The organism is Gillisia hiemivivida (assembly GCF_007997295.1).
Lineage (GTDB): Bacteria > Bacteroidota > Bacteroidia > Flavobacteriales > Flavobacteriaceae > Gillisia > Gillisia hiemivivida.
In genome coordinates, this window is the sequence record NZ_VORY01000005.1 from 57,672 (window position 1) to 115,342 (window position 57,671).

Annotated in this window: 52 protein-coding genes and 2 pseudogenes (2 of these 54 cut by a window edge); 29 read left to right on the forward strand and 25 right to left on the reverse strand. The window is 35.1% G+C overall.

The genetic code is table 11. From position 1 onward, the window contains the following. Window positions 1-439, reverse strand: the start of a protein-coding gene (locus ES724_RS06520) for a trans-sulfuration enzyme family protein (RefSeq protein ID WP_146931180.1). Its footprint begins 725 nt before the window's first position; 439 of the gene's 1,164 nt are visible here — the first part of the coding sequence; it begins with the start codon at window positions 437-439; its stop codon lies off the left edge, out of view. Window positions 440-663: 224 nt separating this feature from the next. On the opposite strand from ES724_RS06520, the gene ES724_RS06525 reads away from it, so the two are divergent. From ES724_RS06525 to ES724_RS06550, 6 genes are all read left to right on the forward strand, one after another. Next, entirely contained in the window at window positions 664-1,716 is a 1,053-nt protein-coding gene (locus ES724_RS06525) for an NAD(P)-dependent alcohol dehydrogenase (protein ID WP_146931479.1), read from the forward strand. A 133-nt stretch (window positions 1,717-1,849) separates the two neighbouring features. Next, entirely contained in the window at window positions 1,850-2,227 is a 378-nt protein-coding gene (locus ES724_RS06530; RefSeq protein ID WP_026839111.1) for a PH domain-containing protein, read from the forward strand. 62 nt (window positions 2,228-2,289) lie between these two features. Further along, complete coding sequence (hutI, locus tag ES724_RS06535) at window positions 2,290-3,528, forward strand: imidazolonepropionase (protein WP_146931183.1); 1,239 nt, start codon at window positions 2,290-2,292, stop codon at window positions 3,526-3,528. Next, window positions 3,528-4,523, forward strand: a complete 996-nt coding sequence (locus tag ES724_RS06540) for an arginase family protein (protein WP_146931186.1) — start codon at window positions 3,528-3,530, stop codon at window positions 4,521-4,523. Before hutI ends, ES724_RS06540 begins: the two co-directional genes overlap by 1 nt. Beyond that, window positions 4,523-4,981, forward strand: coding sequence for a GNAT family N-acetyltransferase (locus tag ES724_RS06545; protein ID WP_146931189.1), 459 nt, complete (start codon window positions 4,523-4,525; stop codon window positions 4,979-4,981). The genes ES724_RS06540 and ES724_RS06545 overlap by 1 nt, the downstream gene beginning before the upstream one ends. 125 nt (window positions 4,982-5,106) lie before the next feature. Further along, on the forward strand, window positions 5,107-5,907 hold the full coding sequence (locus ES724_RS06550; protein ID WP_246136834.1) for an MBL fold metallo-hydrolase: 801 nt from the start codon (window positions 5,107-5,109) through the stop codon (window positions 5,905-5,907). 9 nt (window positions 5,908-5,916) lie between these two features. Here ES724_RS06550 and ES724_RS06555 read toward each other — a convergent pair whose 3' ends face one another. The 3 genes from ES724_RS06555 to glyA all read right to left on the reverse strand — a co-directional run bounded on the left by ES724_RS06555 (window position 5,917) and on the right by glyA (window position 9,412). Then, window positions 5,917-6,312 carry a YkvA family protein gene (locus ES724_RS06555; RefSeq protein ID WP_146931192.1) on the reverse strand — a complete coding sequence of 132 codons (396 nt, stop codon included), beginning with the start codon at window positions 6,310-6,312 and terminating at the stop codon, window positions 5,917-5,919. Window positions 6,313-6,315: 3 nt separating this feature from the next. Further along, entirely contained in the window at window positions 6,316-7,980 is a 1,665-nt protein-coding gene (gene treA / locus ES724_RS06560) for an alpha,alpha-trehalase TreA (RefSeq protein WP_246136835.1), read from the reverse strand. A gap of 157 nt (window positions 7,981-8,137) precedes the next feature. Further along, window positions 8,138-9,412 carry a serine hydroxymethyltransferase gene (glyA, locus tag ES724_RS06565; protein WP_146931195.1) on the reverse strand — a complete coding sequence of 425 codons (1,275 nt, stop codon included), beginning with the start codon at window positions 9,410-9,412 and terminating at the stop codon, window positions 8,138-8,140. Between the two features lie 108 nt (window positions 9,413-9,520). Here glyA and fahA point away from each other — a divergent pair, with 108 nt between their 5' ends. Continuing rightward, window positions 9,521-10,816 carry a fumarylacetoacetase gene (gene fahA, locus ES724_RS06570; protein WP_146931198.1) on the forward strand — a complete coding sequence of 432 codons (1,296 nt, stop codon included), beginning with the start codon at window positions 9,521-9,523 and terminating at the stop codon, window positions 10,814-10,816. 326 nt (window positions 10,817-11,142) lie between these two features. Here fahA and ytxJ read toward each other — a convergent pair whose 3' ends face one another. After that, window positions 11,143-11,535, reverse strand: coding sequence for a bacillithiol system redox-active protein YtxJ (gene ytxJ, locus ES724_RS06575; RefSeq protein WP_146931201.1), 393 nt, complete (start codon window positions 11,533-11,535; stop codon window positions 11,143-11,145). 212 nt (window positions 11,536-11,747) lie between these two features. Here ytxJ and clpB point away from each other — a divergent pair, with 212 nt between their 5' ends. Continuing rightward, complete coding sequence (gene clpB, locus ES724_RS06580) at window positions 11,748-14,354, forward strand: ATP-dependent chaperone ClpB (RefSeq protein ID WP_146931204.1); 2,607 nt, start codon at window positions 11,748-11,750, stop codon at window positions 14,352-14,354. Window positions 14,355-14,488: 134 nt separating this feature from the next. On the opposite strand, the gene ES724_RS06585 is transcribed toward clpB, so the two are convergent. From ES724_RS06585 to ES724_RS06595, 3 genes are all read right to left on the reverse strand, one after another. Next, window positions 14,489-15,007 (reverse strand): YlmC/YmxH family sporulation protein, encoded by a 519-nt coding sequence (locus tag ES724_RS06585; protein WP_146931206.1) that lies wholly within the window; start codon window positions 15,005-15,007, stop codon window positions 14,489-14,491. Window positions 15,008-15,015: 8 nt separating this feature from the next. Next, window positions 15,016-15,633 (reverse strand): hypothetical protein, encoded by a 618-nt coding sequence (locus tag ES724_RS06590; RefSeq protein WP_146931209.1) that lies wholly within the window; start codon window positions 15,631-15,633, stop codon window positions 15,016-15,018. 112 nt (window positions 15,634-15,745) lie between these two features. Further along, window positions 15,746-15,931, reverse strand: coding sequence for a CsbD family protein (locus ES724_RS06595; protein WP_026839124.1), 186 nt, complete (start codon window positions 15,929-15,931; stop codon window positions 15,746-15,748). Between the two features lie 115 nt (window positions 15,932-16,046). Here ES724_RS06595 and ES724_RS06600 point away from each other — a divergent pair, with 115 nt between their 5' ends. From ES724_RS06600 to ES724_RS06615, 4 genes are all read left to right on the forward strand, one after another. Further along, entirely contained in the window at window positions 16,047-17,144 is a 1,098-nt protein-coding gene (locus ES724_RS06600) for an esterase-like activity of phytase family protein (protein ID WP_146931211.1), read from the forward strand. A 6-nt stretch (window positions 17,145-17,150) separates the two neighbouring features. Next, window positions 17,151-17,702 (forward strand): SixA phosphatase family protein, encoded by a 552-nt coding sequence (locus ES724_RS06605; RefSeq protein WP_146931214.1) that lies wholly within the window; start codon window positions 17,151-17,153, stop codon window positions 17,700-17,702. Between the two features lie 82 nt (window positions 17,703-17,784). Then, window positions 17,785-19,026 carry a DEAD/DEAH box helicase gene (locus ES724_RS06610; protein WP_146931217.1) on the forward strand — a complete coding sequence of 414 codons (1,242 nt, stop codon included), beginning with the start codon at window positions 17,785-17,787 and terminating at the stop codon, window positions 19,024-19,026. A gap of 177 nt (window positions 19,027-19,203) precedes the next feature. Then, complete coding sequence (locus tag ES724_RS06615; RefSeq protein WP_146931220.1) at window positions 19,204-19,602, forward strand: hypothetical protein; 399 nt, start codon at window positions 19,204-19,206, stop codon at window positions 19,600-19,602. A 360-nt stretch (window positions 19,603-19,962) separates the two neighbouring features. Here the strand turns inward: ES724_RS06615 and ettA are convergent, their stop codons facing one another. Further along, a complete protein-coding gene (ettA, locus tag ES724_RS06620; protein ID WP_026839129.1) occupies window positions 19,963-21,654 on the reverse strand; it encodes an energy-dependent translational throttle protein EttA in 1,692 nt (563 codons plus the stop codon). A gap of 177 nt (window positions 21,655-21,831) precedes the next feature. Continuing rightward, on the reverse strand, window positions 21,832-22,302 hold the full coding sequence (locus tag ES724_RS06625) for a DinB family protein (RefSeq protein ID WP_146931223.1): 471 nt from the start codon (window positions 22,300-22,302) through the stop codon (window positions 21,832-21,834). Between the two features lie 215 nt (window positions 22,303-22,517). Between ES724_RS06625 and ES724_RS06630 the strand changes: the two genes are divergently transcribed. From ES724_RS06630 to ES724_RS17005, 4 genes and pseudogenes are all read left to right on the forward strand, one after another. After that, window positions 22,518-24,146: an acyl-CoA carboxylase subunit beta gene (locus ES724_RS06630; RefSeq protein ID WP_146931226.1), complete on the forward strand. Its 1,629-nt coding sequence runs from the start codon at window positions 22,518-22,520 to the stop codon at window positions 24,144-24,146. A gap of 3 nt (window positions 24,147-24,149) precedes the next feature. Next, window positions 24,150-25,037 (forward strand): hypothetical protein, encoded by an 888-nt coding sequence (locus tag ES724_RS06635; protein ID WP_146931229.1) that lies wholly within the window; start codon window positions 24,150-24,152, stop codon window positions 25,035-25,037. Between the two features lie 8 nt (window positions 25,038-25,045). Further along, window positions 25,046-26,686 (forward strand): M1 family metallopeptidase, encoded by a 1,641-nt coding sequence (locus tag ES724_RS06640; protein WP_146931232.1) that lies wholly within the window; start codon window positions 25,046-25,048, stop codon window positions 26,684-26,686. Between the two features lie 132 nt (window positions 26,687-26,818). Then, window positions 26,819-27,231 (forward strand): annotated as a pseudogene (locus ES724_RS17005) (DoxX family protein). 8 nt (window positions 27,232-27,239) lie between these two features. Here ES724_RS17005 and ES724_RS06650 read toward each other — a convergent pair. From ES724_RS06650 to holA, 7 genes are all read right to left on the reverse strand, one after another. Next, a complete protein-coding gene (locus tag ES724_RS06650; RefSeq protein WP_146931235.1) occupies window positions 27,240-28,550 on the reverse strand; it encodes a M24 family metallopeptidase in 1,311 nt (436 codons plus the stop codon). Between the two features lie 30 nt (window positions 28,551-28,580). Continuing rightward, on the reverse strand, window positions 28,581-29,678 hold the full coding sequence (locus tag ES724_RS06655) for an AMP-binding protein (protein WP_146931238.1): 1,098 nt from the start codon (window positions 29,676-29,678) through the stop codon (window positions 28,581-28,583). Between the two features lie 56 nt (window positions 29,679-29,734). After that, window positions 29,735-30,685, reverse strand: coding sequence for a CPBP family intramembrane glutamic endopeptidase (locus ES724_RS06660; protein WP_146931241.1), 951 nt, complete (start codon window positions 30,683-30,685; stop codon window positions 29,735-29,737). A gap of 7 nt (window positions 30,686-30,692) precedes the next feature. Further along, window positions 30,693-31,727, reverse strand: a complete 1,035-nt coding sequence (locus ES724_RS06665) for an o-succinylbenzoate synthase (RefSeq protein ID WP_146931244.1) — start codon at window positions 31,725-31,727, stop codon at window positions 30,693-30,695. Window positions 31,728-31,752: 25 nt separating this feature from the next. After that, window positions 31,753-32,433: a metal-dependent hydrolase gene (locus tag ES724_RS06670; RefSeq protein ID WP_146931247.1), complete on the reverse strand. Its 681-nt coding sequence runs from the start codon at window positions 32,431-32,433 to the stop codon at window positions 31,753-31,755. 81 nt (window positions 32,434-32,514) lie between these two features. Further along, window positions 32,515-33,417: a 1,4-dihydroxy-2-naphthoate octaprenyltransferase gene (gene menA, locus ES724_RS06675; protein WP_146931250.1), complete on the reverse strand. Its 903-nt coding sequence runs from the start codon at window positions 33,415-33,417 to the stop codon at window positions 32,515-32,517. Between the two features lies 1 nt (window position 33,418). Next, on the reverse strand, window positions 33,419-34,423 hold the full coding sequence (gene holA / locus ES724_RS06680) for a DNA polymerase III subunit delta (protein ID WP_146931253.1): 1,005 nt from the start codon (window positions 34,421-34,423) through the stop codon (window positions 33,419-33,421). A 145-nt stretch (window positions 34,424-34,568) separates the two neighbouring features. Here holA and ES724_RS06685 point away from each other — a divergent pair, with 145 nt between their 5' ends. The 3 genes from ES724_RS06685 (at window position 34,569) to ES724_RS06695 (ending at window position 37,000) form a co-directional block, all read left to right on the forward strand. Then, window positions 34,569-35,015: a type I restriction enzyme HsdR N-terminal domain-containing protein gene (locus ES724_RS06685; protein WP_146931256.1), complete on the forward strand. Its 447-nt coding sequence runs from the start codon at window positions 34,569-34,571 to the stop codon at window positions 35,013-35,015. A gap of 70 nt (window positions 35,016-35,085) precedes the next feature. Continuing rightward, window positions 35,086-36,084, forward strand: coding sequence for a glycosyltransferase family 2 protein (locus ES724_RS06690; RefSeq protein WP_146931259.1), 999 nt, complete (start codon window positions 35,086-35,088; stop codon window positions 36,082-36,084). Between the two features lie 82 nt (window positions 36,085-36,166). Continuing rightward, on the forward strand, window positions 36,167-37,000 hold the full coding sequence (locus ES724_RS06695; RefSeq protein ID WP_146931262.1) for an OmpA/MotB family protein: 834 nt from the start codon (window positions 36,167-36,169) through the stop codon (window positions 36,998-37,000). A 166-nt stretch (window positions 37,001-37,166) separates the two neighbouring features. Here the strand turns inward: ES724_RS06695 and ES724_RS06700 are convergent, their stop codons facing one another. From ES724_RS06700 to ES724_RS06715, 4 genes and pseudogenes are all read right to left on the reverse strand, one after another. Next, window positions 37,167-37,997, reverse strand: coding sequence for an alpha/beta fold hydrolase (locus ES724_RS06700; RefSeq protein WP_146931265.1), 831 nt, complete (start codon window positions 37,995-37,997; stop codon window positions 37,167-37,169). A gap of 106 nt (window positions 37,998-38,103) precedes the next feature. Continuing rightward, window positions 38,104-38,724 carry an L-threonylcarbamoyladenylate synthase gene (locus ES724_RS06705; RefSeq protein WP_146931268.1) on the reverse strand — a complete coding sequence of 207 codons (621 nt, stop codon included), beginning with the start codon at window positions 38,722-38,724 and terminating at the stop codon, window positions 38,104-38,106. A gap of 153 nt (window positions 38,725-38,877) precedes the next feature. After that, window positions 38,878-39,090: pseudogene (locus tag ES724_RS06710) on the reverse strand (DUF2945 domain-containing protein). Window positions 39,091-39,131: 41 nt separating this feature from the next. Next, a complete protein-coding gene (locus ES724_RS06715) occupies window positions 39,132-41,453 on the reverse strand; it encodes an ATP-dependent helicase (RefSeq protein WP_146931271.1) in 2,322 nt (773 codons plus the stop codon). Between the two features lie 165 nt (window positions 41,454-41,618). Here ES724_RS06715 and ES724_RS06720 point away from each other — a divergent pair, with 165 nt between their 5' ends. The 4 genes from ES724_RS06720 to ES724_RS06735 are packed head-to-tail and all read left to right on the forward strand — an operon-like array spanning window position 41,619 to window position 45,601. Then, entirely contained in the window at window positions 41,619-42,161 is a 543-nt protein-coding gene (locus ES724_RS06720) for a DsrE family protein (RefSeq protein ID WP_146931274.1), read from the forward strand. Window positions 42,162-42,175: 14 nt separating this feature from the next. Further along, the gene (locus ES724_RS06725) at window positions 42,176-43,453 is read left to right on the forward strand and encodes an amidohydrolase (protein WP_146931277.1); all 1,278 of its coding nucleotides are present in this window, start codon (window positions 42,176-42,178) and stop codon (window positions 43,451-43,453) included. Between the two features lies 1 nt (window position 43,454). Next, window positions 43,455-45,077 (forward strand): FMN-binding glutamate synthase family protein, encoded by a 1,623-nt coding sequence (locus ES724_RS06730; protein ID WP_146931280.1) that lies wholly within the window; start codon window positions 43,455-43,457, stop codon window positions 45,075-45,077. A 2-nt stretch (window positions 45,078-45,079) separates the two neighbouring features. Then, window positions 45,080-45,601, forward strand: coding sequence for a DUF7935 family protein (locus ES724_RS06735; protein WP_146931283.1), 522 nt, complete (start codon window positions 45,080-45,082; stop codon window positions 45,599-45,601). 83 nt (window positions 45,602-45,684) lie between these two features. Here the strand turns inward: ES724_RS06735 and ES724_RS06740 are convergent, their stop codons facing one another. Genes ES724_RS06740 through ES724_RS06750 form a run of 3 tightly spaced genes read right to left on the reverse strand, consistent with a single transcriptional unit; the run spans window position 45,685 to window position 49,627 of the window. After that, window positions 45,685-46,608, reverse strand: coding sequence for a patatin-like phospholipase family protein (locus tag ES724_RS06740; protein ID WP_146931286.1), 924 nt, complete (start codon window positions 46,606-46,608; stop codon window positions 45,685-45,687). Further along, complete coding sequence (locus tag ES724_RS06745) at window positions 46,608-47,510, reverse strand: patatin-like phospholipase family protein (protein ID WP_146931289.1); 903 nt, start codon at window positions 47,508-47,510, stop codon at window positions 46,608-46,610. The genes ES724_RS06740 and ES724_RS06745 overlap by 1 nt, the downstream gene beginning before the upstream one ends. Then, a complete protein-coding gene (locus ES724_RS06750) occupies window positions 47,510-49,627 on the reverse strand; it encodes a M1 family metallopeptidase (protein WP_146931292.1) in 2,118 nt (705 codons plus the stop codon). Before ES724_RS06750 ends, ES724_RS06745 begins: the two co-directional genes overlap by 1 nt. Window positions 49,628-49,857: 230 nt before the next feature. Between ES724_RS06750 and recG the strand changes: the two genes are divergently transcribed. The 6 genes from recG to ES724_RS06780 all read left to right on the forward strand — a co-directional run bounded on the left by recG (window position 49,858) and on the right by ES724_RS06780 (window position 57,038). Beyond that, window positions 49,858-51,963 carry an ATP-dependent DNA helicase RecG gene (gene recG / locus ES724_RS06755; protein ID WP_146931295.1) on the forward strand — a complete coding sequence of 702 codons (2,106 nt, stop codon included), beginning with the start codon at window positions 49,858-49,860 and terminating at the stop codon, window positions 51,961-51,963. Between the two features lie 191 nt (window positions 51,964-52,154). Next, window positions 52,155-53,072: a tetratricopeptide repeat protein gene (locus tag ES724_RS06760; RefSeq protein ID WP_146931298.1), complete on the forward strand. Its 918-nt coding sequence runs from the start codon at window positions 52,155-52,157 to the stop codon at window positions 53,070-53,072. A 141-nt stretch (window positions 53,073-53,213) separates the two neighbouring features. Beyond that, the gene (gene pheT / locus ES724_RS06765) at window positions 53,214-55,640 is read left to right on the forward strand and encodes a phenylalanine--tRNA ligase subunit beta (protein ID WP_146931301.1); all 2,427 of its coding nucleotides are present in this window, start codon (window positions 53,214-53,216) and stop codon (window positions 55,638-55,640) included. Between the two features lie 170 nt (window positions 55,641-55,810). After that, window positions 55,811-56,530, forward strand: coding sequence for a hypothetical protein (locus ES724_RS06770; RefSeq protein WP_170249855.1), 720 nt, complete (start codon window positions 55,811-55,813; stop codon window positions 56,528-56,530). A 72-nt stretch (window positions 56,531-56,602) separates the two neighbouring features. Continuing rightward, window positions 56,603-56,851, forward strand: coding sequence for a DUF2007 domain-containing protein (locus tag ES724_RS06775; protein ID WP_026839161.1), 249 nt, complete (start codon window positions 56,603-56,605; stop codon window positions 56,849-56,851). Next, window positions 56,841-57,038 carry a hypothetical protein gene (locus ES724_RS06780; RefSeq protein WP_146931307.1) on the forward strand — a complete coding sequence of 66 codons (198 nt, stop codon included), beginning with the start codon at window positions 56,841-56,843 and terminating at the stop codon, window positions 57,036-57,038. The genes ES724_RS06775 and ES724_RS06780 overlap by 11 nt, the downstream gene beginning before the upstream one ends. A 56-nt stretch (window positions 57,039-57,094) precedes the next feature. Here ES724_RS06780 and ES724_RS06785 read toward each other — a convergent pair whose 3' ends face one another. Further along, window positions 57,095-57,671, reverse strand: the 3' portion of a protein-coding gene (locus ES724_RS06785; RefSeq protein WP_146931309.1) for an ABC-F family ATP-binding cassette domain-containing protein. The gene runs 1,055 nt beyond the window's last position; the window shows 577 of its 1,632 coding nt (coding positions 1,056-1,632); the start codon falls outside the window, past its right edge; its stop codon occupies window positions 57,095-57,097.

A 57,671-nucleotide genomic window follows, 5' to 3' on the forward strand; every position in this document is an offset into this window, starting at 1 on the left:
GCGTCTCTATATAAATAACCTTAGTACTCTTTTTGATCTCAGCTTCAAAACTTTTGGGCTTCAGATCTTTCGTGAATGAATAGGATATCCCGAATTTTTCAAACTCTTCCACTATCAGATTTCTGGTTCCGCCATAAAGGGTGTTTTGTAACACCACATGATCTCCACTACGCAAAAATGCCAACATAGACGTGCTTACTGCAGCCATTCCGCTCCCAAAGATCAAGGCAGCTTCCCCGTTTTCTAAAGCAGCCATTTTCTCAGCTAATGCAACCTGATTAGGGGTATTAAAATATCTTGGATATCGCTTTACCTCAACATCTTCAAAAGCATAGGAAGTAGACATATATAATGGGGAAATAGCCCCTTTAAACTGAGTATCATTTAATTCTCCTGCATGAGTGCAACGAGTGTTAATTCCAAGTTTTTTATCAATCATAAGCTTTGCTATTTAAGTATTCTAAATTTTGCTCTAATGTAAAAAGAATTTATCTAAACTCTTTTCAACAAAAGCTAATATCATAAATTCTGAAACTATTTTTCAGAAATAATAACCTGTGTTAATATATAGAGTTAAACTTAGTTTAAAGTCCATGCATTCCACACTTCCACAATCGATAATCCGTATCTTGGTATCGTCAAATTAATATGAAAAAGAAAATTATGAGCGAAGTTAAAGCATATGCTGCATCATCTAAAACTGCAGAACTGGAACCATTCAAGTTAGAAAGAAGAGATATCACTAAGGAAGATGTAGAAATAGATATTCTTTTCTGTGGAGTTTGTCACAGTGATATTCATACAGTGAAAAACGATTGGAAAAACTCTCAGTATCCCGTAGTGCCAGGTCATGAAATTGTTGGCCGTGTAACCAAAGTTGGTGATAACGTTCAGAATTTCAAAGAAGGAGATCTAGTTGGAGTTGGATGTATGGTGGATTCTTGCCAAACTTGCGATTCTTGTATGGAAGATCTGGAACAGTATTGTGAAAATGGTGCGACTTTCACTTATAACAGTAAAGACAAACATTTAGGAGGACATACCTTTGGAGGATATTCAGAGAAAGTAGTAGTAGATAAAAAATTCGTACTTAACGTTCCTGAAAATCTAGATCTCGAAGCGGTAGCTCCCCTACTATGCGCAGGTATTACAACCTTTTCTCCTCTTAATCATTGGAATGTAAAAAAAGGAGACAAAGTCGGTGTAATTGGTCTTGGCGGATTAGGACATATGGGAATTAAATTTGCTCATGCAATGGGTGCTCATGTTGTAATGATCACTACTTCCCCAGAAAAAAGTAAGGACGCTACAAAATTAGGAGCAGATGAAGTTTTGATCTCCAAAGATGAGGACGAAATGAAGAAACATGCTAATTCTTTTGATTTTTTACTGAATACTGTACCTGTTGGGCATGATACCAATCCTTATATCGCATTACTTAAGAGAGATGCAACAATGGTGCTGGTTGGAGCAGTAGAACCTTTAGATCCAATTCATGGAGGTGGTTTAATTGCCAGTAGAAAAAGTATTGCTGGTTCTCTTATTGGTGGAATCAAGGAAACTCAGGAAATGTTAGATTTTTGTGGGAAACACAATATAGTTTCGGATGTGGAGATGATAGATATCCAAAACATCAATGAAGCTTATGAAAGAGTTCAGAAATCTGATGTGAAATATCGATTTGTGATAGATATGAAGTCGCTTAAGGAGAGCTAAACCCTTTTCCAAAATAATTTATTGAGGTTGCTTTTAAAGTTCATACTTTAGGTCATCTGATTAACTTTCAGATTGTGCTGAATTGAGTTTTAAAAGCAGCCTCTTTTTAATTTAACAATTAACCAAATACAACATGGGAATATTTTCATCTTTATTAGGAAATGCAGGCAGCATAGAAACAGCTGTTCTGGAAAAGGATTATGGAAAATTATTAATTCCTTCGGAAACTATTGAAGCTGGATTCAAATTGATAAGAGACACTTTTATATTTACAGATAAAAGATTGATCTTAATAGATGTACAAGGCTTGACAGGTAGAAAAATGGAGTATTTCTCGGTAAGCTATCGAAGCATTTCTAGATTTAGTGTTGAAACCGCTGGAAGTTTCGATCTGGATGCCGAATTAAAGATCTGGATCTCCGGAGAACAAAACCCTTCCATTTCAAAAAGATTCAATAAGAGTGTGGATATTTATGAAGTCCAGAAGATCTTGGCGGAACATATCTTGTAAAATACGCTTTCAATTTCTTAAATGTAGAGCGAAAAACCTACAGGCTTTTTTATCTTTACACTATGAAATTACTTTTTACGAATATTAAAGAACTGCTTCAGGTTAGAGAAGCTTCTGTTTTAAAACTTTCAGGAAAAGAGATGAATATACTTCCAACAATCAAGAATGCTTGGTTATTAGTGGAAGATGATAAGATCTCCGACTATGGAAAAATGGATGATCTTTCTGAGATTTCAGCAGATAAAACTATAGATCTTACCGGAAAAATGGTTCTTCCCAGCTGGTGTGATTCTCATACCCATATTGTTTACGCAGGGAACAGAGAACAAGAATTCGGACAGCGAATTAGTGGCCTATCTTATGAAGAGATCGCCAATAATGGCGGAGGAATATTAAATTCTGCTACAACTTTACAAAATACTTCTGAAGAGGATCTTTACGATCAATCTGCAAAAAGACTAGAGGAGGTCATTCAGCAAGGTACCGGCGCAGTAGAGATAAAATCTGGGTACGGATTAACAAAAGATGCTGAGCTCAAAATACTTAGAGTGATAAAAAAATTACAGCAGAATTACAGCCTACCTATAAAAGCCACCTTTTTAGGAGCTCATGCCCTACCCTTAGAATATAAAAATAAGAAAGAGAAATACATAGATCATGTGATCAATGAAATTCTTCCTGCAGTTGCAGAGGAAAATCTTGCGGATTATATCGATATTTTTTGCGAACACGGATATTTTACGGTAGAAGACACCAATAAATTATTAAAAGCTGCAGCCAAATTCAATTTACGTCCTAAAATTCATGTGAATCAGTTCAACGCAATTGGTGGTGTGCAGGCAGGAGTCGAAAACAATGCTCTAAGTGTGGATCACTTAGAAGAAATGAAACCAGAAGACATCCAGGCATTGAAGAATTCTGAAACCATGCCAGTAGCATTACCTGGATGCTCACTCTTTTTGAGCATTCCTTATACCCCGGCCAGAATGATCATAGATGCAGATCTGCCGCTAGCCTTGGCCACAGATTTTAATCCCGGGAGTGCTCCAAGCGGAAATATGAATCTTGTAGTATCATTAGCTTGTATTAAAATGAAAATGACCCCAGAAGAAGCAATTAATGCAGCAACTATAAATGGCGCCTACGCTATGGATTTAAGTGAAAAAGTAGGGAGTATTACCAGAGGTAAGCTTGCCAATTTAATAATAACAAAGGCTATTCCATCTTACACATACATTCCGTATGCTTTTGGGAGTAATCCTATTGAAGCAATTTATATTAAAGGAAAATTGATCAAGTAATGGAGGGAATTAAAATATATAATTTAAAAGACGTCGAGAAGATTATAAAAACCCGGGATGGAGAAACCAAGTTTGGGGAGCGGGTACATTTTATAGAAGACCTAGAGGAGCTTGTAACTATTGATGCCAAATATGTGCTTTTCGGGGTTCCAGAGGATATTGGAGTGCGTGGAAATCTAGGTAAAGCTGGAACTTCAGGCGCGTGGAAATGCTGTTTAAATTCGCTCTTGAATATTCAGGCAAATCAGTACACCAAACCAGAAAAAATGATTTTACTAGGTGAAGTGGATTGTGGAGAGGCAATGAAAAAGGCTTCGAACATAGATCCTGCAGATCCTAATTATCATTTAAAACTGGGAGATCTTATTAGCAAAATAGATGAAGTAGTAAGTGGAATTGTCGCTAAGATCATTTCCGCAGGGAAGATTCCAATAATAATTGGCGGCGGGCACAACAATGCCTTCGGAAATATTAAAGGGGCTTCTGAAGCTCTAAAAAAGCCGCTGAATGTTTTAAATATAGATGCCCATACCGATCTTAGAAGAACCGATTACAGACATAGTGGTAATGGCTTTAGCTGTGCAAGAAAAGAAAACTTTCTAGGGAAATATCGAATTTTCGGACTGCATCAAAATTATACTCCAGAATATATTTTCAATGAAATGAATCAATCTGCAAACGATGGCTATCGTCTATTTGAACATTTAATTTTAATGCCTTCAGAAAAGATCGTTAAATCGTTTAGAGAAGAGATGGAATTTGTATCTCACGATAATTTTGGATTAGAACTAGATTGCGACGCAATAAAGGGCTTTCCCAGCAGCGCTCAAACTCCAAGCGGATTTGCCATAAATATGATAAGGAATTTTATCAGAATTGCTTCCGAAGAAGAACACATTAAATATTTACACATTTGTGAAGCTGCACCTACAGAGGAGACAGAGAACAAAATAGGAAAAGCTTTAAGTTACTTTATAACAGATTTTATTAGATAATGGAAATACTATCATACTCCCCAAAATATGCCGAAGACTTTAAAAATCTTAATATCGCGTGGCTAGAAAAATACTTTTGGGTAGAACCGCATGATGAAGATGTTCTTGGGAATCCAGAGAAATACATCATAACACCGGGTGGAAATATTTTCTTTGTGAAAGATAATGAAGAAATAATAGGGTGTGTAGCCTTAATGAAAATGGAAGACGATATTTTCGAACTTACAAAAATGGCCGTAATTCCTGCTGCCCAGGGAAAGAACATCGGGCAAAAACTAATGGAACATACCATTAATTTCGCCAAGGATAAAAATTGGAAAAAACTGATAATTTATTCTAACAGGAAACTTGAAAACGCTATTTATATTTATAAAAAATATGGGTTTATTGAAATCCCTATCGAAGAAAACAATCCGTATTCCAGAGGAGATATTAAGATGGAGTTGAACCTTTCATAAATATTTATTAATTGCGAGAGATTGCCTTGTAGCTTTCTTAACTTTATAAGATTGTTACTCTTGAAGCCCCATCTGGGGTTTTTTTTGGTTGACAAAATTTATACTAATTAACTAAAACATTCAAAATGAAAAGATCAATAATTGCCATATTTTGCATGGGTGTATTGTTTAGCTCTTGTAAAAATGAAGAAAAAAATGAAGCGATTTCTGAAACTGAGCTTACAGCTGAAGTAGATCAGGAAATGGAAACTTCAAATGCTACTTTGGAAATTGAACCTATCTCTCACGCTACAGCTTTGTTAAAATGGGGAGATGCAGTGATCTATACAGACCCTGTTGGCGGAGCTGATGTTTTTGAAGGTAAAGCTGCACCTAGTTTTGTTTTGATCACAGATATTCACGGAGATCATATGGATGCTAAAACTTTGGAAGCACTTAATTTGGGGGATACAAAGATCATTGTTCCACAAGCGGTTAAAGATCAATTACCAAAAGAGATGGAAGCTAATTTAATTGTGATGAACAATGGCGAAACCAATGAAATTATGGGATTTTCAATTAAAGCAATCCCAATGTATAATTTACCTGAAGCCAAAGATGCAATGCATACTAAAGGAAGAGGTAATGGTTATGTAATTGAAAAAGACGGTCAACGATTATATATTTCAGGAGATACTGAAGACATCCCAGAGATGAGAGACTTGGAGAATATAGACGTAGCATTAATTTGCATGAACTTGCCATACACTATGACCGTGGAAGATGCAGCAGATGGAGTTTTAGCTTTTGCACCGAAAAAAGTATATCCATACCATTACAGAGGAAAAGATGGACTTGCAGACGTTTCTAAATTCAAGGAATTAGTAAACAAAGGGAATAAGGAGATTGAAGTGGTTCAATTGAACTGGTATCCAGAAATGAAGTAAAATGACAAGCTAAAAATAACCGGTCTTTGCTTGAAAATAGGTGAACAGGTTATAGATCACAAATAACCATAATAAAAGGATGATAAAAGCAACAATATAATTGTTCTTTTTCATCCTTTTTGGGTTTTTAAGCGCCGTTGCCCTAGCATCAGTAATTACAATTTCCGGTATCAGTTTTATGGATACCGTTATTAATAGTGGCACTAGAATTAGGTCATCTAGAATACCTAAAACGGGAATAAAGTCGGGTATTAAATCAATAGGACTTAATAAATATCCCACTGTTATACCTATTAGTAATTTTGCAGTCCATGGAGTTCGAGGATCGCTATAAGCGATAGATAAAACCTGGATCTCGTTCTTAAGCTTCTTAACCTTTGATTTAAGTTTATTAAAAAAATCCAATTTTTATTCTTTGGATAATTTCTGAAAAACACCATTGGTCCAGCCAAATCCGTCCTGTGTTGGATACTCTCCTCCCCCGCTTTCCTTGGACAAATCCTCCACATTATATTTTTCAAGCATCTTAAACGTTTTTTGATATACTCCTTTATTTATTTCAATCCATCTATCCTTTATCTCACTTGCCAGCACAGTATAGCCGTAATTTCTTAAACCTTTAATGGCCATCCATTGCAATGGTGCCCAGCCATTGGGCGCATCCCATTGCTGTCCGGTATGGTTGGGCGTTGTAACTAGCCCACCGGGTTTTAAGAAAATTTCCTGTATTTTTTCCTGCACCAGCTCCGCCTGATTTTCTTCAGCAAAATTGAAGAATAAGGGATAAATCCCTGCAAGGGAAAAAACTTCAGTCTGGGAATTGTTTTTAAAATTATAATCCATGAAAAATCCCTTTTCAGCATTCCAGCAATATTTTAATATCGCTTCTTTACGGCTTTGGGCTTTATCACTGAAAATTTCAGATTTCACTGGATCACCTTCTAATAGATAAGCTTTGGATAAAGTCATCTCTAAATTATACAACAGCGAATTTAAATCTACTGGAATAATATCTGTTGTATGGATAGTTGAAAGTTCGTAATCTCCATCTACTTTATCCAGCCATCTGCTCGAGAAATCCCAACCCGACTCTGCTCCTGCCCTTAAATTCCTATAAATATCGTCCCGCTTAAGCTTAGGGAAATCTGAAAGTGCTTTATCTGCAGTGGCAACATCTTCACGGTAACTTTCTGGGCGGGGTGTGTTTTTATTATCCCAATATCTATTAAGTATCGAACCATCGGGCATCATTACCACGCGTAAATAATCTTCTTTACTGGAATTAATTTCTTCATTTCCTTTCATCCAAAAATTGTATTCTTTTTCCAGGGGTTTTAAATATTCTAAATAAACAGAATTGGATTTGTTATCTGCAAGAATTTCTACCATGAGGGAGTAAAAAGGGGGCTGGGACCTGCCTAAATAATAGGTGCGATTGCCATTTGGAATGAAACCTTTTTCATCAATAAGGTATGAAAAATTATCTATCATGTTTTCAATGGTCTCCAGCTCATTATCTTCAGCTAAACCCAGCATGGTAAAATAACTATCCCAGTAATAAACCTCTCTAAACCTTCCTCCAGGAACTATATAAGGTTTTGGCAATGGGATAAGGGTTCCCGATACTTTTTTATCTGCCGGGCGTTTTAAAACACTCCATAGTTTTGATATGTGAATGTTGATAGAGGAAGAATCTGTTACATACATGGATGAAACGGAAGGAAGCTCAAAATTATTTGCCACAAACTCCCTAAGGGATGTAGATGATTTGTCTTTTAAATCGGCATATTTATTTTTAATTACATCCACATCGTATAATGGGACGGCATCTACAAAAGTTTTACTATCCTCAAAAATATTTTTGTCGGACTGGACATCATAGAAAAGTGGCCCGTAAAGTTCTTCTGGAGGTAATATTTTATTGTTTTGCTCCTCAATAATTTTGCTCGAGGTACAGCCGGAAAGTATAATAAGAATTAAATAGTTGAATAAAATATGGGAAAAAGATCTCTGCATTTTCATAGTTATTGTATTGATTACAACATTATAAATAAAAGCCTTAGCTTTTGTCATTACTGAAGTGTAGCTAATATAGCAGGTTATTTTTCAATTTCTAATTCCCGCCCCTAAAAACTATTTTTTTTATTACTGGCTCCTTCATGTTTCTGGAATATAAAAAGGGCAAATCTAAATGAATTGCCCTTTTTTGAATTATATATTAATTGAAAGATTATCCATTAAAAAGTGGAAGATCCTGCATCATGTCTAGCACTTCTGCTTCCACTTTTATCAATTCTGCATCATCTTCAAAATTTGTGATCACACGATCTATAAGATCTACGATCTTAGCCATATCATCTTCTTTAAGTCCTCGGGTTGTAACTGCTGGTGTTCCAATACGGATACCAGAAGTAACAAAAGGAGATTTGTCGTCAAAAGGCACCATATTCTTATTCACAGTGATCTCTGCCATTCCCAATGCTTCTTCAGCTTGCTTCCCTGTGATGTTTTTATTCCTAAGGTCTATTAACATCATGTGGTTATCTGTTCCTCCAGAGATCACATTATAATCTTTAGCTACAAATGCTGCCGCCAATGCTTTTGCATTTTTCTGAACCTGTACCATATAATGAAGAAAATCATCTGTAAGAGCCTCTCCAAAGGCTACTGCCTTGGCTGCGATAATATGCATTAAAGGCCCTCCTTGATTTCCTGGAAACACTCCACTATCCAATAAAGCTGACATTTTTTTAAGATTTCCATTCTTCAATTTCAAGCCAAAAGGATTATCGAAATCTTTACCCATCATGATAATTCCACCTCTAGGTCCACGCAAAGTTTTATGAGTTGTAGAAGTTACCACATGACAGTGAGGTAAAGGATCTCCCAAAAGCCCTTTAGCTATAAGGCCTGCAGGATGTGCAATATCTGCAAGTAAAATGGCACCAACACTATCTGCTATTTCTCTAAATCTTTTGTAATCTATTTCTCTTGAATATGCAGAAGCTCCTGCAATGATCATTTTAGGTTTTTCTCTTTCAGCGATTTCTGCAACCGCATCATAATCTATTAATCCAGTTTCCTTAACTACACCGTAAAATACAGGATTGTATAATCTTCCAGAAAAGTTCACAGGAGATCCATGTGTTAAATGACCTCCATGGGAAAGATCAAAACCAAGAAATTTATCTCCCGGTTGCATACAGGCATGAAAAACAGCAGTATTTGCTTGAGAGCCTGAATGTGGCTGCACATTGGCATACTCGGCATTAAAAAGCTCTTTTAAGCGTTCTATAGCTAGGATTTCTACCTCATCTACGATCTCACACCCACCATAATATCTTTTTCCAGGATATCCTTCAGCATATTTATTTGTTAGTACAGATCCTGCCGCTTGAAGCACCTGATCACTCACAAAATTCTCACTAGCAATTAGTTCTAAACCATTCAATTGACGGTTTCTTTCAGCTTCTATCAGATCAAAAATTTGTGTATCTTGTTGCATGGTAATTTTTTACGTTAAATATTCCTCAAAAGTAATAATTCCAATCGGTTAATTGCTGGAAAATAATAACTTTGAAATCAATACATTTAAGAATAAAACAAATAATATATGCCTATTACAGCAAATGATCCTAAAAGAAAAACCTGGCTGGACATTCCAAGTAACACTGATTTTCCAATTCAAAATATTCCATTTGGAGTATTTTTAACAAGGGATGACATAGTTACCATTGGAACCAGAATTGGTGATTACGCCATTGATCTAGGCGCCCTACATCAACTAGGATATTTTGACGAAATTCCACTTACAGACGATATTTTTCTTCAAGATACTTTAAATGATTTTATTGCGGATGGAAAAAAAACCTGGCGTTTGGTGAGAAACCGAATCGCTGATATTTTTGACGAGAAAAATTCACAATTAAAAGATAATCAAGATCACCGAAATACGGTACTTTTCACACTAGATGAAATCGAAATGCAACTGCCTGTACAGGTGGGAGATTATACCGATTTCTATTCTAGTAAAGAACATGCTACCAATGTTGGAACCATGTTCCGTGATCCAGACAACGCGCTTTTACCAAACTGGTTGCACATTCCTGTTGGATACCACGGAAGAAGTTCTTCTATAATTCCAAGCGGAATTCCTGTACACAGACCTCAAGGTCAAACTTTACCTGCAGGAGCTTCAGAACCTGTTTTTGGACCTTCCAAATTAGTAGATTTTGAATTGGAAATGGCTTTTATTACTACCGTTGGAAATCCTTTAGGGGAACCAATTCCTATAGAAGAAGCTGAAGATTATATCTTTGGAATGGTGTTGTTTAATGACTGGAGTGCCAGAGACATTCAGAAATGGGAGTACGTGCCACTAGGACCATTCTTAGCTAAGAATTTTGCTTCATCTATTTCACCATGGATCGTAACACTAGATGCATTGGAACCTTTTAGAACTACAAGCCCGGAACCGGAAAAAGAATTACTTCCTTATCTTCAGTCTCAAGGAAAGAAAAGTTTCAACATCAATTTAGAAGTTGCAATCCAGCCGGAAAACAAAGAGGAAACAACAATCTCGAAATCTAATTTCAAATATATGTATTGGAATATGAGTCAGCAATTGGCTCATCATACCGTAAATGGTTGTCCTATTAATTCTGGCGACATGATGGGATCTGGAACTATTTCTGGACCAACTCCAGATTCGTATGGATCTATGCTAGAACTCTCATGGAGAGGAGAAAAACCTGTGAAATTAAATGATGGTAGCGAACGTAAATTCATTCAAGATAACGATACAGTTATCATGCGAGGATACTGTGAAGGAAAAGATAGAAGGATAGGTTTTGGAGAGGTAAGCACTAAACTATTACCAGTTTACGAACCTCAAACCAAGAAAAAATAATTTCTAACATTATAAAAAAATGGCTATCTAATTAGTATTAGATAGCCATTTTTCAATTCAATCAATTAACATTACCTCTTAGTGGAGTGATCTTTTTTATGATCTTCTTGCTTTTTAGGCTGACTTTTGGCGCCAGATTCTTGACCTTCTTTGTGATCTTTCTTTTGAGGATCTTTTTGATTTTCCATGGTACTATATATTTAAATGGTTAATAAATAATAGTATGAATATACGTGTAAATTACTAGTTAATAGGCGTTTAAAATAACTTTAACCTTTCTTATTAAAGGATTACAAAAGAAAATTTTAAGAAGTATACGTGTTAAATTATATAGTCTTCAATTTATTAACATCAATCTCACTATGTGAAGCATCATAAACAGCTTTTCCATCCTTGATCACTATCAATTGCGGACTTTCATGGGGAACATTAAATCTTGATGCGATCTTATTGGAAATATCTCTATAACTTAATAGATCTAAGAAATATAACTTAACTGAATCTGGATCTAGATTATAATTTTGCTCGAATTGTCTTAGTACCATTCTACTTATTCCACAAGATGTAGAATGCTTTAAAATTGCAATTGGTTGGTTAGATGAGTCTTCAGCTATTTCCTCTAGTGTTTCAACTTGAGTTAACTGGATCCAAGGAACAGAAACCTTTTCTGGCTTATTATCATCATTATCAGAATTGAACATTTTATCAAAAAATCCCATATATTATAATTTTAGTGTGCAAAAATAGGATTTCAAGTAATAAAATTCTCCATCCCGGTATTAAAGTTTACATAATGAAATCTAAATCGTAACTTAATGATAATTGAAGCGGACAAAATGTCTGCGCAAAACCAGTGTTATCAGCCATTTTGACAGTGTGATTTTACTGGTATATGCTTTGATATTCAGTTTTATGTTTAAAACTACAACTTATGAATTTAAATAACTTCACTATAAAATCGCAAGAGGCCATTCAGCAAGCGCAACAACTTGCACAGGAGTTAGGTCATCAACAAATAGAAAACGAACATATTTTCAAAGCCATTACCTTGGTCGATGAAAATGTGACACCCTTTCTTCTTAAGAAATTGAACATCAATGTTGGTCTTTTCACTCAAATCTTGGATAAAACTTTAGAGAATTTCCCAAAAGTTACCGGTGGAGAAATAATGCTCTCTAGAACTGCTTCCAGCACTTTAAATGACGCGAGTAGCATTGCCAACAAAATGAAAGATGAATATGTTTCTATAGAGCATCTCATTTTGGCTATCTATAAATCTTCAAGTAAAGTTGCACAAATCCTGAAAGATCAAGGCGCTTCAGAAAAAAATCTTAGAGCAGCTATAGAGGAATTGCGTAAAGGAGACAGAGTAACTTCACAAAGCGCAGAAGAAACCTATAATTCTTTAAATAAATACGCCAAAAACCTCAATAAGTTAGCTGAAGAAGGGAAACTAGATCCTGTTATTGGTAGGGATGAGGAAATTAGAAGAGTGCTTCAAATTTTATCTAGACGAACTAAAAACAATCCGATGTTGGTTGGAGAACCTGGAGTTGGGAAAACTGCAATTGCTGAAGGATTAGCGCATAGAATTATAGACGGAGATATTCCGGAGAATTTAAAGAACAAACAGATATTTTCTTTAGATATGGGAGCTTTAATTGCAGGAGCAAAATATAAAGGGGAATTCGAAGAACGTTTAAAAGCGGTAATTAAAGAAGTTACCGAAAGCGAAGGAGATATTGTGCTATTTATAGACGAGATCCATACACTGGTTGGCGCTGGTGGTGGACAAGGTGCAATGGATGCAGCTAACATATTAAAACCAGCTTTGGCGCGTGGGGAGTTAAGAGCCATTGGCGCTACAACCCTAGATGAATATCAAAAATATTTTGAAAAGGATAAAGCTTTGGAAAGACGTTTCCAGAAAGTGATCTTAGATGAACCAGATACAGAGAGTGCCATCTCTATTCTTCGCGGAATCAAAGAAAAATATGAAACTCACCACAAAGTGAGAATTAAAGATGAAGCCATAATCGCAGCAGTAGAATTATCCCAACGCTATATCACCAATCGTTTTCTTCCAGATAAGGCGATAGATCTTATGGATGAAGCAGCTTCGAAGATTAGAATGGAAATCAATTCCAAACCTGAAGAATTGGATGTTCTAGATAGAAAAGTGACGCAATTGGAAATTGAAATTGAAGCTATAAAACGCGAAAATGATGAATCCAAATTAAAAATACTTACTGCAGATCTTGCTAACCTCAAGGAAGAACGTAACGAACTTAATGCCCGCTGGAAAAATGAAAAAGAGGTTGTAGATAATATTCAATCGGCTAAATCTGATATTGAGCAATTTAAGTTGGAAGCTGAAAGAGCCGAACGTGATGGAGATTATGGTAAGGTTGCGGAAATTAGGTATGGAAAAATAAAGGAAGCTCAGGAAAAACTCGAACAGCTTCAACAACAAGTTGAAGATAATCAGGACAGCAAAACTCTTATTAAAGAAGAAGTCACTTACGAGGATATTGCTGAAGTTGTTGCGAAATGGACTGGAGTTCCAGTTACTAAAATGTTGCAAAGCGATCGTGAGAAATTGCTGAAATTAGAAGATGAATTGCATAAACGTGTTGTGGGGCAGGAAGAGGCGATACAAGCCGTAAGTGATGCGGTAAGAAGAAGCAGAGCCGGATTGCAAGATGAGAAAAAACCTATTGGAACTTTCTTATTCTTAGGAACGACAGGAGTTGGAAAAACCGAGTTAGCGAAAGCCTTAGCAGAATATCTTTTTGATGATGAATCTGCAATGACCAGAATAGATATGAGTGAATATCAAGAGCGTCATGCGGTAAGCAGATTGGTAGGAGCGCCTCCGGGATATATTGGTTATGAGGAAGGTGGACAACTTACGGAAGCAGTTAGAAGAAAACCATATTCTGTAATTCTTTTAGATGAAATTGAAAAAGCACATCCAGATACTTTTAATATTTTGCTTCAGGTATTAGATGAAGGCCGACTTACAGATAATAAAGGCCGTTTAGCAGATTTTAAGAATACAATCATAATAATGACCTCTAATATGGGTTCTAATATTATTCAGGATAAATTTGAAACTGTCAAGGATCTTGATACTGCTATGGAAAGTGCAAAAGTGGAAGTACTTGGATTATTAAAACAAACGGTAAGACCAGAATTTATCAATAGAATAGATGATATTATTCTGTTTACTCCATTGAGCAAAAAGGATATTCTAAAGATCGTAGACCTTCAGTTAAAAGGACTTAAAAAGATGCTTTTAAAGCAAGGTATTGTGCTTGATGCTACAAAAGAAGCATTAGCATATCTTTCCAGACAAGGATATGATCCCCAATTTGGAGCACGACCTGTAAAGAGAGTATTACAAAGAGAAGTTTTAAATAAACTATCTAAGGAATTACTTTCAGGAAGAATCAAAACCGATAGTATCATTCTGTTAGATGAGTTTGATGACACCTTAGTTTTCAGGAATCAGGAAGAACTCGCTGGAACTAAATAAGATTATTTTTTGGGATTTCATTCTAAGATCTACAACACTGAGATCGGAGTTCGAATAGAAATAAATATGAAATAAAAAAAGCTGCACTTAAGCAGCTTTTTTTAATCATAAGTATCGTATTTAAATGATCTAAATCACTTTCCTTTTCTGTAATTTTTAGTATCATATTCCTTGCGGCCATATAGTGTATCATCTTCAGGATATTTGGTGTCATCCCGATTATAGGTATCGAGTACAACAATTTCATATTCCCGGTCTATAGTACTGCCTTTGTTTATACGTTTAGTTTCGGCAAAAGTTTTATGGGTTATCTCGTTTGTGCTAACCACTTTATTGTCGTGGTTTAAATTAACCAGTCCAATTGGGATTATAAGGTGATTCTCACCATCTTTATTCATTACCTCATGAACCCCACTTTTTGCTTTTCCTGAATAAGGTTTATGATTTGCTTCAATAATAGAAGTATCTACTTCTACATCCAGATATACTACTTTTTCAGTATTCTTGTTTACGAGCAAATTTTCCACTTTACCTACGACCCTTTTGTCTTTATCATGGACTTTCCATCCCCTTACATCAGGATCATCACTTTTTACTTTATAGTCTGATAATTCGTTTAAATAAAATAAACTTCTGTTTTTATCGTCTTTCATGGCTTTTCTTATTTCATTGAATTTAATAATGATGAAACTTTGGTGAAAAAGGATTTTACTTCTTCTTTTTGATTTAAAGTTTCCTGTCCTCCCTCAATTTTAGCAAAAGCTGCATCTACTTCAGAATATGCACTACTTAAATTCGAGAATTTTTCTTCCTGCATAGTTTGTAGTGCCTTCAAAATATGTTGACCTGCATCTTTTATACTATTCGCATGAGTTACCTTCATTGGATCTTCAGTAATCTCCTGCGCTTCATTTCTCGCATTTTCAAGATCTGCATCTATATCAACACCTAAATTATTCGCTGTTGCATCAACGGCGGAGATAAGTTTCATCAATGCTCCATTGGTATATTCATGGTCCACGCCCATTTCAGGATTATTTATATAAGTGTCATATTCATTAATTGCTGTGACATATTGCATATTTTCAGCATCCTCATATTCCATGGTTTCATTATCCATCTCGTCATCATCCATGACCTGTTCTGTATTCATATCGTCCGCATCATCCACATCGTCGTCTGCCAATACAAAAAAGTATAATAAAGCGGCGATGATTAGAATAGCTAATAGAATCCATGGCCATATTGGACTTTTCTTTTCAATTTCAATTTCTGCCATAATGATTAGTTTAAATTTTTAAATGATTGATTTTTGAAAATTTCGTTTCATTCATAAATAAGTAAAATAAAAAAAAGACGATGATTAACTATCGTCTTTTTTCAATTCTCTATTACCACTTATCTATTTCGTCACGTAATTCCTCTTTGGTTTTACCGGTCTTTTCTTGTAAACGTCCCATCATTTCATCAAACTTACCTTCACTGTAAGTTACATCATCATCTGTAAGTTTCCCGTATTTTTGCTTGAATTCACCCTTAACTTGTTTCCATTTTCCTTCAATTTGGTCATTATTCATAATTTTGGTTTTTAGTTAATAATAATTAAACTTAAGACTTACATTCTACGAAATGTCTCAACAAACTCTTATAATAATCTTAAGGATTTGTTATTTTTACTTTTTAGCCAAATAAATGAGAAAACTATTACTTCTTTGCCTTATAATCTTTACCCTTACGGCCTGTGGAACTTCAAAAAAGATTTTTAAAGAAAATATTGAGCTTCGTTTTTTAGACGATTATGTTTTACCAAGCAATCTGGAAATTGACGGAACTACTGTTGGTGGGTTGTCTGGCATAGATTATAATGATGGTACTTATTATTTAGTTTGTGACCATCCAGGTAATCCAAGATTTTATAAATCTAAAATTGAATTCTCCCGTAATAAAATTGATACTATTATAATTTCTGAAGTTGTTAAACTAGATAGAAACTCAGGCTTTTTAAAAGAAAACACTTTAGATCTGGAAGGCATTAGAATAGACGATGGTTCTGAAAATATTGTTCTTACCAGCGAAGGTGCTATTTCTAAAAATCAGAAGCCATCGATTTTCTATGTGAATTCAGATGGAGAATTTATAAAAAACTTTGAGCTCCCATATTATTTCACTTCAACAGGAATTCAGCAACCAAGAAATAATGGTGTTTTTGAAGGTTTAACTAAAGACTATAAAAATGAAGGTATTTGGGTAGGCTTGGAGCTTCCACTTACCAAAGATGGCTCAAAACCAAAGCTATTCCCCACTAGATCTCCAATAAGAATCACACATTTTAATAAGAAATCTGGAAAAGCCGATGATCAATTTGTAATTTCTTTAGAGAATATTTCTAAGATCCCATGGCTGTACTTTGCCGTTAATGGGCTTACCGAATTAATCCAATATGCACCGCATCAATTTTTAGTTTTGGAAAGGGCATTTTCTGCCGGGCACGGTAGCTACGGAAATACCGTTCGAATTTTCGATATAAATACTAAAAATGCCACTAATACCTTAGACTTCAAAAATCTAAGAAAACAAGAGTTTACAAAAGCCACTAAAGAACTGGTGTTCGATTTCAAATCTGTAAAAAAGAAATTAACTGAAGGAATCATAGATAATATCGAAGGAATGACTTTTGGACCAGACCTTCCAAATGGGAACAAAAGCTTAATTCTAATTTCAGATAATAATTTTAATTCATTGGGAAAACAACTGAATCAAGTAATTTTAATGGAAGTCATATTTAAATAATATCTCATGAAAAATCTTTTTCTTATTCTGTTTATACTTTTAACCAGTTGCAATTTTCAGAAGTCAGAATCCTCAGACAAACACCTCTTAAAACAAGTAGAAGAATCTAAAGTACATTTAAATAATACCACTTATTATCTTATAAGACATGCAGAGAAAGATCGAAATGATCCTTCAGAAAAAGATCCAAAGCTTGAAGAGACAGGTCTTAAAAGAGCTGAAAAATGGGCAGTGGTATTAAAAGATGTATCTTTTGATATGGTTTATAGCACTAATTATAATAGAACCAGGGAAACTGCACAGCCTATTGCAAAGGCAAATTCATTGGAAATAGAAATTTATGATTCTAACGATCCATTCAATCAAGAGTTTCAGAAAAAGACTAAAGGAAAAACAGTGTTAATTGTTGGGCATAGCAATACTACCCCGGCTTTTGTAAATGCAATAATGAAGAATAAAAAATATGAAGATCTACCCGATGATGAAAATGCTGCGCTGTTCATAGTGACTGTTTCTCCAAACAAAACGATTTCCACACAATTACTTTATATTAATTAATATCACTTTAACTCAACAGGATCTTTAAGTAGCTGAGTACTCATAATACAATTATAGTATCTTTGTAGCCTAAATTGAATTTATGCTTTTTGAAGACCTACCCTTATCCCAAACCATTCAGCAGGGAATATCTGAAATTGGACACACTACTCCTACTCCAATCCAGGAAAAAGTTATTCCGGAAATCTTAAGAAGGAATGATGTAATTGCTTGTGCCCAAACCGGAACAGGAAAGACGGGTGCGTTTGCAATCCCATTATTACAACTCTTAAACAAGCGTGTAGAGGATGATAAAACAAAAGGCACACTCTCTGTATTAATTGTTAGTCCTACCCGGGAATTAGCGGTTCAAATTGCAGAGAATATTAAAGACTATTCAAAATTCACAAATATAAAATCTGGAGTTGTTTTTGGTGGTGCTTCCATGCAGCCACAGATCAACTTACTAAAGGATGGATTACATATTTTAGTAGCAACACCTGGAAGACTTTTAGATCTTAGAAAACAAGGTTATATCAATCTTGAACATGTGGAGGTTTTGGTTTTAGATGAAGCCGACCTTATGTTAGATATGGGCTTTATAGATGAAGTTCAGAAAATAATTAGACTTGCTCCCAATTTGGTGCAAAGACTCATGTTTTCGGCAACTATTCCACCAAAAGTTCAGGATCTTGCAAAATCCTTATTGCAAAATCCTGAAAAAATTGAACTGACCACCAATTCTTCCGCAGCACCTTCTATAGAACAGAAATTATATATGGTGCCTAAGCAAGATAAAGTAGAATTATTGCTTTATGTAATGCGAAATGTGGTTAAAAATAAATCTATACTTATTTTTAGAAGGACCAAGTTTGGGGTAGAAAAAGCATTACAATCCTTGGTTAAAAACGGATTCAAAGTCGATGAACTCCATGGAGATAAAAGTCAGACAGACCGTACTTCTGCTTTGGAGAGATTTAAAAGTAAAGAAGTAAATATTTTAGTTGCGACAGATCTTGCTGCTCGCGGATTGGATATCGATTCTTTAGATTTTGTGCTGAATTTTGATATCCCAAGTATGCCGGAAACTTATGTACATAGAATTGGGCGTACAGGTAGAGCAGGCAGTGTGGGAGCTTCTATTTCCTTCTGTAGTGCAGATGAAAAGAAATATATCCAATTTATTGAAACCCTGATAGACAATAAAATCCCTGTTGAAACAGAACATCCTTATCCTTTAGAGAAAAATGCTGAGCCGGTGGTTCATAAAAAGAAGGGCAGTAAGCATAAAAAGGGACGAAAAGGAAGTGGCTCTAAAGCCAATAAGAAAAGGTGGTATAAATAGACCAGTTACTTGATGTCATTTCGATAGCAAGGTGAAATCTCAATTCCTGATTTATACTCATATTTGGATGAAAAGAGATTTCTCAGTCGTTAAAAAACTCCTTCGAAATGACAACAAAAAAATAGGTTTGACCATTTTCTAATTAAGTCGTATTTTAAATCTCCCAAAGCTTTAGCTATGAAAAGAATTTTGATCCTTGTATTGAGTTCTGTTTTTCTATCTGCATGTTCAAATAGCGATGATAATCCAAAAATTGACAGCGAGTTAAGCGGAACCTGGATGCTTACCAACATTAGTTGCTTTTGCGGATTTGATCCTGAAACCAATTTCAATGATTTCAGCCTCAATTTTAAAAATTCAGAAAACAGTGTTATAGTACAGAATCCAAGAGAAGATTATTTTTATATCGCCAACTCGGGAACCTACACCTATAATCTCACGGATGATACATTAAAAATAAACGGTTCAGATGACTTTAAATATACTGTAGATGGGGATATTCTTACTCTAACAAGAGTAGACGAACCGCAAATTGCAGATGACGAATTGGATCTTACTTATAAGAGGATACAGTGATACTAGATAGAAAAACAAAAAACTCCGAAGAAAGCTCTTCGGAGTTTTTAAATTTTAATATTTAAAAATGAACAGTTTAAGTAATGATGAAATCATCCTATTGTTCCGATAGCTATCGGAATTATTTCAGGATCTCAAAAATCTAATAATTATAATTAACTAGAAGCTGAAACTAGTTACCATTGACATATTTTTCGTTGCCCCAAATAAGAGACCCTGAAACTAGTTCAGGGTGACGATACTGTTTCAACTGCCGTCATGCTGAACTCGTTTCAGCATCTTTCATACGTCAATTTACTCCGCTAGATAATTTTTTTATCACGGGTCTCAGCTTGACGAAAATATCAGAATTTCGAATATTTATCGAGTCAACTTTTTATATTTAATACGCTTCGGCATTAGATCTCCACCTAATCGTTTCTTCTTATTCTCTTCATAATCTGAGAATCCACCTTCAAAGAAATAAACTTGTGAATCTCCTTCAAAAGCAAGGATATGAGTACAAATTCTATCCAAGAACCATCTATCGTGAGAGATCACTACCGCACAGCCTGCAAAGTTATCTAAACCTTCCTCAAGGGCACGCAGGGTATTCACATCCAGATCATTCGTTGGCTCATCCAATAACAAGACGTTACCTTCTTCCTTAAGCGTCATTGCAAGGTGCAAACGGTTACGTTCTCCACCAGAAAGCATGCTTACTTTTTTATTCTGTTCTCCTCCCCCAAAATTGAATCGGCTTAAATAGGCTCTGGAATTCACTTGTTTTCCTCCCATATTAATAAGCTCTTGTCCATCACTAAAATTTTGCCAGATAGTTTTCTCCGGATCCATATTAGAATGGCTCTGATCTACATACGCGATCTTTGCCGTATCTCCAACTTCAAAACTTCCTTGATCTGGAGTTATCTCCCCCATGATCATTTTAAAAATAGTGGTTTTACCAGCCCCGTTAGGCCCAATAACTCCAACAATTCCTGCCTGAGGTAAGGTGAAATTGAGATCTTCATAAAGCAACTTATCACCAAAGGCTTTACTTACTCCTTTTGCATCAATAACATTGGTTCCCAAACGAGGACCATTAGGAATATAGATTTCCAATTGCTCGTCCATTTTCTTCTGATCCTGACTCAGCAATTTATCGTAATTATTCAATCTCGCCTTTTGCTTGGACTGTCTTCCTTTCGGGGACATACGAGACCATTCTAATTCTCGCTCTAGTGTTTTTTGACGCTTGCTTGCTGTTTTTTGCTCTTGTGCTAAACGTTTAGATTTTTGGTCTAACCAAGAAGAGTAGTTCCCTTTCCAAGGAATTCCTTCCCCACGGTCTAGTTCTAATATCCATCCTGCAACATTGTCAAGGAAATATCTATCGTGAGTTACAGCGATCACCGTTCCTTTATATTGCCCTAAATGATGTTCTAACCAATGTACAGATTCGGCATCCAAGTGGTTAGTTGGCTCATCCAGTAACAAGACATCCGGTTCTTGTAATAATAATCTACATAAAGCAACTCTTCTTCTTTCTCCACCAGATAATACTCCGATTTTCTTATCTGAGTCTGGAGTACGCAACGCATCCATTGCGATTTCCAATTTGGTATCTAATTCCCAAGCATTGGATGCATCTATCTGATCTTGTAATAAGGCTTGCTTATCCATGAGTTTTTGCATCTTATCTGCATCCTCATAAACCTCAGGAAGGCCAAACATATCGTTGATCTTGTTATACTCATCTAAAATTGCGACAGTTTCAGCAACCCCTTCTTTTACAACTTCCAATACAGTTTTTTCATCATCCAATTGCGGTTCCTGTTCAAGCATTCCCACAGTATACCCCGGGGAGAAAACCACATCTCCCTGATAATTCTTCTCCACTCCTGCAATGATCTTCAGTAATGTAGATTTCCCGGAACCATTCAGTCCTAAGATCCCAATCTTTGCTCCGTAAAAAAAACTTAAATAAATATTTTTAAGTACTGGTGTATTCGCTCCCGGAAAGGTTTTTGTTAACCCAGACATGGAAAAAATCACCTTATTATCATCTGCCATTTTATATGTTTTTATAGTTACAATCGAAAAAATTTAGTTTTAAAAAACTGTCTCAATCTCATAAGGATTACTTTCATATCCAAAATAAATTCAGAATAATATCTTTTGAAAACCTCTAAATTTTTGAAAGTACAAATATCCTAAATTTTAATCTCTTCCCCGCATAGCAAACCTAAATTATGCGGGATACAAACCTAAACTTCTTAAAACGATCAATAATTGACCTGAGTGATACGCATTGTGCTCTATTACCAACAAAACCTCTCGTAGTAAAGTATGCTCAGTCCCCTTACTAACAGGCTTCAAAAGATCGTTCTCTGTATCTTGTAAAAAACCTATTAGCTCCTGCTGTTCTTCAAAAAAGTGTGACTTCAATAATTCCCATTCTTCCAAAGAATCAATCATGTTTTTCTTTGGCCAATAATCCTGTGGCCACTCATGAGTTGTATAATCTTTATCTTTTATATACTCTAAGATATCCTTTTGTGCAAAACGCATATGATAGAAGATCTCATAGAAAGAATACGGCAAAGCCTTAGGTCTCCTGCAATGTTCTTCAGAAGAAATAAATTTTAACAATTCTTCCACTGGCATAAAAGCTGAACCTCCTTGTAAATGTGTAATTAATTGATTTTTAAAATCTTGCATTTGCAAATTTTTGGAATTAAACCTTTTAAATTATCGATATCATTGAAGATATAGCTTTTCATCAGGATATTTTAAAATCTTTTCAGCCTTAAAAATTATCTCGATTTTGTATTTTAGCCAAGATACTGAGACAGGAATGAAAACCAGAATTTACTCTTGTTCTATCAGTACCTATTTAAGCAATAATATACGGACAATATAATACTACTATTACTATGGATCTTAACTTCAATAAAAATGAAGATCATAATAAACTTTTACTTTCCACTTTAAGACAAAAGCTCGCCACAGTTAAGCTTGGAGGAGGAGAAAAACGTATTGAAAAACACCATGCGAAAGGTAAAATGACTGCCAGAGAGCGGATCAATTATCTTTTAGATGATTCTGATGCTGCCATAGAACTTGGGGCTTTTGTAGGAGAAGAAATGTATGAAGAACATGGCGGGTGTCCTAGTGGTGGTGTAGTGATTAAAATAGGGCATGTTTCAGGAAAGCAATGTATTGTAGTTGCAAATGATGCGACAGTAAAAGCTGGAGCTTGGTTCCCTATTACCGCGAAAAAGAACCTGAGAGCTCAGGAAATAGCTATAGAAAACAGACTTCCAATTATTTATTTGGTGGACAGCGCTGGAGTATATTTGCCAATGCAGGATGAAATTTTTCCAGATAAAGAACACTTCGGAAGGATCTTTAGAAATAATGCAGTAATGAGTAGTATGGGAATTACTCAGATCTCGGCTGTGATGGGAAGTTGTGTTGCGGGTGGAGCTTATTTACCAATTATGAGTGATGAGGCTATTATTGTAGAGAAAACGGGAAGTATTTTCTTGGCCGGAAGCTATTTGGTAAAAGCTGCTATTGGAGAATCTATAGATAATGAAACCTTAGGTGGAGCTACTACCCATTCTGAAATTAGTGGTGTTACAGATTATAAAGCAAAAGACGACAAAGATGCCCTAAATAAGATCAAGTCTATAATGGATAAGATCGGGGATTATGACAAAGCTGGATTTAGTAGAAAAGATCCTATTAAACCTAAATTAGATCCTAATGAAATTTTTGGAATTTTACCAAGAAAACGTAACGATCAGTATGACATGCGGGAGATCATCTCTAGATTAATAGATGATTCTGAGTTTGAAGAATACAAGAAAGAATATGGACAAACAATTATCACCGGATATGCGAGAATTGATGGTTGGGCAGTTGGTATAGTTGCCAATCAGCGTAAAATTGTAAAGACCAAAACCGGTGAAATGCAATTTGGCGGGGTGATATATTCCGATTCTGCCGATAAAGCAACTCGTTTTATCGCAAACTGTAATCAGAAAAAAATTCCTTTGGTATTTCTTCAGGATGTTACCGGATTTATGGTAGGTAGTAAAAGTGAACACGGCGGAATTATTAAAGACGGTGCAAAAATGGTTAGCGCCGTGAGTAACTCTGTAGTTCCAAAATTTACTATTATTATTGGTAACTCTTATGGTGCAGGAAATTATGCGATGTGTGGGAAAGCTTATGACCCAAGATTAATTGTAGTTTGGCCAAGTGCCGAACTTGCTGTGATGGGTGGAACTCAAGCTGCTAAAGTATTGGCTCAAATAGAAACTGCCTCCCTGGCCAAAAAGGGTGAAAAAGTAGACGAGAATAAAGAAAAAGAAGTATTCGATAAAATAAAAGCCCGATACGATAAACAAACTTCGCCATATTATGCAGCTGCCAGATTATGGACAGATGCAATTATAAATCCTTTAGACACTAGGAAGTGGATCTCTACAGGTATTGAGGCAGCGAACCACTCGCCTATCACTAAAGATTTTAACTTAGGAGTAATCCAAACATAATCTATGCGATACCTTTTATATATTTTTTTTACGCTTTTCTGTTCTGAAGGATTTTCTCAAGACTCCTCAGCTGTGAGGAAAGTTGTTAGATCCTATATTGATCTCAAAACTTATAAGGAAAAAGGGGATCCTTTAACTAAACAGGACACCATAGATTTTATGATTAGAGGAAAGGACACTTTGGTGCTTGTCCCAAATGAGTTTATAAATGACCTTCGGCATGGAAAAGGAGTTCGTGTTAGATATGAACCAAAAGACTCTCTCTTTCTTGAAACCTATAAAAATATTGTTTTTGGTAACAAAGAAAATTCGAAAGCGACTCTAAAAATATGGAAAGAAGACATAAAGATCTATTTTGATACTTCTGTACCAAAATTACATCGCACGGCTCTAATGGATTTTGCTGGAGGTCTTTCTGCGGATATAGATTCTCTAAATATTGAGAAGGTTAATGTTAAAGCAGAATCCAATTATTTGGTTTATTATATAAACGATGAAAATGATCAGGATTTTGAACCTAGAATCACTCAAAAAACCTCTGGCTATTATGTTACTTGGAATGGCAGACAGCAATTAATCCAAGCATCTCTAAAGGTAAATACTACAAATATAAAAGCCCAAAATTATCAAATTGCAAATTTGAAATCTAACTTCATAAAAACCTTGGGCTATTTTGGAGTTGACCCCTCTATAAATTGTAACAGTTATTTTTCAAATTGTCCCATGATCAGAAACTTCACCAGTAGCGACATGGAAATCTTAAAATATCATTATTCGTACGGTATTTGCAAAGGTACAACTAGAGAAGATTTTGAAGATCTTCATAGTAAAATGAAAAAGACTTTAAAAAATCGGCCCGACGCAGAATTATTTATAATGCATACTCCATAAAATTATATATGAAAAATATATCGCTACTAATAATAATTATATTTCTTGGTGTAACTTCAAGCTTCTCCCAAGTATTAAGTAATAAAAACAAGCAATACACCGAAGCAGATTCCTTAAGAGGTTCCTTAAGACCGGAACGCTCATACGATGTTTTAAAATATCACCTGCAAGTACAAATTGATCCAGAAGAAAGATTTATCTCTGGCTTTAATACCATCACTTTTAAAACTGAAGAAGATTTGCCTGTTATGCAGATCGATCTTTTTGAAAACATGAGAATAGATTCCATCATTCATGGAACTGAAAAATTGGACTATAAGAGAAAATTCAATGCCGTCTTTGTGGAATTTGAAGAAGCCTTAAGTGCTAAAGCAACAGACTCTATTCAAGTATTTTATTCTGGAAATCCTATTATAGCGAAGAATGCTCCTTGGGATGGTGGCTTCGTATTTAAGAAAGATGAAGAAGGAAATCCGTGGATCGCTGTTGCGGTTCAAGGAACCGGCGCTAGTCTTTGGTATCCCAATAAAGATCATCAAAGTGACGAGCCGGAAGAAGCATTGATAGAAATTGCTGTTCCAACTGGTCTTACAAATGTTTCTAATGGGAGATTACTAGGAACAAAATATTTGGAAAATGGCTACACTCGATGGAGTTACAAAGTGAGTAATCCAATAAACAATTATGACATCGTTTTTAACATCGCAAACTATGTTCATTTTCAGGATAAATACAAGGATCTGGATCTAGATTATTACGTGCTGCCCTACAATCTTGAAAAAGCTAAAAAACAATTTGCAGAGGTTAAGCCAATGATGAAATGCTTCTATGAAAAATTTGGAGAATATCCTTTCAAGGAAGATGGCTATAAACTAGTAGAGACTCCATATTTGGGAATGGAGCACCAGAGTGCTGTAGCTTATGGAAACCATTACAAAATGGGCTATTTAGGCCGCGATCTTTCTGGAACTGGGATCGGATTAAAATGGGATTTTATAATTATCCACGAATCTGGACACGAGTGGTTTGGAAATAGTATCACTGCCAATGATATTGCAGATATGTGGATACATGAGGGTTTCACCACCTACTCTGAGGCTGTTTATGTAGAATGTAGATGGGGAAAAGATGATGCCTTAAAATATTTGGAAGGACTTAGAAAAAACATCGGTAATAAAGCTCCAATAATTGGGGATTATGGCGTAAATAGTGAAGGCTCTGGAGATATGTATCCTAAAGGCGCTAATTTATTAAACACCTTAAGAAGCATTTATAATAACGATGAACTTTGGTGGAAAACTTTAAAAGATTACACGCTTACTTTTAAGCATAAAACGATAGACACAAAAACAGTTGAGAATTTCTTTAATACTCCGGTAGAAACAGATCTTCAGCCTATTTTCGATCAATATCTTAGATATTCTGCAATTCCAGTATTAGAATTCAAGAAAACAGGAAAACGAATAAGTTATCGCTGGAAAACAGACGTTCCAAATTTCAATATGCCAGTAGATGTTTTTATAAATAAAAAAGAAATTCGACTCACTCCTTCAAATACATGGAAAGAATTTTCTAAAGAAGTTGAAGATCTGGATGATATTAAAGTCAATGAAAAAGAGTTTTACATAGAAACTAAATTTATAAAATGAATTGAATCAATATTTATTGAAAGCTTCCAAGGTAAAATATAAACTTGGAAGCCTTTTTTATGCAACATTCTGATTCCTAATATTTCATAAAGTAGCTAGTTATCAGTAATTTACTTATTATTTTTTTGAGTTATGATAACTATAAAATCTCTTAATAAGTGGGCCAATGCAAATACTTATTATTCACTGGACATTCTAAGGATTGCATTGGGAGTTCTTTTTTACAAAAGGACTTCAATTTATTTCTCAAAGCCAGATCTTTATGGAGCTTTTTAAGCCACTTCGCGATTTTGGAGGTAATGATAGTGATTCATTAGGTAGCGCCAGCACATTTGGCTGGAGGCCTAATGATAGCCTTTGGCTTGCTTACACGTTAGGCATTAATCGCAAAACTTCCAATACTTCTTGGCGCGATCTTAATCAACTTTATTGGAGTAATGAATCCCGGTAACTTAATAATCGCCATTACTATTTTACTGCTTACTTGTTTCTTTATAATCTATGGCTCCGGAAAGCATTCTGCAGACTATTATTTAAAAATGTGATATTAATTTTAAGGAATAAGCAGTAATTCAGTTTGCCTTTCATTTACATATTTAAAAGAGTTTTCTCCCCAAGACCCTGCTTCTTCAAGCATGATTCGTATATCTTTATCCCACTCCGGGATTGCAACTGTGGTGTTTAATTCTATAGCATAGGTAGTGTTTGGAAACAACTTATAATCTCCAGTTCCGGGAACTCCATCCTGAGAATCCCACATTCCAATAGTTGGACCGGCAGAATGGCCATAAAGTCCTAAAGGATGTGTATATATTGAAGGTTGCAAACCCACAGCCTTAGCTTCCGAAAGAGATTTTTTAAGAATTTCGTTACCAGATCTCCCAGATTCGAAATTAGAAGTTAGTATATCCTGAAGCTGATTTCCCTTTTTAAGTGCTTCTCTTAGAAATTCAGGAGCCTCAGTTTCTCCATCTTTTAGCACATAAGCATGTTGTTGGCAATCTGTATTCAGTCTTAAATAACTTATCCCAAAATCACAATGTAAAAGATCTCCTGGTAAGATCGTTGTTTCTCCAAATCCATTTGAAAAAGCATCTATATGGTCTTTTAATTTTTCTTCTTTTCTCTGGATGTCAACCGTTGGATGAAACCATGTTTCCAATCCAAGAGCTGTTACTTTTTGTCTCAACCACCAAACAACTTCTTCAGAAGTTGTTTGCCCCGGAACAATCACTTTCTCGCTAAAAGCTTCAGCAATAATATCATGAGTCATTTTAACCAAGATCTTATAAAATTCCATTTCTTTCGCTGTCCTAGTCTCTATCCAACCAACAGCAAGATCTTCCGCAGAAACAAGCTTATTTCTATATTCCTCTGGTAAATGAGTAATAAATTCTTCGTGATCGGTTTTCACCAGTCCATCTGCAATTGCGAAATTTTCAGAATAATTCAAACCTATATTATCTGGATTTCTTTCAGAAATAATATCTATCAGGGCTTTCCACTGGTTAGGCTGCTTTTCCTTGTCCCAGGCAGAAGAAATACTTTCTCCAATATTATATCTCGCAACAGCAAGTCGTTCTACCTTTTTAGAATTTTTCGGTTTATAAAAAACTAGGATCGTTCTTCTCCTTGCGTTTAGCCAGGTAGCGGGAAGCATTGTTTTTAAAACAGGGTCCTCATTATATTCTCTGGAGATGATTACCCACATATCAATCCCTGCACGTTCCATTAGTTGGGGCAAAGTATTTTCAAACTTATCCTCTAACAATTCGTCAATTACTTTTGCTCTATTTTTTTCTGAAAGGATTTGTGCATTCAATGAAAAACTGAAGCACAGAAATAGGAATAAAATTTTATACATAAAAAAGCATTTTTAAATCAAGAGAGAAAGTTACTTTATTTTGCTTCGAAGAGTATTTTTTCTATGGATCTTTCCGTTAGGAGTTTCTTCGAATTTCCCAATTAGATAAATTTTCTTCGGAATTTCGTACTTATCCAAGTGTTTTACTGAATGCACCCTCTCTTTTAGCTCCGATAATAATTCTTCAGAAAAATCTGCTTCAATAAATAAGACTAATTTTTCTCCAAGTGCATCATCCGGCATTCCAATAAGGAAAAAGCGACCATCTATTACTGCACTTAGCTTTCTTTCAATATTTTCAGGATACAATTTGATCCCTCCAGAATTTACCACATTATCAATTCTACCTTTCCAGAGAAACTTCTTATAAGTAAGAATCTCCACTACATCATTGGTCACTAGTACCTCATCTGCGATGGTAGGGGCATTAATAATTAAGCAATCTCTTTTGTCTTTGGAAATATGCACATTGGGCATTACTTTAAAAGGAGCTGGCTTTTTCTTATTCTTTTTAGTGTTCAATTTTTTAGCAGCCATGTGAGAAACTGTCTCTGTCATTCCAAAAGTTTCATAAACTTTGGTATTAAGACCCTGAACCATTTCTTGTAATTTTGGAGAAACAGCCCCACCACCAACTATTAATTTCTTGATTAAATGTAGCCTACTAATAGAATTATCTAACTGAAATGGGGTCATCGCACAAAAATCGTATGTTTTATACAAATTATCCAACGGATTAGAAGAAGGTGGCACAAGATCTAATTCCCATCCTAAAACCATTGCACGCACTAACATCATTTTACCTGCGATATATTTTGCTGGCAAACACATCAATGCAGTACATCCCGCTTCCATTTCAAAAAAATCTCCTGTTGCTATGGCAGAATTGATCATATGCTCTTTCCTGACCTTAACTTTTTTTGCTTTACCAGTAGAGCCAGAGGTATTTACTACAATAAACTCTGAAGGCTTTAGCCAATTTAAGATAAAATCTCCAATCTCTCCTTCATGCGGTTCTCCTTCCTTAATGAAGTTATAAGCCACTTTAGCCAAATCTTCATTAGAAAAATGCAACTTATTAATTTTAAAACCTTTATGAGTATCTGGAAGACAAAATTTATCAATCATTACAGTTGGTTTTTAACGAAAATATTGTTACTTAAACCTAAAATTAACAAAAATATTTATGAATTTCCTATGTTCTGAATATTCTTATCAACAATCGGAGCCTCTACTTTTCCGAATAGTTTTTCTTTCCAATCACTCCATCCATATTTCTTAGCCATTATGAACAAAAATGAAGGATATACTACGAATATTGGAATAAGCACATCTACACCCGCTGTTGGGTTTGATATATCTATTAATAAAGAATTTGTTTGAAACGCCGTCCAATCTGCCGTAACCAATACAGCTGTTAGTAAATTATTCCCGGCATGAAAGCCTAAAGCCAATTCCAAACCTTCGTCCATAAGTGTCATAATACCTAATAGAAAACCTGTTCCTATATAATAGATCATTATGATATTTCCCATTTTTGTCACTTCCGGATTAAAGAAATGTAACCCGCCAAATACAACCGAAGTCAATATTAATGGAACCCATTTATTCTTGACCAACACTCCTATTCCCTGCATTAAATAGCCTCGGAAAAGATATTCTTCAAAACTGGTTTGCAATGGGATCATGATCAAAGCGATGATCAGCATTATAAAAAATGGCTCGGGTTGGAAATTAACCAAGTAATCCTGGGGGTTGGAATAATAATCGAAGGCTGTAACTGAAATAGAAAAAATTGCTACCAATCCAAATCCGAAGAAAAATCTACCCCAATCTACTTTTTTTCGAGAAGTAGTAACTGTTCGAATAGGTTGATAATGGATATATTTCACCACAAATAATAACGCAAACAGACCTACCGCAAATGTGAGCAATAATAGAAACAGGTTTAGATTGGAATCTAAGATTTTCAGCATCTCTGCTTCTTCCATTCCAACGATATCCATACCGCCCTCCAAAAACATAGCTACCGCCAATGGAATTTGCCCGAGTATTACTGCGAAAATAATAATGGATACCCCTAATAAATATCTCCAAAAACTATGTTGGTAATTAAATGCTTGCTTAATGAACATGTATAAATTATAGATTAAAACCCCAAGAGGTTTCAGGATTGTACATAATAGTTCCGCTTTTTACCTCTAACGGAGACTCAAAATTATTTGTATAAAGACCTCCGGTACCAAGACCTTGAGGTAACTGAGACTTTTTGGTGTAAGTCCACTGACTTATGGCATTTAAACCTACATTGCTTTCCAAAGCACTTGTTACCCACCAACCAATCTCCATTGCATCTGCCAACTGCAGCCACTCTTCTGTCCCTTTGTATCCTCCAATTAGACTTGGCTTAAAAATGACATACTGAGGCTTGATTGTTTGTAGTAATTTCTTCTTGTTTGTTACACCGGTAACTCCAATTAGCTCTTCATCTAATGCAATAGGAATGGGTGTGATCTCGCATAGTTTCGCCATATCACTAAACTGTCCTTGTTTAATAGGCTGTTCTATACTATGAATATTAAACTGGTTAAGTCGCTGCAGTTTTGCTAAAGCATCCTCTGGGGAAAAAGCTCCATTGGCATCTAATCTTATTTCTATTTCTTCGGAAGAAAACTCAGATCTTATAAATTTCAGAAGATCTAATTCCGCATCAAAATCAATTGCACCAATTTTCAGCTTAATGCATTTGAAACCATTTTTTATCTTTTCGAGAATTTGCTCCTTCATAAAGGATTTTTCACCCATCCATACCAATCCATTTATTGGGATTGAATCTTTTCCATTGGTGAATTCTGAAGGATGTAATAAAAAAGGAGTTGAGGCTTCCAAAGATCTAAAGGCCATCTCTACACCAAATTGTAACGAGGGAAAATCTAAAAGTTGTTCCCAAAGTGCATCAACACCAAGAGAGATGTTTTCACAAACCCAAGATAGTTTATTTTCATAATCTGGTCTATCATCTATACTCAGAGATCGTAAGAGTCCACATTCTCCGACACCAACTTTTTCTTCAGAGGTTATAATTATAAACCAAGTTTCTTTAGTGGTAAGAATACCCCGCGAGGTTCCGCTTGGGCGTTTAAATTCTAAAAGATGTCTGCGGTAAGTTGCCTGCATTGAGAATTAGTTATTTTTTTTGAAATTATAATTCAATGCTTTCTCCAATTTCAAGTAACATAAGATCTTTGCCTTTTTCATAAAACTTACGTTTCGCCTCATCGTGGTCTATTTCTATGTATCCAAAAGTATCGTAGTGGCAACCTATTATTTTGTCACATTCTATAAAATCGCTCGCAATTATGGCATCCTCCACACCCATTGTAAAGTTATCTCCAATTGGTAAAATTGCCAGATCCAATTTAGTACTTAGTGGAATGAGCTTCATATCCATGGTAAGCGCAGTATCACCTGCGATATAAATATTTTTATGCTCGCCTTCTATAACAAATCCTCCAGGCTGACCGCCATACGATCCGTCTGGAAAAGAACTGGTATGTATTGCATTTACATACTTGACTTTTCCAAACTCAAAATCCCAGGAACCACCATGGTTCATAGGATGCACTTCAAAACCCTTATTCTCATAGTGAGTTGCGATCTCAAAATTGCTCACAATGACAGCTCCTGTATTATTTGCAATAGCTTCAGCATCTAAAATATGATCCTGATGCGCGTGAGTAAGCAAAATATAATCGGCGTTTAACTTATTGATATCCACTTTGTCTTTAGAAAGTTTATTTCCTGTTATAAATGGATCTATAATAATATTGATATCTCCTATTTTAATACTGAAGGAATTTTGTCCGTAGAAAGTTATAATCATTGCAAAAAGGTTGGAATTTCAATAAAAATAAACAATGAAACAAGATTACACCCTAAGCAAATGTTAAATTTATTAGTGGGATTAAATTAGCAAACCAATTCCAAATAAGGCTGCGACTGCAAAAGTGGATAATGCTAATATTTTAAGTTCCGGATCCAATTTACGAGGATCTTTATTTTGGACCACTCTTTTCAAGTGAAGCACCAAAGGAATAAAAGCCAATATATAGATAAAATTATTTAACTCTTTATAAGTTAGAACACTAAATATGAGAAACAAAAATATAGCTCCAAGAATTAAAGTGTAATGATAATTTTTAGCTCTTCTCTCTCCCATCTTAACTACAAGTGTAACTTTCCCCGAAATTTCATCGGAAATCCTATCTCTCATATTATTAAGGTTCAATACTCCTACACTCAACATTCCTAAGGCCGATGCAGGTAGTAAGGCTATCCAATATATTTCTCTTGCATAAAGAAAATAGGTTCCTAAAACTGCTACCAGCCCAAAGAATATAAATACAAAAATATCTCCCAAACCTCTGTAGCCATAAGCATTTGTACCAACCGTATATTTTATTGCCGCCGTAATAGCACTTACTCCCAAGAGAAAAAAGATGATGGCATACCAAAAATGATCCTGTCCAAATGCTGAATAAATTAAAAGTATCGCCATCAAAAAAGTTAAAATTGCCGTAAGCACCATCCCTTTTTTCATTTCTTTTTCTGAGATCAATCCGCTTTGCAAAGCTCTTGGTGGGCCAACTCTATCCTCATTGTCGATTCCTTTTATTCCATCTCCATAATCATTTGCAAAATTAGATAATATCTGCAGTCCTAATGTGGTACCTAAAGCGAGGCTAAAAATCACAATGCTAAAATATCCTTCATGAACCGCGATAGTAGTTCCTACAATAATTCCGCTAATGGATAATGGTAAGGTTCTTAACCTTGCTGCACTTACCCATGTTTTAAATCCTGTCATTTTAATTCATAATTTTTACAACCAATTCTTTCAGCAAGTCACCAGAAGGGACATTTGTAGCTCCCACCCCTTTACTTTTAACGTCTGTTTCCCGTAAATAAGCAATGATCTGGCTCACCTTTTTCATGGGATAATTTCTAGCTGCCAATACATAATCTGCCACAAAATAAGGGTTTACCTTTAGCACCTTCGCTACATTGGCTTTGGACTTATCGGCTATCCCATGATATTGTAAAATTTGAGAAAAATAACCAAACAATAAAGACACTGTTACAACCATAGGGTTGTCTTTGGTATTTTGTGCGAAGTAATTAATAATCCTATGCGCTTTTAACGTATCACGCGTTCCAATTGCCTTTCTAAGTTCAAAATTATTAAAATCTTTACTTATCCCTATATTCTCTTCAATTAGTTCTGGAGAAATATTAGTCCCCTTTGGGGCTATTATTTGTAGTTTTTGTAATTCGTTATCGATCTTACTAAGATCTGTTCCCAAAAATTCCACCAGCATTTGCGATGCTTTCGGAGAAATTGCATATCCGCTAGACTTTAAATTTTTCTGAATCCAATCTGCCACCTGATTTTCATAAAGCCGCTTGCTTTCAAAAATCACCCCGGTTTTAGCCACCGACTTGTAAAGCTTCTTACGTTTATCAATTTTTTTATACTTATAACATACTACCAAAGTTGTGGTAGGCTGAGGCTTATCTGAATATGCCTCTAACTTTTCAATAGTTCTGGAAAGATCCTGCGCTTCTTTTACAATGATCACCTGTCTTTCGGCCATCATAGGGTATCGTTTGGAATTGCTTATTATTTCATCAACTGTAGTGTCTCGACCATACATCACCATCTGGTTAAAACCTTTTTCTTCCTCCGGCATTAGATGATCTTCTATATAATTAGCGATCTTATCTATATAATAAGGCTCTTCACCCATTAAAAAATAAATGGGTTTTACCTGTCCGTTTTTAATTGAGTTAACTATTTGAATTGCGTCTTCCATAAGGTTGTAAGGCAGTTAGGCGTACTTGATTTGAGGCTTTTTCAGCTCAAAAGGGATTAATTCTACAAGATCTTTTAAGTTACAACTCAGTATTAAATAGAAAAATTTCTTAGCTATAACTTTATAATTTTGTTTATTTGAACTGATGCAAAAATTGAATTTCCCGCAATATACATTTCGCTTCAAAAATAGCGAAAATAAAATAGCCGCTTTCGATGAGATTAGGAAAAAGTTTATAATCCTTACTCCAGAAGAATGGGTAAGACTGCATACCGTTCAATACCTGATTTCAGAAAAAAAATATCCCAAAAGCCTTATAAATGTTGAAAAACAACTCAAAATAGGAAAGAGAATAAAAAGGTACGATGTAGTCGTTTATAACTCTAAAGGAGATATTCATATAATTGTAGAATGCAAAGCGCCTGCTATAAAGATCACCCAAGATACTTTTGATCAAATTGCAAGATATAATATGAGCCTAGACGCAAATTATCTTATGGTAACCAATGGTTTAGACCATCATTTTTGTCAATTAGATTACGAACTGGAAAAGTACCATTTTCTACCAAGCCTTCCAGAATATCAATTATAGAGCACTCGCTTTAACCTAAAAATTATTCTGTTTACTTTTGAAGCCACAGAATAAAAAATAAGAATTCAGAATGAATCAGACCGTTGCCGTAGTAATATTAAATTGGAATGGGCTGGATCTTTTAAAAGAATTCCTCCCAGAGGTAGTAAAATATTCTAAAGAAGCCACCGTCTATGTTGCAGACAATGCTTCTACAGATACTTCAATTTCTTTTGTGGAAGCTCATTTCCCTGAAGTAAAAATTATTCAAAACAAAGTAAACGGTGGTTATGCAAAAGGCTATAATGATGCCTTAGCAGGACTATCTGAAGATATCTTTATTTTGTTAAATAGTGATGTTAAAGTCACTCCCAATTGGATACTCCCCATAGAAGGTGTTTTTGAGAAAGATAAAAGCGTTGCAGCAGTTCAACCAAAGATCTTAGATTACAAAAAACCAACTCACTTTGAATATGCTGGTGCAGCTGGTGGTTTTATAGATAAATTTGGCTACCCTTTTTGTAGGGGAAGAATCTTTGATTATCTTGAAAAAGACAACGGCCAATATGATGATGAAATAGAGATCTTTTGGGCAAGCGGAGCTTGTTTAGCTATAAAGCGAGATAAATATTACGAAGTTGGTAAACTAGATGAAGATTATTTCGCGCATCAAGAAGAAATAGATATCTGCTGGAGGCTTCATAATTATGGGTATAAGGTTATTTATACACCAAACTCTGTGGTTTATCATGTGGGTGGGGCAACTTTGAACAGTATGAACCCAAAAAAGACATTTTTTAATTTCAGAAATAGCTTATTTAATCTGATAAAAAATGTGCCTTCCAATAAAATTTCATCGGTACTTTTTTTACGAATGGTTTTGGATGGGATAGCTGCATTTAAATTTTTATTCGAATTAAAATTAAATCACTTTATCGCTGTTTTTCAAGCACATATAAGTTTTTACACACAATTAAATAAATTAATAAAAAAGCGCAAAAAACTTCCCAAGAAAGATAATTATTACTTAAAAATTTCCGTTGTTTGCCGAAGTTATGGATTGGGGCAAAAAAAATTCTCCGATTTTTAATGTTTCAAGGCAAAAAATAGTATATGGGCACTAATTTTGATAGCTTTGAGAAAATCTAACAATAAAAAATTTACATCAAATTATGAAGAAAATCATGTTACTTACGGCTACAGCCGCCTTATTACTTTCTTCTTGTGTGTCACAGAAGAAATACGCTGAGCTTGAAACCCTACAACAAGAAACTAGGGATCAATTAAACACTGCGACCGTTAAATTAAATTCTTGTTTAGACGAAAAAGAAAGATTAAGTGAACAAATAAAAACCCTAAATAATCAGAATTCTGCATTATTGAACAATGTCGGAGACTTAGCTACACTGTCTACTAAGGAAGCTTCTAACCTTGAAAAATCTTTAGAGAGCATCAAGGAAAAAGATATGAAGATCCAACGTATGCAAGATGCAATTACCAAAAAAGATTCTGTTACTCTTGCTTTAGTTACTAGCTTAAAAGGAGTTCTTGGAAACATGAATGATGAAGACATTAGCATTAATGTTGAAAAAGGTGTTGTATATGTATCTATCTCAGATAAGTTATTATTTGAAAGTGGTAAATACAATGTAACTTCTCGTGCAAAAGAAGTATTAGGAAAAGTTGCAATGGTAGTGAAGAACAAACCAGAGATCGAATTTATGGTTGAAGGTCACACAGATGATCAAGCAATGAAAGGTGGAGTAATTGAAGACAACTGGGATCTAAGTGTTAAACGCGCTACCTCTGTTGTAAGAATTCTTCAAAATGAATTTGGTGTGCCACCAGAAAGAATGACTGCAGCAGGAAGAAGTTACTACATTCCTGTAGCATCTAACGATACTGCTGAAGGACGTTCTAAGAACAGACGTACAAGAATTGTGATCTTACCTAAATTAGATCAATTTTACAACCTTATAGAGCAAGGAATGAAAGAAGCTAAATAAGCTGAACATTCTTAGAAAATAGTAAAGCCTCGCAATTGCGAGGCTTTTTTTATGTCTGCTAATTTCAAAATCAAGATCCCTTGGGGTAAGTTTAATGGATATGAATCGGAGAATTCTATTAAAGATTTCTAGGCATGCCTCGGGGAATTAAACCCGAAATGAGGGATTAACTCTTCAAAAAGTCAATTAGAATTTTGTTGAATACTTTCTTATGGGTAAATACCAAACCATGTGGCGCATCTTTGATTACCTCATACTTCGCATTGGAAATTAAATCTTTACTTTTTTTACCTGCTACGTCTATGGGAACTATCTGATCTGCATCTCCGTGAACCACTAAAGCTGGAACATCAAATTTCCTTAGATCTTCTCTGAAATCTGTAAGACCAAAAGAATCTACACAATCTATAGTAGCTTTTGGAGAGGCCTTACATGCAATACTCCAGTTTAAATGAACCTGATCCTTGCTTATTTTCTCTTTGTTATCTGAGTAGTTTACAAACTTGTCACCAAAACCGGCTAAAAATCCGGCTCTATCTTCCCTGACGTTTTTCTTGAATCCTTCAAAAACTTCTTTATCTAAACCTTCGGGATTATCACTTGTTTTAAGCATAAAAGGAGGAACTGCAGATATAAGGGCTGCTTTTGAGATCTTATTAGTTCCATAATTCCCGATAAATCGGGCTACTTCTCCTCCACCCATAGAAAATCCAACTAAAATGGAATCGGAAAGATTTAGGTGATCAATTAAATTATTGAGATCTGAAGCTAAAGTGTCATAATCATATTTTCCCCAAGGCTTACCACTTTCTCCAAAGCCTCTTCTATCATATGTAATGCATCTAAATCCTGCATTTATAATTTCTTCTATTTGATATTCCCACATTCTATGACTTAAGGGCCAACCGTGTATCAAAATAACTGGTTGTCCTTTACCAAAGTCTTCGTAAAATATATTTACTTCTTCTGTTGCTGTCTTAGATTTAAAATAACTCATTCCTTTTCTTTTTTAATTAAACTTTATAGCTAAAGCTAATTTTTAAAAAGGAGCATTAAAAAGAATCGGGCCTATTTAATATGCAATTAACTAGTTATGCCAAAATTTACATAAGCTCTAAACTTCCCTTACCCTCTCTTATTAATTCTGGCTCATCTCCGGTAAGGTCTATCACTGTAGAACCCACGTTATCTCCATAACCACCATCAATTACTATATCTACAAGCTTATCCCATTTTTCAAGAATTAATTCAGGATCTGTTGTGTATTCAATAACCTCATCCTCATCTTTAATAGAGGTTGAAACTATAGGATTTCCTAATTCTCTTACAATCGCCCGGCAAATATTGTTATCTGGCACCCTGATTCCAACTGTTTTCTTTTTCTTAAACACATTTGGAAGATTGTTATTTCCTGGAAGTATAAAAGTAAATGGCCCAGGCAAGTTCCGCTTTAGCAATTTAAAAGTTGGGGAATCTATTTGCTTCACATAATCTGAAAGATTACTAAGGTCTTCACAAATAAAAGAAAAATTAGCTTTGTCTAATTTCACTTGTTTTATCTGCGCAATTCGCTCTAAAGCACTTGTATTTGTAATATCGCAACCAAGGCCGTAAACAGTATCTGTTGGATAAATAATCAAACCTCCTTTTCTAAGTACATCAACTACTTTTTTGATGTCTTTTGGATTAGGATTCTCTTCGTAAATTCTAATTAAATTAGCCATAGTACTATTCTTTCTAAGTTGGAAAAATCACAAATTAATAAAAAGATATCTGCTGTTTAAAATATATCCTATGATGCAATATTATGAGCACCCCTATAAAACTTATAATATCAAGTCCGTTAAAAACTTTGTTGGGAAATGCTGTATCTAAATTTATTCTATATGAGTTACTTCGCTTTCAAGTTTTAAAACTTTGTCTCCATCTTCCTGTTCAATCAATAATGCTTTATTTCCTTTTTCGCCATTTCAGGTAATTTCACTTCCTTTAATTGTCTTAGTAACCTTCTCTGAAAAGGTGTCAATTACTTTTCCTTCAGCTTCAACAGAACCCCATTTCCACTTTACATTACTACCTTTTCGAATCATATATTATAGAATTAGAGGAAAACAGTTTATAAAGAATTAAATTATGAAAGCACCTTCAGTTTAGCAAATCTCAATAGAAGTTTTTTAACTCCACCATTTTCAAAATCGATCTCTGCTTTTTTATCTTGTCCAATCCCATCGATATTCAGCACTTTTCCTTTTCCAAAACGAATATGTTCCACTTCATTTCCTGCTTCCAATTTCACAGTGTCTTTTATCGAGGCTGTAGGATAATCTGTAGCAGTTGGTTTAAGTTTTCTAAGCTTCCTAAGTTGCTCTTCGTTAGGTTTATGTGCAGGTGGCGGTGTCCCAGATTTTGGTTTAGATTGCCTGAATTTACTTTTATCTACATCCCCAAAAATATCGAGATCCATAAGAGGTTTATACTTATAGTCATCCTGAGGGATCATATAATCCATGTAAACTTCATCTATCTCCTCAATAAACCTACTAGGTTCTGCATCTACCAGTTTCCCCCATCTATAACGGGATTGCGTGTAGGTTAAATATGCTTGTTTCTCTGCTCTGGTAAGTGCTACGTAAAACAATCTACGTTCTTCTTCTAATTCAGACCGCGTACTCATACTCATTGCAGAAGGAAACAAATCTTCTTCCATCCCCACAATATAAACGAATGGAAATTCCAGACCCTTTGCTAAATGTATGGTCATAAGCGCCACATGATCCTCATTGGTCTCCTTATCCATATCTGTTGCCAAAGCAACATCTTCCAGAAATTCAGCTAAAGAGCCCGAAGCATCTGCCAGTTCCTGCTGTCCTTCCACAAAATCTCTAATTCCATTGAGAAGTTCTTCTATATTTTCAATTTTCGCTACTCCTTCTGGCGTCCCATCTTTTTTAAGTTCTTGAACAAGTCCGGTTTTCTTGGCTACCGTATCTGCAACCACAAAAGCATCAGCGTTTTCAGTAAGAATTTTGAAACTTTTGATCATGTTCGCAAAATTCGCCAACTTGTTTCTGGTTCCAGAATTTATCTTAAGGTCTAAATGATCCAGATTTTCAATGATCTCAAAAATAGATTTGTTATATTGATTGGCTGCAATTGTCAACTTATCTATAGTCGTAGATCCTATTCCCCTTGCAGGAAAATTGATGATCCTTTTTAAAGCTTCTTCATCATTAGGATTTATCAACAATCTCAAATAAGATAGGACATCCTTGATCTCTTTTCGCTGATAAAATGAAAGCCCACCGTAAATTCTATAAGGGATCTCTCTTTTACGCAAAGCATCCTCCATAGCCCTACTCTGGGCATTTGTTCTGTATAAGATCGCAAAATCTCCATTATTCATTTGCTTTTGCATCTTGTTCTCGAAAATAGAACTCGCTACAAATCGCCCTTCATCCCCATCTGTAAGCAATCTATTTACAACGATTTTTGGTCCGTCGTCATTTGCCGTCCAAACCACTTTATCTAGTTTGGTCTTATTTTTTTCTATAATGGAATTAGCTGCATTTACGATGTTCTTTGTGGAACGGTAATTTTGCTCCAAACGGTACATCTGCACATTATCATAATCTTTCTGAAAATTCAAAATATTATTGATATTCGCTCCACGGAAGGCATAAATACTTTGCGCATCATCCCCTACCACGCATATATTCTGAAATTTATCTGAAAGTGCTTTTACAATTAAATATTGTGAATGGTTTGTATCCTGATACTCATCTACTAAAATATATCGGAACCTGTTCTGATATTTCTGAAGCACCTCTGGAAATCTATTCAAGAGTTCGTTAGTTTTTAGTAATAAGTCATCAAAATCCATCGCGCCAGCTTTGAAACAACGATCTACATAATTCTTGTAGATATCCCCAAGTCTTGGCTTTTTAGCCATAGCATCGGCTTCCCGCAATTCAGGATTTTGAAAATAGGCCTTAACGGTGATTAAACTATTCTTATAGGAAGATATTCTTGAGTAAACCTGCTTATATTTATAGATATCCTTATCTAGCCCCATCTCTTTGATGATTGCTGAAATAAGGCGTTGAGAATCTTGAGTATCGTAAATGGTGAAATTTGAAGGATAGCCCAGTTTACTGGCCTCGACACGCAACATTTTGGCAAAAATGGAGTGAAATGTTCCCATCCATAAATTCTTTGCTTCACTACTTCCAACAATTTGAGAGATCCGTTTTTTCATTTCCCTCGCTGCCTTGTTGGTAAAGGTTAACGATAAAATATTAAATGGGTCTACCCCTTTGCTCATTAAATAAGCAATTCTATAGGTAAGTACCCGCGTTTTCCCAGACCCTGCTCCTGCTATCACTATCATTGCCCCGTCTTTTTGAAGAACGGGAGCCCGTTGGGCTTCGTTTAATTCTGCTAAATAAGATTCCAAATTTATCCTTTATTTTAAGTTGTGAATTTAACCAATTAAGATGTACTTTAAAACTCCTTTTGGTCTTACTTTTAAACAAAGAGTCTGCAAATTATGACATGCCTGTTTTTTTAAATATATTTATCTCTAGAAAAAATCTTCCAAATTATTAACAACAAATTCTAAATGGTCAAACAATTTTTATTATTAATTGCACTAATCACCACCTCCTTCAATTTTGCTCAAGAAGCTCATTCTGGACAAGTACTAAAGGATTATGGGAAAGTTTATACGGTAAGCAATCCCGATTTTAAAACTGATACGACCGCGCAATACAAAGTGGTTTTTGATATAGGAAGAAGTTTTGATAATCCTTCTCAGCCAAATGCACTCATAGAAACTGCTGCTAGATTCATCAATATGCATCGAGAGGCTGGAGTTCCTGCAGAGAATATAAAAGTTGCATTGGTAATTCATGCCTCAGCTTCAACTGAGATCTTAAAAAACGAATTTTATCATGAGAAATTTCCTGAAGTCGCTGTCAACCCGAATGCCGAACTAATCTCTCAATTGTCAGATCAAGGAGTAGAATTAATACTATGTGGTCAAACAGCTGCTCATAGAAAGATCACGAAAGCTCAAACACTACCACAGGTTAAAATAGCGCTTTCTGCCATGACGGCCTTGGTACAACTTCAAAATCAAGGCTACCGACCTATTAATTTTTAATAAAAATCAAACCCATGAAATACAATCTTCTAAGCTTATTGTTACTAATCTCCGTTGGAAGCCAAGCCCAAATGCAACCGGATCTGGAAGCTGAGATCAATGATATAGAATCTCAAGTAATAGAATGGAGAAGAGATTTCCATGAACACCCAGAACTTTCTAATCGTGAATTCAAAACTGCTGAGAAAATAGCGAAACATCTTGAGAGTCTTGGTTTAGATGTTCAGACAGGAGTTGCAAAGACCGGAGTGGTCGGAATTTTAAAAGGAGATAATCCTGGGAAAGTGGTTGCCCTTAGAGCAGATATAGATGCTTTGCCGGTAACTGAAAGAAATGAGCTTTCTTTCAAATCTGAAGTTACTACAGAATTTCTAGGAACCAAAACCGGTGTAATGCATGCGTGTGGACACGATACGCATACTGCAATTTTAATGGGTGTTGCTGAAGTTCTTTCTAAAAATAAAGACAAGATTAATGGTACTGTAAAATTCATTTTTCAACCCGCTGAGGAAGGTCCACCCCCTGGAGAAAAAGGAGGAGCCTCTTTAATGATTGCGGAAGGTGTTTTAAAAAACCCAGATGTGGATGCCATTTTCGGGCTACACATAAATTCCGGAACACCTGTCGGGACAATTCGTTACAAACCAGAAGGTACCATGGCTGCTGTAGAGCGTTTTGTGATTAATGTAAAAGGAAAGCAAACTCACGGTTCTGCCCCTTGGAGTGGTACAGATCCTATTTTAATTTCAGCAAAGATCATTGATGGGTTACAAACTATAATTAGTCGTGATTCTAAATTAGTAGATGGTGCAGCTGTGATCACCGTTGGAAAAATTACCAGTGGGGTGCGTTTTAATATTATTCCGGAAACTGCTGAACTGATTGGTACCATAAGAACTTTGGATGCCGATATGAAAGCTACTATCCTTAAAAGAATGGGTGAGATGGTTCCTAAAATAGCTGAAGCCTATGGAGGAACTGCAACTGTAGAAATTCAGAATAATACTGCTATTACCTACAACGATCCGGAGCTAACCAATAAAATGCTTCCTACACTACAAAATATTGCAGGTAAGGATAAAGTTGAATTAGTGAAAGCCACAACTGGTGGAGAAGATTTCTCTTTCTTTCAGGAAGTAGTTCCTGGGTTTTACTTTTTTCTAGGTGGACAAGCTTTAGGAACGACCGAGGCTGCTCCACATCATACTCCAGATTTTCATATAGATGAAAGCGGAATGTTATTGGGTGTAAAAGTGATGTCCCAGTTAGCTTTAGACTATTTAAACAATTAGAATGAACGAGGTATTAAATATTTTAGGAAGTATTCCCTGGTGGGGATGGATTATAATTTTCCTAATCCTCGTTGCAATAAAGGATATATTTTTTAGTAAAGAACACATAATTAAACACAATTTTCCTGTAGTTGGACATTTGCGTTACTTTCTGGAACGCATAGGGCCCGAGCTAAGGCAATATATTGTTGCAAGCGATAGAGAAGAACTACCCTTTAATAGAAATGAACGAGGATGGATCTATGCATCGGCTAAAAATGAGAATAACTATGAAGGTTTTGGAACCAATGAAGACATTTATAGAACCAACTATATCTTCATAAATAACTCCATGCTTGCATACAAGCTCGAAAAGGACCATCCAAATTCAGAACACCCTTATTTTATTGCATGTGCAAAGGTGATGGGTTCCTTCAATAAAAGACAAAGACCTTATAGACCTGCCTCTATAATCAATGTTTCAGCCATGAGTTTCGGCTCGCTATCGGCGAAAGCTGTAGAATCCTTAAATGAGGGATGTTTATTAGCAAATGCCTATCATAATACAGGAGAAGGCGGGCTTTCACCTTACCACCGGAAGGGGGCAGATGTTGCATTTCATTTTGGGACCGGTTATTTTGGAGTTCGTGGGAATGATGGTAATTTCTCCTTAGAAAAACTCATAAAGCTAGTGCAGGAGAATCCCCAAATTAGGATGATAGAAGTAAAATTGTCGCAAGGGGCTAAACCCGGGAAAGGCGGAGTATTACCGGCATCAAAAATCACAAAAGAAATTGCTGCGATAAGGCATGTACCTATGGGAAAAGATGTTTTATCTCCCCCAACACATTCTGCCTTTAATAATATTCCCGAAATGGTTGATTTTATTGAGGAAATAGCAGAGGCTACCGGTTTACCAGTTGGTATAAAATCTGCAGTAGGACAATTGAAGCAATGGGAAGAATTGGCAAGCATAATGAAGAAAACCAATCGAGGACCGGATTTCATTACTGTAGACGGCGGTGAAGGTGGTACTGGAGCTGCTCCTCCAAGTTTTGCAGATCATGTTTCCCTACCATTTATAAATGCTTTTACAGATGTTTATAAAGTTTTTCAGAAAGAAGAAATCACCGAAAGAATTGTTTTTATAGCCAGTGGAAAACTTGGTTTTCCAGCAAAAGCAGCGATGGCATTCGCAATGGGTGCAGATTCTATTAATGTTGCTCGTGAGGCCATGATGAGTATTGGCTGTATTCAGGCTCAATCCTGCCATAACAATACTTGTCCAACTGGAATAACCACTCATAATAAATGGCTACAGGCCGGAATAAACGTTAAAGATAAAGCTGAAAGAGTGAATTTTTATTTTGCTAAATTCAAGAAAGAGTTACTGGAAATGACCCATGCATGTGGTTATGAACATCCCTCTCAATTCACCATGGACGATGTGGACATTAATTTAAGCGATAAAAATATAACAATGACCCTTGCTTCTACGTTTGCGTACCATAAAACCTCAGTGCCCTTTACCTCGGTACAAGAACATATGGATTGTCCACATTTGGGCGGAACATTTTCCAAGGGAAAAGAAGTAAAAACTAAAGAAGCAGAAACCGAAGACACCTCTGTTTACGACACTAATTAACTATGAACGACATCAACATTATTGACCTAATATTTTATCTACTACCAGCTGTTATTGTTGGTTTGATCTCTTTTTATTTCTTCAAAATGCATATTTCCAATGAGGAAAAAAGAAGACTTTATCTATTAAGGCTAGAAAACCAAAAAATCGCACTCCCTATTAAATTACAAGCATTTGAACGTATGGCCTTGTTCTTAGAAAGGATTTCTATGGGAAAATTATTGCTTAGGATAAAACCAAAATCTAATGACTTACAGGCGTATGAAGATATGCTTGTTCAAACTATAGATCAGGAATTCGATCATAATTTAGCTCAGCAAATCTATCTTTCTCCAGAATGCTGGAATGTTATAAAAACTTCTAAAAATGCTACAATTGGTATTATTCGGAAAACAGCTAAAAAGGAAGATGTTACTAATGCTGATGAATTAAGGCAGGATATTTTGAACGCCTTGATGAATCAAACACCACCAACAGAAGCTGCTTTAGACTACATCAAGAAAGAATTACGAAATACAATTTAGCACTTCCTTTAGCCTTCAATTATTGGCTATCTATGGTTAAATTTAGATTTAAACCATATTTTTAATTGTTGAGAAAAATTAATTTAAAGGATTTTCTTGAAAGATATTGCTTGATTATTCTTTTTTTGAATGCCACGTTCCATTGCATAATCAAAACCTTGTTGCCACCAAGAGGTCATGGCCTTTTTATTAAAAACCAAGGAGTTTTCTGTTAATTGAACCGGTGTGTAATAGGTATTCAATTTTACTTGTTTGTTCATAGCGGCAAGTTTTCCTTCCACCACATCGTGATATTCAACCTGATCCAATAGAAATCCGAAGAGATTTATCATTAAAGAAAAAGGGTTTTTCCCTAGTACTTTATTATACTCCATATTCTCGGCTTCAAGAATAATTGCATCCACCTCAGTAGCACCTCGTTTAATAGCTTCTCGAATAGGCACAACACAGCCCAAACCCCCATCGGCATACTCATAGCCATTCTTGGTTGCAAGACTCATAAACGGAATATAATTACAACTAATCCAGATCCAATCGCAAAAATCATCGTAAGAAAAGTCATGGATAGATTTATATTCTACTCTGTTTTTAGATAAATTAGAAACGGTAACAACTACATCTTTTGCTTTATTTTTTACAGATTCAAAATCAGCTTTTGAAAAATCTTTTTTTATGTTTTTACGTAAATTTTTACTTTCTCCAAAAGTTCTTTTTTTCTTAGCAAACTGAAGGAACATATTAAAATAGTTGATGGTAACATATTCCCTACCATCTTTCTTTTTTACCACAAATGGGTTAATGTTAAAGATTTTTCGTTGGGTAACATTTGTGTAGATATCATACACCTTTTTAATGTTACCATCTGCTAAGTGAGGTATGAGCAAACTTCCAGTAGAAGTTCCTAGAAATAGATCATATTTCTTCCCTTCTTCTTCCATTAAATATTGGGCCACTCCCCCGGCGAAAGCTCCTTTACTTCCTCCTCCTGAAATTACCAATGCTCGCATTAAGGTTCAATTTGGTTTAATTCTTCATTTTTATATTTGGCAAAACTAAAGCCACTCTCCCACCAACGTTCCATCTTTACCTTATCAAAAATAAGCGAATTAGTTGTTAACACGGACGGAGTATAATAAAAATTTATAATTACATCTTTATTAACCGCCACAAATTTTCCTATTCTAATATTCTGATTTTCAATTCTATCCAGCATAAAACCGAATAAATTAGTGATCAATGAAAACACATTTTTTGATGGCAATCTATTAAAATAGGTCACTTCTGTTTTAAGAATAATCGCATCAATTTCTGTAGCGCCCCGTTTTATGGCTTCTTCTATTGGCACCATAGATCCAAAGCCACCATCGGCATATTCGCAGCCATTCTTTTGTACCAAGCTCATAAAAGGCACATAATTACAAGAGATCCAGATCCATTCACAAAAATCTTCGTAGGAATAATCACGTATAGATTTATATTCCACTTCATTCAAAGAAATATTAGAAACTGTAACCAATATTTCTCTTTTAGCCACTTTTAACTCTTCAAACTCCTCCTTGGTAATTGTATTAAGGATTAGCTTTTTAAGATTTTGGCTCTCTCCAAAAGTTTTCTTACCCTTCATAAAATTACGAATCACGTTAAAATGATCTATAGAAATTTGATCGTGCCCATGTTTACGTTTAATTAAAAATGGCCTATTGCTAAAAATGCTTTTTTGATTGACAGATGTGTAAACTTCTTTGATCTTCTGAGTCTTATTCAACGCTAGATGAGAGATTAATAAACTGCCAGTAGAAGTTCCTAAAAAAAGATCGTAGTCATTACCCATCACTTCAATTAAATACTGCGCGACTCCACCTGCAAAAGCCCCTTTACTACCACCTCCAGAAATTACTAATGCTCGCATTAATCCTGTAATCGTTTGGTTAAAAATTCTAAGTCTGGATTTTCCATAGTAGTACTTAAAGCTACATATTTTGTGCGATATTCTTTATCTTTCAACAATTTATCCAATAAGCTTCTACAATAATTTCTAAACCTATAGTTAGAATGTTGACCTCCTTCTAAAAGATCCAATAAATTCTGTTCAGAAAAAGCATTTATCTGATACAGATAGCCAAAGGCATTTTGTCTTAATCCAAAAGGGAGAGTTTCACTCGTGTATCCAGATAATTCTTTATAATACGCTGGTTTCTTTTCTGAATCTATTTCTGTGCTTACTAGATTGATGACTAGCCACAACAGCCTTACGTTCTTATTTTGAAAGCCTTCAAAATCTTGCGTCTTATTTAAAATTTTTTCTGTTACCTCTGGAAATTGCATCCATGATTTTAAAAGCGTATTTTCCTTTGTGATATATGATTCATCATCTAAAAGTTCAATAAATTTCGATTTTAATATTGCAGGAATTGAATCTATACTCACTGCTACGGCTTGCCTAATTCTCAAATTATTAGTATCCAGAGCCTTTTTATAAAGGAACATTGTCTTATTAGTATTCTCACCAGATAACTGAAAAACAACTTCTTGCCCTATATATTCGTTTACCGGAAAATCTAAAGCTTTATCTAAATATTCTTTTTTAATTGAAATGGAAGTTTCTCTTAAAGAGGCTAGTTCCATGTACTTTGAGATAAATTCAGATCTTTTTAAAGAAGCCAATGCTTCGGTTCCTTGAAAAGCACTTTGTTGTAACCAATCCTGTTTCCAAGCAGAAACATCCATTTCAGTGGCTTCTTCTACGGCTCGCACAAAATCATCTGTGGTTACATTGGAATATGCATTCTTCAAAAGATAGTTTTTAACTGCCTCCTTAAAATTATCTTCTCCAATCTGCTCTTTTAAAATATGCAATGCCCAAGCTCCTTTCTGATAGAATGTAAGGGAACTTGCATCAAGTTTCAGTAAAGACTCTCCTTTCCCCGAGTCGCTTAGTTCTTTTAACTGTTCTGCAGATTCATATAATTTCCAGTAAAAATAATCTTCACCAAAAATCTCTTTTTCTGCCAACCAAGCATAATACGTGGCGAAACCTTCATGCAACCAATGATGTTTCCCATTAGTTTCTGTAACCATATCTCCAAACCACTGGTGAGCAAATTCATGCGCATTCACAAAAACATAATTTTGGTCTATAAAAGCCGTTGAGTCTATCATGAAAGAATCTGAAAAAATTGTGAGACCGGTATTTTCCATTCCTGAATAAAGAAAATCCTGAACGGGAACCTGCTTGAAATTCTTCCAGGGATAGGCAACACCAATTTCATCTTCGAGAAAATTGAAAATTTCTTTGGTATATCTGTACGCTGGTTCTACCTTAATTGAATCTTTTGGCTCAAAATATAGCTCAATGGGAACTGCAGTTTTAGATTGTAAAGTGAGTCTAGAATAATTACCGGCTGCAATTGCCACCAAATAACTACTCATAGGTTTATCCATCTTAAATTCCCATTGAGTTATAGAATCATTAAGTGTTCTCTTATTTACTAATTCTCCGTTGGAAATAACTTGGTACCCCTTATCAAAATTGAACGTTAAATTGAAAATCAACTTTTCGGTCATGTCGTCAAAACTTGGCAACCAATTGGAATTATCTCTACCCTGCCCTTGAGTCCAAACTTGTTTACTCACATTTTTTTCCTGTGGAGCATCCCAATTAATAAAATACATAGCCTGTTTTGGCTCGGCATAGTATTTTAAAGTAAGCTGGTATTCTTTCTTAGGAGAAAAAGCTGTTTTTATCCATATCCTGGAGCTATCGCTAGAATACGAAACCTTGTTGCCATTAAGAAGAACAGATGAAAACTCCATGTTTTTGGCATCAATAAAAATAGAATCTTGTGGGCTAAGGATTTTAAATTGATAATTCGCTTCTCCTTCTACACTTTTTTTCTTCGGAAAAATATTTATTTCAGCATCTACCTGTAGAAAATCTACTTTTTTGGTTTGATCTAAGGAACTATCATATTGTGCATAGCCCGCAATACTGAATATGCAAAAAAGAAATAAAAAATGGTATCTCATTCTATGGGACTTCAATAAGTATGCAAATTACAAAATCTGTCTATTAATTTAGGAATCTTAGAAAGCGATTGTTTTTTGATGATCACTTATGTAAGAATCTGCTTCAAATCAAAAGCCTCGGGGCAAACCAACGAGCTATTGGTTTGGGAAATAATTTTGAATTTGAGGCAAAGCTCGGGAAATCAAACCTTCAATGAGGGATTAAAAAAGGAATTTAATATCTTCGTTTCATGAATGCCAATTTGCTACAAACCCCCATAGATTATTTAAAAGGAGTTGGCCCCAGCCGGGCTGAGTTATTTAGAAAGGAACTAGGCATTCATACCTATCAGGATCTTATAAATTTCTTTCCCAATAGGTATCTGGATAAAACCAAGTACTATAAAATAAATCAACTTCAGCAAAATTCCGCAGATATACAGGTACTCGGGAAAATAGTTGCTTTTAGAACCATTGAACAAAAAAGGGGAAAACGCCTTGTTGCAGATTTTGTAGATGAAACCGGAAAAATGGAACTGGTATGGTTTAGAGGTCAAAAATGGATTAGGGAGAATTTAAAGCTTAATATTCCTTATGTGATCTTCGGAAAGACCAATTGGTTTAATGGATTGTTTAGTATGCCACATCCAGAAATGGAATTGCTGGAAGAACATGAAAAAAGTTTACGAACTGCGATGCAACCCGTGTATCCATCTTCAGAAAAACTAACCAATAAAGGAATTACAAATAGAGTGATCAATAAATTAATGCAACAATTATTTATTGAAACCAAAGGAAAATTCTACGACACCTTACCACAAAATATTCATGAAGATCTCAAATTAATTTCTCGTGCAGAAGCACTTTTTAATGTTCATTTTCCAAAGAGCCAAGAGCTATTATCAAGAGCACAATTCAGGCTAAAATTTGAAGAATTATTTTATATTCAGCTCCAACTTTTAGTTAAAAACATGCTCCATAAAAAGAGAATTAAGGGTTATGTTTTTGACACGATTGGAGATAATTTTGAAACGTTTTATAAAGAACATTTACCCTTCAAATTAACCGGCGCACAAAAAAAGGTGATCAAAGAAATTAGGAGTGATCTTGGGAGCGGCGCACAGATGAATCGACTTTTACAAGGAGATGTAGGTTCCGGGAAGACCATAGTAGCCTTAATGTCAATGTTAATAGCACTTGACAACGGATTTCAAGCTTGCTTAATGGCCCCTACTGAAATTTTGTCAGTACAGCACTATACGGGTTTAATTGAATTATGTAAAGAACTGAACACCAGTATAGAACTATTAACTGGTTCAACCAAAGCTTCAAAAAGAAGAGAAATTCACGAAAAACTGGAAAATGGAGAATTAGACATCCTAATTGGTACCCACGCTCTGTTAGAAGACAAGGTAAAATTCAAAAATTTAGGCCTTGCGATCATAGATGAACAACATAGATTTGGAGTAGAACAACGCTCCAAATTATGGAAAAAAAATGAGCTCCCTTCACACATTTTAGTCATGACCGCAACACCAATTCCAAGAACTCTTGCAATGAGTTTATATGGCGACTTAGATGTCTCTGTTATAGACGAACTTCCACCGGGAAGAAGACCTATAAAAACGGTTCATAGATTTGACAGCAACCGTCTAAAAGTTTTTCGATTTATAAGAGATGAAATTGAAAAAGGGAGGCAAATTTATATAGTATATCCTTTGATTCAGGAGTCCGAAAAAATGGATTATAAAGATTTGATGGATGGCTATGAAAGTGTCTCAAGGGAATTTCCAATGCCCAAATATCAGATCTCCATTGTGCACGGACAGATGAAATCTGCAGACAAGAATTACGAAATGGACCGTTTTATTAATGGTGATACTCAAATTATGGTGGCGACTACTGTAATAGAAGTTGGTGTAAATGTTCCAAATGCTAGTGTGATGATTATTGAAAGTTCCGAAAGGTTTGGCTTATCGCAGTTGCACCAGCTTCGTGGTCGTGTTGGACGGGGAGCAGAACAGAGTTATTGCATCCTAATGTCCGGACACAAGCTTTCTGAAGACAGCAAAACTCGCCTTCAAACAATGGTTAGTACTAATGATGGCTTTGAACTCGCAGAAGTAGATCTAAAGTTAAGAGGCCCTGGAAATCTTATGGGAAAACAACAAAGTGGAATTCTTAATTTAAAGATTGCAGATATTGTAAAGGATAATCAGATCCTCAAATCTGCTAGAGATTATGCTAAAAGATTACTCACTGAGGACCCAAACCTAGAAATGCCAGAGCATAAAATGGTGAAATACACTTACCAACAAGTGGCTAAGCACAAGAATATCTGGAATTATATTAGTTAAATCTTGCTTTATATTTTACTTAAATACTGATTGTTAGGTTATTGAAACTAATTTCGTAACTTTAAGCCCCGCGGTTTGTATAAATAGCAATCGCAACTCCTGCCCTAATTAATTTTAAAATCCCCAATTCATAGTATTGAGTTCAATTTCTCCTCCCAACAATATTGTAATACTAATATTAAATTGAAATAATGAAAATACATTTAAACCTTAAATGGATTTTAGGCATGTTGCTTATAAGTCTGAGTCCTTTAGTTCTAGGACAAGAAAAATCTGAACCAAATTTATCAGATAAATTACACACAGAATATAAATTAAACGGCATAGACAAAAGCCTTAAAATGTATGAAAAATTAAATATCGAAAAAGATTATACCGGTCTTTCAGAGCCTTTGAACGTTCTAGGATATAAACTAATGCTTGAAGACCAAGACATGGATGCAGCAAAAAAGGTATTCCTAGCTCAAATTGAAGAGTATAGTAACGAGGCAAATCCATACGATTCATATGCAGATCTCATGTTGGAAATGGGCAACAAAGATGAAGCTAAAGAAAATCTTCAAAAATCTATTGATATAGCTCATAAAAACGACATGGATCAAGAAGATGAAATCTATATAGCTTCTAAAACTAAACTTGCAAAACTAGAAAACAAACATCGCATTTTCGATTTCATGGTTGGAGATTATACCGTAGACATCTTGAATTTTACTGAGGATAAGGTTACTTCCACAAATAAAATCCGTAGCTCCTCCAGTTTCGATGAAAATGGAAATATCCTAACCGTAATCTTATATAATCAAGGAAAAAATCCGGTTGCAAAGAGAATTTTAGTTTATGATGCGGTTCAAGAAAGATACGACATGGCTTTTATAAGCCCTGTTGATCCTTTAGGGATTAGGGTTTCCCACATTAAGGTTAAAGATCTTGGTGACAATAAAGTAGAATTAATGGAAACCTTTATAGACAGAAAAGGAAAAGAACATATATCTCGTCATGAAATAGAAATGGATTCAGAAGATAATATAGAATGGGTGATTTTCGCACGAGAGTCTGCCAGTGATGAGTGGAAAAAATCTACAGTCAAGAATTATTCTAAAAACACATAAATACGTTAAAGCATTATCATATTTTTAATGGAGGTGGCAACACCTCCATTCTTTTTTGCCATAAATACCATTAAAAAATAATTTTGTTATTATGTCAATACCTTTGGTAATACTATCTTTGCAGCTTGAAAAACCTATTCGATGAAAATTTCATATAACTGGCTTAAACAATTTATTAAACTTCCTAAAGACCCTGAAGAGACTGGTCATTTATTAACAGATCTTGGACTCGAGGTAGAAGGCATCAATAGCTTTCAAAGTATCAAGGGAGGATTGGAAGGTATTGTTACAGGACATGTTTTAAGTTGCATTCCACATCCAAACGCAGATAGATTACAACTATGTAAGATAGACGTTGGAAATGGAGAAGCCTTGCAGATAGTATGTGGCGCACCAAATATTGCAACTGGTCAAAATGTACCGGTTGCCACGGTTGGCACTACACTATATGATGATAAAGGTGAAGCTTGGGAGATCAAAAAAGGGAAAATTAGAGGAGAAGCCAGCCACGGGATGGTTTGTTCTGAGAGCGAACTAGGCTTAGGAAGCAGTCATGACGGGATCATGGTTTTAAAGAAGGACCTTATACCCGGAATGCCAGTAGCAAAGATTTTCGAAATTGAAAATGACCAAGTATTTGAAATTGGGCTAACTCCAAATCGTGCAGATGCCATGAGTCATTGGGGTGTTGCCAGAGATCTAAAAGCAGGTTACCAGCAACAAGACTTAAGCTTAGAGCTTATAACTCCATCTGTAGGTGGTTTTCATGTGGATAGCAGAAGTTTAAGAATCCCTATTACAGTAGAAGATTCTAATTTGGCACCAAGATATTGCGGAGTAACCATTTCTGGGATCAAAGTTTCAGATTCACCGCAATGGCTTCAAAATAGATTAAAAGCGATCGGGATAAATCCTAAAAACAATATTGTAGATGCAACCAACTACGTAATGCATGAGTTGGGGCAACCTTTACACGCTTTTGATGCTGAAATGATCGCCGGAAACGAGATTCATGTAAAGACATTAAAAGCTGGAACAAAATTTACCACATTAGACGAAGTTGAAAGAGAACTGCATGCCGAAGATCTAATGATTTGTGATGCAGAAAAACCTTTATGTATTGCAGGTGTATTTGGCGGCATAAGCAGCGGTGTTTCACAAAGCACAACCAAATTATTTATAGAAAGCGCCTATTTTAATCCTGTAAGTGTCCGTAAAACTGCTAAGAGACACGGTTTGAATACAGATGCCTCCTTTAGGTTTGAACGCGGCGTAGACCCTAACATAACCGAATATGCTTTAAAAAGGGTTGCCATTTTAATTAAAGAGGTTGCCGGAGGTGAAATCACCAGTGATATAGATGATCTTTATTTCAAAAAAACAGAAGATTTTCAAGTGTTCTTGACCTTCGAAAAAGTTAACAAACTTATTGGGCAAAACTTAGCTGAAGAAACTATCAAATCTATATTAGCTTCTCTGGAAATTCGAGTGAACAATGTAACTGAAACAGGGATGGGACTTACTATTCCTTCTTACAGGGTAGATGTTCAAAGAGAATCTGATGTTATTGAAGAGATATTAAGAATTTATGGATATAACAATATCGAGTCTGGAACTAAGCTTAATGCTTCTATAGCCAATTCAGGAAAATTTGAAGATTATAAGCTTCAAAATCTAATTGCCAATCAGTTGGTAGGACAAGGTTTCTTTGAAACTATGGCCAATTCTTTAACTACACCAACCTACATAAAATTATCTGAGCAATTAAAGGAAGAACAAAATGTGGTCATGCTGAATCCTTTGAGTCAGGATCTTTCAGTTATGAGACAATCCTTGCTGTTTTCTGGTTTAGAGGCAGTGAATTACAATATCAATAGAAAGCAGGCAGATCTAAAGTTATTTGAATTTGGTAAAACCTATCATAATTACGAAAGCGGAAGAATAGAAAATAAGCACCTTAGCCTTTTTGTTACTGGCGATAAGTTTTCTGAAAGTTGGAATACTGCAAATAATAGCGGAAATTTCTTTTACACAAAAGGAACTATCGAGCGTATCTTGGAAAGATTAGGAATCAATTCAATTAAAACAGGGGAAGTGAAATCTGATGTTTTTTCTGAAGGAATTTCCATAAGCTCCGGGAAAGCGAAATTGGTAGAATTTGGAGTGATCAAGAAATCTATTCTAAAACATTTTGGAATCCAACAAGAAGTATTATTTGCCGATTTCAATTGGGATCTGGTACAAGAAACCGCTAAAAATCAGAAAACAAAATTCGCTGCAATTCCAAAATTCCCTGCCGTTCGTAGAGATTTCGCGTTGTTAATTGATAATTCTGTAAACTATAAACAAATAGAGGATATTGCCAAGCAAACGGAAAAACGCTTATTGCAATCTGTGAATTTGTTTGATGTGTATATAGGAGATAATTTACCCGAAGGTAAAAAAAGTTATGCCGTAAGTTTTAAATTTCAAGATGAAAACAATACGCTTACAGATAAACAAGTAGATAAGATTATGAGTAAACTTCAACAACGCTTTGAGAAAGAGCTGCAAGCAGAGTTGAGATAATTTTACAATCATTATTTTAATGAGCGTCCTTTTCTAAATTGAAAAGGGCGCTTTTTTTATAGCTTCAACTTTCTGATCGAAATAAAAGTTCAACAATTACTAAAGTTTTAAATATGCGTTGTAAGTTAAGTATCAAATAGTTAAATTAGAGTAAACTAATTATTTTAAAAATGGAACTGCAAGGCACTCATATTCCTGATAAAATTCTACAAAACAGAAATAAAAGAATTTCTGAACAACATTTATTGGAAGAAGTACAAGAGATCTTTAAACGAGAACAAAGTAAAAATGATCTAATTCTGAAAAATATTGCTGAAAGTATTGAAACCGAATCTAATTCTTTAAAATTCGATTTCTTAGAAACTTCAAAAATTTATCACCTTTCAGATATTGAAAAGATATGCATAGATTACAGATTGCGATTTTTGAACAGTTCCTTATTTAAAGCTGAACTACCTTATGAAGCGATCTCTAAAATAAAGCACTTAGAAAAAATTCATGAAACCAAGTTGGAAGGTTTTAAAATTATGGCGCCTGCAAAGCTATTCAAACTAAAGAACGCAGATGACCCCTTGCTATTTGCACCCATAGGAAACCAATATTACTATTTGATCCATTCTTGGGGAAAAGACCTACATCCTTTTAGAAAACTAATGATGTGGCCTTTTAAAAATCTAGAAAACTTTATTTTGCTTTTATTGGTAGTTAGTTTTTTTCTTACCACTCTTGTCCCTGAGGGTATGTTTAGCCAGAAACAGACAACTACAGAATTTTTAGTGATCTTTTTGTTTATGTTTAAATGGGTTGCTGGATTGGCAATCTATTTTGGTTTTAAAAAAGGTAAGAATTTTAGTGAAGCCATATGGAGAAGTAAATTTTATAATGCCTAATTGTAGAAAAAAATCTAAATCTCTACTTATTTAGATTTCTATAACTAACTTAGTTTTTCTAAATTTTACATCATGAGTGAAGATCAAGGTTACGAACATGTATATACTGGACCAGAAACAAATGTCCAATATTTACAGGAGATTTTTAATAAAGCAGGTTTATCTAATAGAGTAAGAAATGATTTCGATTCTGGCCTTCGAGCCGGATTTGGAGGAGGATTACCAGGACAAGTTCAACTGTTTGTGCTAAGCTCACATCTAAAAGAAGCTTTGGAGATTGCAAAATCCACATTTCCAAAAGATTTTAAGGATGGAGAATAGCATCCCTGAAAATCGGAATATTTGGCACCTAGTATTAGGAATTCTTTTTTTTATATATGGCTGTTATAAATTATACACCATAACTACTACGACTCAAGAAGAAAACACTTTTGGATATGTGATAGCTATAGGATTTATAGCCTTTGGAATCTACGATCTCTATAAATATTACAAAGGATCTAAATAAATAAAAGCCCAAAAAACAATTTTTTTTGGGCTTTTATAATATTTTGAGATCTATAATTATGCTTCTACAGCATACATTTTATCGCGTTGCTCTTTGATCTTTTTATCTTCCATATACTCATCAAAGGTCATATGTCTGTCTATTACTCCAGAAGGTGTCAATTCTATCACTCTATTTGCAACTGTTTGCGCAAATTCATGATCATGAGTAGTAAATAAGACTGTACCCTTAAAGTTTTTTAATGAATTATTAAAAGTGGTAATAGATTCTAGATCCAAGTGGTTTGTAGGCTCATCTAGCATTAGAACATTCGCACGCATCATCATCATTCTACTTAACATGCATCTTACTTTCTCTCCTCCAGATAGTACTCTCGAAGTTTTTAAAGCCTCTTCTCCACTAAAGATCATCTTACCAAGGAATCCTCTAATATAAACTTCCTCTCTCTCTTCTTCGGTCTTAGCCCATTGTCTCAACCAATCTACTAAAGTGTAATCGTTATTAAAAAACTCTGCGTTATCTAAAGGCAAATAAGAATGAGAAGTAGTTACTCCCCAATTGAAAGTACCTGCATCTGCTTTTTGTTTCCCATTTAGGATCTCATAAAACGCAGTAGTGGCTCTAGAATCTTTA

Bases quoted from the DNA above. Each gene is read 5' to 3' on its own strand.
- ES724_RS06525 (WP_146931479.1), top strand. From the start codon at position 664: ATGAGCGAAGTTAAAGCATATGCTGCATCATCTAAAACTGCAGAACTG.
- ES724_RS06530 (WP_026839111.1), top strand. From the start codon at position 1,850: ATGGGAATATTTTCATCTTTATTAGGAAATGCAGGCAGCATAGAAACA.
- hutI (WP_146931183.1), top strand. From the start codon at position 2,290: ATGAAATTACTTTTTACGAATATTAAAGAACTGCTTCAGGTTAGAGAA.
- ES724_RS06540 (WP_146931186.1), top strand. From the start codon at position 3,528: ATGGAGGGAATTAAAATATATAATTTAAAAGACGTCGAGAAGATTATA.
- ES724_RS06545 (WP_146931189.1), top strand. From the start codon at position 4,523: ATGGAAATACTATCATACTCCCCAAAATATGCCGAAGACTTTAAAAAT.
- ES724_RS06550 (WP_246136834.1), top strand. From the start codon at position 5,107: ATGAAAAGATCAATAATTGCCATATTTTGCATGGGTGTATTGTTTAGC.
- treA (WP_246136835.1), bottom strand. From the start codon at position 7,980: ATGACAAAAGCTAAGGCTTTTATTTATAATGTTGTAATCAATACAATA.
- glyA (WP_146931195.1), bottom strand. From the start codon at position 9,412: ATGCAACAAGATACACAAATTTTTGATCTGATAGAAGCTGAAAGAAAC.
- fahA (WP_146931198.1), top strand. From the start codon at position 9,521: ATGCCTATTACAGCAAATGATCCTAAAAGAAAAACCTGGCTGGACATT.
- ytxJ (WP_146931201.1), bottom strand. From the start codon at position 11,535: ATGGGATTTTTTGATAAAATGTTCAATTCTGATAATGATGATAATAAG.
- clpB (WP_146931204.1), top strand. From the start codon at position 11,748: ATGAATTTAAATAACTTCACTATAAAATCGCAAGAGGCCATTCAGCAA.
- ES724_RS06585 (WP_146931206.1), bottom strand. From the start codon at position 15,007: ATGAAAGACGATAAAAACAGAAGTTTATTTTATTTAAACGAATTATCA.
- ES724_RS06590 (WP_146931209.1), bottom strand. From the start codon at position 15,633: ATGGCAGAAATTGAAATTGAAAAGAAAAGTCCAATATGGCCATGGATT.
- ES724_RS06595 (WP_026839124.1), bottom strand. From the start codon at position 15,931: ATGAATAATGACCAAATTGAAGGAAAATGGAAACAAGTTAAGGGTGAA.
- ES724_RS06600 (WP_146931211.1), top strand. From the start codon at position 16,047: ATGAGAAAACTATTACTTCTTTGCCTTATAATCTTTACCCTTACGGCC.
- ES724_RS06605 (WP_146931214.1), top strand. From the start codon at position 17,151: ATGAAAAATCTTTTTCTTATTCTGTTTATACTTTTAACCAGTTGCAAT.
- ES724_RS06610 (WP_146931217.1), top strand. From the start codon at position 17,785: ATGCTTTTTGAAGACCTACCCTTATCCCAAACCATTCAGCAGGGAATA.
- ES724_RS06615 (WP_146931220.1), top strand. From the start codon at position 19,204: ATGAAAAGAATTTTGATCCTTGTATTGAGTTCTGTTTTTCTATCTGCA.
- ettA (WP_026839129.1), bottom strand. From the start codon at position 21,654: ATGGCAGATGATAATAAGGTGATTTTTTCCATGTCTGGGTTAACAAAA.
- ES724_RS06625 (WP_146931223.1), bottom strand. From the start codon at position 22,302: ATGCAAGATTTTAAAAATCAATTAATTACACATTTACAAGGAGGTTCA.
- ES724_RS06630 (WP_146931226.1), top strand. From the start codon at position 22,518: ATGGATCTTAACTTCAATAAAAATGAAGATCATAATAAACTTTTACTT.
- ES724_RS06635 (WP_146931229.1), top strand. From the start codon at position 24,150: ATGCGATACCTTTTATATATTTTTTTTACGCTTTTCTGTTCTGAAGGA.
- ES724_RS06640 (WP_146931232.1), top strand. From the start codon at position 25,046: ATGAAAAATATATCGCTACTAATAATAATTATATTTCTTGGTGTAACT.
- ES724_RS06650 (WP_146931235.1), bottom strand. From the start codon at position 28,550: ATGTATAAAATTTTATTCCTATTTCTGTGCTTCAGTTTTTCATTGAAT.
- ES724_RS06655 (WP_146931238.1), bottom strand. From the start codon at position 29,678: ATGATTGATAAATTTTGTCTTCCAGATACTCATAAAGGTTTTAAAATT.
- ES724_RS06660 (WP_146931241.1), bottom strand. From the start codon at position 30,685: ATGTTCATTAAGCAAGCATTTAATTACCAACATAGTTTTTGGAGATAT.
- ES724_RS06665 (WP_146931244.1), bottom strand. From the start codon at position 31,727: ATGCAGGCAACTTACCGCAGACATCTTTTAGAATTTAAACGCCCAAGC.
- ES724_RS06670 (WP_146931247.1), bottom strand. From the start codon at position 32,433: ATGATTATAACTTTCTACGGACAAAATTCCTTCAGTATTAAAATAGGA.
- menA (WP_146931250.1), bottom strand. From the start codon at position 33,417: ATGACAGGATTTAAAACATGGGTAAGTGCAGCAAGGTTAAGAACCTTA.
- holA (WP_146931253.1), bottom strand. From the start codon at position 34,423: ATGGAAGACGCAATTCAAATAGTTAACTCAATTAAAAACGGACAGGTA.
- ES724_RS06685 (WP_146931256.1), top strand. From the start codon at position 34,569: ATGCAAAAATTGAATTTCCCGCAATATACATTTCGCTTCAAAAATAGC.
- ES724_RS06690 (WP_146931259.1), top strand. From the start codon at position 35,086: ATGAATCAGACCGTTGCCGTAGTAATATTAAATTGGAATGGGCTGGAT.
- ES724_RS06695 (WP_146931262.1), top strand. From the start codon at position 36,167: ATGAAGAAAATCATGTTACTTACGGCTACAGCCGCCTTATTACTTTCT.
- ES724_RS06700 (WP_146931265.1), bottom strand. From the start codon at position 37,997: ATGAGTTATTTTAAATCTAAGACAGCAACAGAAGAAGTAAATATATTT.
- ES724_RS06705 (WP_146931268.1), bottom strand. From the start codon at position 38,724: ATGGCTAATTTAATTAGAATTTACGAAGAGAATCCTAATCCAAAAGAC.
- ES724_RS06720 (WP_146931274.1), top strand. From the start codon at position 41,619: ATGGTCAAACAATTTTTATTATTAATTGCACTAATCACCACCTCCTTC.
- ES724_RS06725 (WP_146931277.1), top strand. From the start codon at position 42,176: ATGAAATACAATCTTCTAAGCTTATTGTTACTAATCTCCGTTGGAAGC.
- ES724_RS06730 (WP_146931280.1), top strand. From the start codon at position 43,455: ATGAACGAGGTATTAAATATTTTAGGAAGTATTCCCTGGTGGGGATGG.
- ES724_RS06735 (WP_146931283.1), top strand. From the start codon at position 45,080: ATGAACGACATCAACATTATTGACCTAATATTTTATCTACTACCAGCT.
- ES724_RS06740 (WP_146931286.1), bottom strand. From the start codon at position 46,608: ATGCGAGCATTGGTAATTTCAGGAGGAGGAAGTAAAGGAGCTTTCGCC.
- ES724_RS06745 (WP_146931289.1), bottom strand. From the start codon at position 47,510: ATGCGAGCATTAGTAATTTCTGGAGGTGGTAGTAAAGGGGCTTTTGCA.
- ES724_RS06750 (WP_146931292.1), bottom strand. From the start codon at position 49,627: ATGAGATACCATTTTTTATTTCTTTTTTGCATATTCAGTATTGCGGGC.
- recG (WP_146931295.1), top strand. From the start codon at position 49,858: ATGAATGCCAATTTGCTACAAACCCCCATAGATTATTTAAAAGGAGTT.
- ES724_RS06760 (WP_146931298.1), top strand. From the start codon at position 52,155: ATGAAAATACATTTAAACCTTAAATGGATTTTAGGCATGTTGCTTATA.
- pheT (WP_146931301.1), top strand. From the start codon at position 53,214: ATGAAAATTTCATATAACTGGCTTAAACAATTTATTAAACTTCCTAAA.
- ES724_RS06770 (WP_170249855.1), top strand. From the start codon at position 55,811: ATGGAACTGCAAGGCACTCATATTCCTGATAAAATTCTACAAAACAGA.
- ES724_RS06775 (WP_026839161.1), top strand. From the start codon at position 56,603: ATGAGTGAAGATCAAGGTTACGAACATGTATATACTGGACCAGAAACA.
- ES724_RS06780 (WP_146931307.1), top strand. From the start codon at position 56,841: ATGGAGAATAGCATCCCTGAAAATCGGAATATTTGGCACCTAGTATTA.